The organism is Streptomyces sp. NPDC005761 (assembly GCF_040630635.1).
GTDB lineage: Bacteria > Actinomycetota > Actinomycetes > Streptomycetales > Streptomycetaceae > Streptomyces.
In genome coordinates, this window is sequence record NZ_JBEXXX010000056.1 from 1 (window position 1) to 46656 (window position 46656).

Annotated in this window: 42 protein-coding genes and 1 pseudogene; 12 read left to right on the forward strand and 31 right to left on the reverse strand. The window is 70.9% G+C overall.

Translation table 11 applies throughout. The features are described from left to right. Window positions 1–153: pseudogene (locus ABZ434_RS32795) on the forward strand (ABC transporter); the annotation flags it as partial. Next, window positions 150–941, forward strand: a complete 792-nt coding sequence (locus tag ABZ434_RS32800; RefSeq protein WP_359144590.1) for an ABC transporter permease — start codon at window positions 150–152, stop codon at window positions 939–941. The pseudogene ABZ434_RS32795 and the gene ABZ434_RS32800, both read left to right, overlap by 4 nt. Before the next feature lie 146 nt (window positions 942–1087). On the opposite strand, the gene mnhG is transcribed toward ABZ434_RS32800, so the two are convergent. Genes mnhG through ABZ434_RS32830 form a run of 6 tightly spaced genes read right to left on the reverse strand, consistent with a single transcriptional unit; the run spans window position 1088 to window position 7586 of the window. Further along, window positions 1088–1441, reverse strand: coding sequence for a monovalent cation/H(+) antiporter subunit G (gene mnhG / locus ABZ434_RS32805; protein WP_359144593.1), 354 nt, complete (start codon window positions 1439–1441; stop codon window positions 1088–1090). Then, window positions 1438–1755 (reverse strand): monovalent cation/H+ antiporter complex subunit F, encoded by a 318-nt coding sequence (locus ABZ434_RS32810; RefSeq protein ID WP_359144596.1) that lies wholly within the window; start codon window positions 1753–1755, stop codon window positions 1438–1440. Before ABZ434_RS32810 ends, mnhG begins: the two co-directional genes overlap by 4 nt. Beyond that, on the reverse strand, window positions 1752–2396 hold the full coding sequence (locus tag ABZ434_RS32815; protein WP_359144599.1) for a Na+/H+ antiporter subunit E: 645 nt from the start codon (window positions 2394–2396) through the stop codon (window positions 1752–1754). The genes ABZ434_RS32810 and ABZ434_RS32815 overlap by 4 nt, the downstream gene beginning before the upstream one ends. Further along, complete coding sequence (locus ABZ434_RS32820) at window positions 2393–4045, reverse strand: Na+/H+ antiporter subunit D (protein ID WP_359144602.1); 1653 nt, start codon at window positions 4043–4045, stop codon at window positions 2393–2395. Before ABZ434_RS32820 ends, ABZ434_RS32815 begins: the two co-directional genes overlap by 4 nt. Then, window positions 4042–4671 (reverse strand): Na(+)/H(+) antiporter subunit C, encoded by a 630-nt coding sequence (locus tag ABZ434_RS32825; protein WP_359144605.1) that lies wholly within the window; start codon window positions 4669–4671, stop codon window positions 4042–4044. The genes ABZ434_RS32820 and ABZ434_RS32825 overlap by 4 nt, the downstream gene beginning before the upstream one ends. Then, on the reverse strand, window positions 4668–7586 hold the full coding sequence (locus ABZ434_RS32830; protein ID WP_359144608.1) for a Na+/H+ antiporter subunit A: 2919 nt from the start codon (window positions 7584–7586) through the stop codon (window positions 4668–4670). The genes ABZ434_RS32825 and ABZ434_RS32830 overlap by 4 nt, the downstream gene beginning before the upstream one ends. A 381-nt stretch (window positions 7587–7967) precedes the next feature. On the opposite strand from ABZ434_RS32830, the gene ABZ434_RS32835 reads away from it, so the two are divergent. Genes ABZ434_RS32835 through ABZ434_RS32855 form a run of 5 tightly spaced genes read left to right on the forward strand, consistent with a single transcriptional unit; the run spans window position 7968 to window position 13430 of the window. Beyond that, window positions 7968–10832: a nitrate- and nitrite sensing domain-containing protein gene (locus ABZ434_RS32835; RefSeq protein WP_359144611.1), complete on the forward strand. Its 2865-nt coding sequence runs from the start codon at window positions 7968–7970 to the stop codon at window positions 10830–10832. After that, complete coding sequence (locus ABZ434_RS32840; RefSeq protein WP_359144614.1) at window positions 10829–11266, forward strand: roadblock/LC7 domain-containing protein; 438 nt, start codon at window positions 10829–10831, stop codon at window positions 11264–11266. Before ABZ434_RS32835 ends, ABZ434_RS32840 begins: the two co-directional genes overlap by 4 nt. Before the next feature lie 47 nt (window positions 11267–11313). Next, complete coding sequence (locus ABZ434_RS32845; RefSeq protein ID WP_359144709.1) at window positions 11314–11670, forward strand: DUF742 domain-containing protein; 357 nt, start codon at window positions 11314–11316, stop codon at window positions 11668–11670. Window positions 11671–11676: 6 nt separating this feature from the next. Then, window positions 11677–12246 (forward strand): ATP/GTP-binding protein, encoded by a 570-nt coding sequence (locus ABZ434_RS32850; protein WP_359144616.1) that lies wholly within the window; start codon window positions 11677–11679, stop codon window positions 12244–12246. Between the two features lie 50 nt (window positions 12247–12296). Then, window positions 12297–13430, forward strand: coding sequence for an FAD-dependent monooxygenase (locus ABZ434_RS32855; RefSeq protein WP_359144619.1), 1134 nt, complete (start codon window positions 12297–12299; stop codon window positions 13428–13430). An 81-nt stretch (window positions 13431–13511) separates the two neighbouring features. On the opposite strand, the gene ABZ434_RS32860 is transcribed toward ABZ434_RS32855, so the two are convergent. Together ABZ434_RS32860 and ABZ434_RS32865 are read right to left on the reverse strand one after the other, a co-directional pair. Next, complete coding sequence (locus ABZ434_RS32860; RefSeq protein ID WP_359144622.1) at window positions 13512–13913, reverse strand: RidA family protein; 402 nt, start codon at window positions 13911–13913, stop codon at window positions 13512–13514. Further along, a complete protein-coding gene (locus tag ABZ434_RS32865; RefSeq protein ID WP_359144625.1) occupies window positions 13910–15037 on the reverse strand; it encodes an acyl-CoA dehydrogenase family protein in 1128 nt (375 codons plus the stop codon). Before ABZ434_RS32865 ends, ABZ434_RS32860 begins: the two co-directional genes overlap by 4 nt. 120 nt (window positions 15038–15157) lie before the next feature. On the opposite strand from ABZ434_RS32865, the gene ABZ434_RS32870 reads away from it, so the two are divergent. The 4 genes from ABZ434_RS32870 to ABZ434_RS32885 are packed head-to-tail and all read left to right on the forward strand — an operon-like array spanning window position 15158 to window position 18918. Beyond that, window positions 15158–16795: an AMP-binding protein gene (locus tag ABZ434_RS32870; RefSeq protein WP_359144628.1), complete on the forward strand. Its 1638-nt coding sequence runs from the start codon at window positions 15158–15160 to the stop codon at window positions 16793–16795. A gap of 4 nt (window positions 16796–16799) precedes the next feature. Next, window positions 16800–17615 (forward strand): PaaX family transcriptional regulator C-terminal domain-containing protein, encoded by an 816-nt coding sequence (locus tag ABZ434_RS32875; RefSeq protein WP_359144630.1) that lies wholly within the window; start codon window positions 16800–16802, stop codon window positions 17613–17615. A gap of 42 nt (window positions 17616–17657) precedes the next feature. Then, window positions 17658–18494 carry a GNAT family N-acetyltransferase gene (locus ABZ434_RS32880; RefSeq protein WP_359144633.1) on the forward strand — a complete coding sequence of 279 codons (837 nt, stop codon included), beginning with the start codon at window positions 17658–17660 and terminating at the stop codon, window positions 18492–18494. Beyond that, a complete protein-coding gene (locus tag ABZ434_RS32885; RefSeq protein ID WP_359144636.1) occupies window positions 18487–18918 on the forward strand; it encodes a hypothetical protein in 432 nt (143 codons plus the stop codon). The genes ABZ434_RS32880 and ABZ434_RS32885 overlap by 8 nt, the downstream gene beginning before the upstream one ends. Here ABZ434_RS32885 and ABZ434_RS32890 read toward each other — a convergent pair. Both ABZ434_RS32890 and ABZ434_RS32895 read right to left on the reverse strand, forming a co-directional pair. Continuing rightward, window positions 18905–21220 (reverse strand): bifunctional salicylyl-CoA 5-hydroxylase/oxidoreductase, encoded by a 2316-nt coding sequence (locus ABZ434_RS32890; RefSeq protein ID WP_359144639.1) that lies wholly within the window; start codon window positions 21218–21220, stop codon window positions 18905–18907. The two genes, ABZ434_RS32885 and ABZ434_RS32890, sit on opposite strands and share 14 nt — an antisense overlap. Window positions 21221–21224: 4 nt before the next feature. Beyond that, a complete protein-coding gene (locus ABZ434_RS32895; RefSeq protein WP_359144642.1) occupies window positions 21225–22052 on the reverse strand; it encodes an enoyl-CoA hydratase family protein in 828 nt (275 codons plus the stop codon). Window positions 22053–22321: 269 nt separating this feature from the next. Here ABZ434_RS32895 and ABZ434_RS32900 point away from each other — a divergent pair, with 269 nt between their 5' ends. Continuing rightward, window positions 22322–22756 (forward strand): ATP-binding protein, encoded by a 435-nt coding sequence (locus ABZ434_RS32900; protein WP_359144645.1) that lies wholly within the window; start codon window positions 22322–22324, stop codon window positions 22754–22756. A gap of 12 nt (window positions 22757–22768) precedes the next feature. Here ABZ434_RS32900 and ABZ434_RS32905 read toward each other — a convergent pair whose 3' ends face one another. The 21 genes from ABZ434_RS32905 to ABZ434_RS33005 all read right to left on the reverse strand — a co-directional run bounded on the left by ABZ434_RS32905 (window position 22769) and on the right by ABZ434_RS33005 (window position 46250). Further along, entirely contained in the window at window positions 22769–24196 is a 1428-nt protein-coding gene (locus ABZ434_RS32905) for an amino acid permease (RefSeq protein WP_359144648.1), read from the reverse strand. 184 nt (window positions 24197–24380) lie between these two features. Further along, window positions 24381–25385: an ornithine carbamoyltransferase gene (gene argF, locus ABZ434_RS32910; RefSeq protein WP_359144651.1), complete on the reverse strand. Its 1005-nt coding sequence runs from the start codon at window positions 25383–25385 to the stop codon at window positions 24381–24383. A 115-nt stretch (window positions 25386–25500) separates the two neighbouring features. Next, window positions 25501–26733 (reverse strand): arginine deiminase, encoded by a 1233-nt coding sequence (locus ABZ434_RS32915; protein WP_359144654.1) that lies wholly within the window; start codon window positions 26731–26733, stop codon window positions 25501–25503. Window positions 26734–26835: 102 nt separating this feature from the next. Further along, window positions 26836–29448: a polynucleotide kinase-phosphatase gene (locus ABZ434_RS32920; protein WP_359144657.1), complete on the reverse strand. Its 2613-nt coding sequence runs from the start codon at window positions 29446–29448 to the stop codon at window positions 26836–26838. After that, on the reverse strand, window positions 29445–30947 hold the full coding sequence (locus ABZ434_RS32925; protein ID WP_359144660.1) for a 3' terminal RNA ribose 2'-O-methyltransferase Hen1: 1503 nt from the start codon (window positions 30945–30947) through the stop codon (window positions 29445–29447). Before ABZ434_RS32925 ends, ABZ434_RS32920 begins: the two co-directional genes overlap by 4 nt. A gap of 43 nt (window positions 30948–30990) precedes the next feature. Beyond that, window positions 30991–31956 carry a homocysteine S-methyltransferase gene (gene mmuM, locus ABZ434_RS32930; RefSeq protein WP_359144663.1) on the reverse strand — a complete coding sequence of 322 codons (966 nt, stop codon included), beginning with the start codon at window positions 31954–31956 and terminating at the stop codon, window positions 30991–30993. Between the two features lie 15 nt (window positions 31957–31971). Continuing rightward, a complete protein-coding gene (locus ABZ434_RS32935) occupies window positions 31972–32895 on the reverse strand; it encodes an LLM class F420-dependent oxidoreductase (RefSeq protein WP_359144667.1) in 924 nt (307 codons plus the stop codon). Window positions 32896–32977: 82 nt separating this feature from the next. After that, window positions 32978–33514 carry a DUF6099 family protein gene (locus ABZ434_RS32940; RefSeq protein WP_359144712.1) on the reverse strand — a complete coding sequence of 179 codons (537 nt, stop codon included), beginning with the start codon at window positions 33512–33514 and terminating at the stop codon, window positions 32978–32980. Between the two features lie 125 nt (window positions 33515–33639). After that, window positions 33640–33999, reverse strand: coding sequence for a nucleotide pyrophosphohydrolase (locus tag ABZ434_RS32945; protein ID WP_359144670.1), 360 nt, complete (start codon window positions 33997–33999; stop codon window positions 33640–33642). 101 nt (window positions 34000–34100) lie between these two features. Next, entirely contained in the window at window positions 34101–34499 is a 399-nt protein-coding gene (locus tag ABZ434_RS32950) for a cell division protein SepF (protein WP_359144673.1), read from the reverse strand. Window positions 34500–34603: 104 nt separating this feature from the next. Further along, window positions 34604–35866: a cytochrome P450 gene (locus ABZ434_RS32955; protein ID WP_359144676.1), complete on the reverse strand. Its 1263-nt coding sequence runs from the start codon at window positions 35864–35866 to the stop codon at window positions 34604–34606. After that, complete coding sequence (locus tag ABZ434_RS32960; protein ID WP_359144679.1) at window positions 35863–36492, reverse strand: ATP/GTP-binding protein; 630 nt, start codon at window positions 36490–36492, stop codon at window positions 35863–35865. The genes ABZ434_RS32955 and ABZ434_RS32960 overlap by 4 nt, the downstream gene beginning before the upstream one ends. Continuing rightward, the gene (locus ABZ434_RS32965) at window positions 36470–36823 is read right to left on the reverse strand and encodes a DUF742 domain-containing protein (protein ID WP_359144682.1); all 354 of its coding nucleotides are present in this window, start codon (window positions 36821–36823) and stop codon (window positions 36470–36472) included. Before ABZ434_RS32965 ends, ABZ434_RS32960 begins: the two co-directional genes overlap by 23 nt. Then, on the reverse strand, window positions 36820–37245 hold the full coding sequence (locus ABZ434_RS32970) for a roadblock/LC7 domain-containing protein (RefSeq protein ID WP_359144685.1): 426 nt from the start codon (window positions 37243–37245) through the stop codon (window positions 36820–36822). The genes ABZ434_RS32965 and ABZ434_RS32970 overlap by 4 nt, the downstream gene beginning before the upstream one ends. Beyond that, window positions 37242–38600 carry an ATP-binding protein gene (locus ABZ434_RS32975; RefSeq protein ID WP_359144688.1) on the reverse strand — a complete coding sequence of 453 codons (1359 nt, stop codon included), beginning with the start codon at window positions 38598–38600 and terminating at the stop codon, window positions 37242–37244. The genes ABZ434_RS32970 and ABZ434_RS32975 overlap by 4 nt, the downstream gene beginning before the upstream one ends. A 149-nt stretch (window positions 38601–38749) precedes the next feature. Beyond that, window positions 38750–39748, reverse strand: coding sequence for an MBL fold metallo-hydrolase (locus tag ABZ434_RS32980; RefSeq protein ID WP_359144691.1), 999 nt, complete (start codon window positions 39746–39748; stop codon window positions 38750–38752). A 324-nt stretch (window positions 39749–40072) separates the two neighbouring features. Beyond that, on the reverse strand, window positions 40073–41248 hold the full coding sequence (locus ABZ434_RS32985) for a ricin-type beta-trefoil lectin domain protein (protein WP_359144694.1): 1176 nt from the start codon (window positions 41246–41248) through the stop codon (window positions 40073–40075). Window positions 41249–41373: 125 nt separating this feature from the next. After that, window positions 41374–42549 (reverse strand): Gfo/Idh/MocA family oxidoreductase, encoded by a 1176-nt coding sequence (locus ABZ434_RS32990; protein ID WP_359144697.1) that lies wholly within the window; start codon window positions 42547–42549, stop codon window positions 41374–41376. Window positions 42550–42591: 42 nt separating this feature from the next. Then, complete coding sequence (locus ABZ434_RS32995) at window positions 42592–44232, reverse strand: hypothetical protein (protein ID WP_359144700.1); 1641 nt, start codon at window positions 44230–44232, stop codon at window positions 42592–42594. A gap of 51 nt (window positions 44233–44283) precedes the next feature. After that, a complete protein-coding gene (locus ABZ434_RS33000) occupies window positions 44284–45243 on the reverse strand; it encodes a carbohydrate ABC transporter permease (protein ID WP_359144703.1) in 960 nt (319 codons plus the stop codon). Beyond that, window positions 45240–46250 (reverse strand): ABC transporter permease subunit, encoded by a 1011-nt coding sequence (locus ABZ434_RS33005; protein WP_359144706.1) that lies wholly within the window; start codon window positions 46248–46250, stop codon window positions 45240–45242. Before ABZ434_RS33005 ends, ABZ434_RS33000 begins: the two co-directional genes overlap by 4 nt. Window positions 46251–46656 lie beyond the last annotated feature (406 nt).

Genomic DNA, 46656 nt, shown 5'->3' on the forward strand with positions numbered 1-46656 from the left:
GAACTGCGCTCCATCCTCGACTGGCTCGACTCCGCCGGCATCGAGGCGGACGAACTCACCGTCCACACCCCCGACCTCGACGACGTGTTCTTCGCACTGACAGGCACCAACCAGCCTGCCCAGCCCAGCCAGTCCAAGGAGACAGTCCGATGAGCGCCCTTGCCCTCGCCGTCCGCGACTCCCACACCATGCTGCGCCGGAACCTCCTGCACGCCCGGCGCTACCCCTCCCTCACGCTGAACCTCCTGCTCACCCCGATCATGCTGCTCCTGCTCTTCGTCTACATCTTCGGCGACGTCATGAGCGCCGGCATCGGCGGCGGCAACGCGGACCGCTCCGACTACATCGCCTACATCGTCCCCGGCCTGCTGCTCATGACCATCGGCTCCACCACCATCGGCACCGCCGTCTCCGTCTCCAACGACATGACCGAAGGCATCATCGCCCGTTTCCGCACCATGGCCATCCACCGCGGCTCCGTCCTCGTCGGACACGTCGTCGGCAGCGTCCTGCAGTGCATCGCCAGCGTCATCCTCGTCGGGGCGGTCGCCGTGGCCATCGGCTTCCGCTCCACCGACGCCACCCTCCTCGAATGGCTCGCCGCCTTCGGACTGCTCGTCCTCTTCGCGACCGCGTTCACCTGGATCGCGGTCGGCATGGGCCTCATCAGCCCCAACGCCGAAGCCGCCAGCAACAACGCGCTGCCCATGATTCTTCTCCCCCTCCTCTCCAGCGCGTTCATCCCCGTCGACACCATGCCCGGCTGGTTCCGGCCCATCGCCGAATACCAGCCCTTCACGCCCGCCATCGAAACGCTCCGCGGCCTGCTGCTCGGCACCGAGATCGGCTACAACGGCTGGCTCACCCTCGCCTGGTGCCTGGCCCTCACCGTCCTCGGCTACTTCTGGTCGACCTCGAAGTTCAACGACGATCCGAAGTAGGGGAGTCCGGTCGGCATCCGACGGCCTCGGGCCGCACCTCGTCCCACTCCGGGGCGGCGGTGCGGCCCACTCAGTTGCACCGACCGCTGCCGCTGTAGCAGGGCGAGTACCCGGCGCTCGAGCGGGACGGCTGAGCCGGTGCCGGCTCAGCTCTCCTCGGTGAGCTGCTCGTCCAGTTCGTCGAAGAGCAGTTCCCTGTGGTCGATCTGCCCCGTGCGGTAGGCGGAGCGCGCGACCAGGTGTGCGGCCACCGGCCCGGTCATCAGCTGGAAGAAGCCGATCAGCGCCAGCGTCGCGAGGTCCATGCCGCTGCGCAGCCGCAGCGCGACCCCGGCCAGCACCAGCAGCATGCCGAGGGACTGCGGCTTCGTCGCGGCGTGGCTGCGGGACAGGACGTCCCGCAGCCGCAGCATGCCGATCACACCGAGCAGGCAGATGGCCGCGCCGATCAGCAGCAGGACCGCGCCCGCCGTGTCCGCGATCTGGAGCCAGAGACTCATGGTGTCTCCTTGTCGGCCCGCGGGCGGCCCGGCGGCCGGTCGCGGACCGCGATGAAGCGGGCGATGCCGACCGATCCCGTGAATCCGAGGAAGGCCAGTACCAGCATGATCGGGAAGTAGAACGGATCCCGCGCGAAGGCGGACTTGGCGCCGAGCCCGGAGATGATGAGGGCCGCGCAGACGTCCAGCGAGAGCGCCCTGTCCAGCATGGAGGGGCCGCGCCAGATGCGGAACAGCAGGCCCGCTCCGGCGACGACGATCAGGACGACGGATGCGGTCAGCAGCACCCGGTCGACGGTCTCCGGCACACTCATGCGCCCTCCTCCTGGTCTCCCGGCCGCTCGCCGGTGTGCGGGGCGGGCGGGGGCGGGACGGCGACGCGGTCGATCTCGTCGCGGGTCCCGAAGGCCCGGACGGTCAGTTCCTCCATGCGCCAGACCGAACGCCGGGCCGCGTCCAGCTCGAAGGGCAGGTCCGCGTCGAGGACGTGCACGAAGACGGTGGCGGTGGCGCGGCGTACCTCGACGACCGACCCGCCCGGCACGTTCGACACCGCCACAGCCGTCGCCGTGAGCATCAGGTCCGAGCGACAGCGCAGTGGTACGGCGATGACGGCGGGCCGGTGCGGGTGGTCCGCGAAGATCTGCCGGGTCACCTTCACGCCGGAGGTGTACATGTCGTAGAACAGATAGGCGGCCAGCCGCAGGATGCCCCAGGGGTGCAGCCGCAGCCCCAGGTCGACCTGCGGCAGGGGGAACGCCAGACAGACGGTCACCGCGACCACGGCGCCGGTCAGCACGTTGGCCCAGTTGAGGCTGGACCAGAGCAGTACCCAGATGACGGTGAGCCAGGCGATCAGCGGGAGGTCGAGCACGCGCGGCCGGCGGCCGCCGAACTCACAGCTGAGGGGTGGCAGTGCGTTGTTCCGGCGAGGGAACGTGATCAGGCGCTTCACCGGCCGAGCACCGCCTCGATATACGGGGCACGCGCGATGAGTTCGGCGGCCGAGCGGTCGGTGTACGAAGTCAGGGGGCCGGCGAACACGGTGTAGGCGAGCCCGAGCGCGACCGTCGCGGCGGTGGCCCAGGTCATCAGGTGCGGCAGTCTGGTCGTGGTCGTGACGGCATGGCCGTGGAGGGTGGCCGCGACCGCGCGTCCGGCCGGCTCGTGGCGGGGGCGTACCCCTTCGTCGCCGGTGCCCGGCATCCGGTCGGGGCCTTCGTCGGTGTCGTCGTCGGTGTCGTCGTCCGACTCCAGGACCGTGCCGTCCGCGGCCTGGCCGGGGGGTGCGGCCCGCCAGAACGCGAGGTTCCAGACCTTGGCCATCACGTACAGCGTGAGCAGGCTGGTCACCGTGGAGCCGATGACGAGGATCCACGCCCAGACGCTGCCGTCGGCGACACCGGCGCGCATGAGTCCGAGCTTGCCGATGAAGCCGGAGAGCGGCGGGATGCCGGCCAGGTTCATCGCGGGTACGAAGAAGAGGACGGCGAGCAGCGGGGCGGCTCTGGCGATGCCGCCGAGCCGGGTGAGCTCGGTCGTACCGCCCCGACGCTCGATCAGTCCGGCCACCAGGAACAGCGTGGTCTGGACGGTGATGTGGTGGACGACGTAGACGATGGCGCCGCTGTACGCCTGGCGGGTGGCGAGGCCGATGCCGAAGACCATGTAGCCGATGTGACTGATGAGGGTGAAGGAGAGCAGCCGCTTCAGGTCGGTCTGGGCGACGGCGCCGAAGATGCCGACGACCATCGAGGCGAGCGCCGCGGCCATCAGGAGGTCGCCGAGCCGGTTGCCGGGGAAGAGCAGGGTCTCGGTGCGCAGCATGCAGTAGACGCCGACCTTGGTGAGCAGTCCGGCGAAGACCGCGGTGACGGGGGCCGGAGCGGTCGGGTAGGAGTCGGGAAGCCAGGCGGCGAGAGGGAAGACGGCGGCCTTGATGGCGAAGACGGTCAGCAGCATCGCCTGGATCAGGGTCTGGACGCCCAACGGGAGTTCGGCGAGGCGGCCGGCCAGCTGGGCGAAGTTGGCGGTGCCGGTCGCCGCGTAGGTCATGGCGATGGCGGTGAGGAAGAGCATCGAGGAGAACAGGGAGATGATCACGTACGTGGAGCCCGCCCGGATCCGGGAGCCGGTGCCACCGAGGGTGAGCAGGACGAAGCTGGCGACCAGCATGATCTCGAAACCGACGTACAGGTTGACGAGGTCGCCGGCCAGGAAGGTGCAGGAGACCCCGGCGACCAGGATCAGGTACGCGGGGTGGAAGACCGCGACCGGCGTCTCCTCGTCCCGGTCGGCCATGCCCTGGCCCAGGGAGTAGACGAGGACGCAGAGGGTGACGGCCGAGGAGACGGTCAGCATCAGCCCGGAGAGCCGGTCGGCGACCAGGGTGATGCCGAGCGGCGGCGCGAAGTCGCCGAGGTGCACGCTGAGCGGGCCGTTCCTGTCGGCGGCGATCATCAGGGCGACCGACAGGCCCAGCACGGCCGTGAGCACGGCGACGCTGATGAAGCGCTGGAACTGTTTGAGCCGGGTGCCGAAGGCGAGGCTCAGGCCGGTGGCGCAGAGCGGCAGCAGCACCGGCAGGGGGACGAGTGCGTTCACCCGGTGTCTCCTCGGTTCACGTCGTCGGGGGTGCTGGGGGTCTCGGGCCGGTCCGTGGGGCGCCGGGCCGCGTAGTCCTCCGGGTCCGCGCCCAGCACGTCGTGCCACAGGTCCCCGCTCGCGTCCCGGCCGCGGGCCTGGAGGGCGCGGTCGGCACGCAGCCTGGCCCGCAGACGGCGGCGCTCCTCGCGGTAGCGGCGGCGCTCCTGGACCGTGCGGTCCGAGGCGGCGCGGTACTGCTCGCGCAGTTCGTCGCGCTCCCCCAGCACCTCGGCACGCAGCACGATGCGGCGGTCCTCGTCGTCGTCGTGCACCTCGTCCGTGCCGGTCAGCTGATGGCTGCGGTAGGCCATGGCGAGGAGGAAGGCCGTGGTGGCCAGCGTGATGACGATGGCGGTGAGGGCGATGGCCTGGGGCAGCGGGTCGGTGACCCGGCCCAGTTCGACGCCGTAGAGCAGGGGTTCGCGCCCGGCCGACCCGGTCGTGGACAGGACGAGCAGGTTGATGCCGTTGCCCGCGATGACCGCGCCGAGCAGGATCCGGGTGAGGGGCCGGGTGAGCATGAGGATGCCACCGACCGCGCACAGGACCGCGGCGGTGGCCAGGAGCGAGACGCTGACGGTCATGGGGTGGCGCCTCCCGTTCCGGGGGCGGGGCCGGGTGCGGGCCCGGCCGCCGCCTGTTCGGCCGCCGCCCGCTCGATCTGCCGGTCGATCTTGGCCCCGAGGGCCCGCACGATGTCCAGCACCACGCCCAGGACCAGCAGATAGACCCCGCAGTCGAAGATCACCGGCGTACCGAAGTGGTAGTCGCCGATCAGCGGCAGGTGTCCGTGGTGGGTCCAGGCGTGCAGGACCGTACCGTCCGCGAGGCCGAGCAGCGCCACTCCGGTGGACAGGAACAGGCCGAGGCCGGTGAAGAGCCCGGGCTGCAGGGGCGCGGCCTCGGCGAGTTCGAAGCGTCCGCCCGCCAGGTAGCGGGTGATCAGCGCGACCCCGGCGACGAGTCCGGCGACGAATCCGCCGCCGGGCATGTTCTCCGCGCAGAACAGCAGATACACCGAGAGCACCAGGATCGGGTGGAACAGCAGCCGGGCCACCACCTCGAAGACGACGGAGCGGTGCTCGGGCGCGAGCGTGGAGCCGGCCGCCAGCCAGCTGCGCTCCGGCGCGCCCTCATCGCCCTGTGGCAGCCCTGTCAGCGGGGTCGTGGTGACCGACCAGGCGGTGCGCCCCCGCACCTCCGACGGTGCCGCGGTTCCCTCGGCGCGGCGGTGCAGGTAGATCAGACTCGTCACGCCGATCGCCGCGGTGGCCAGGACGGCGGACTCCCCCATCGTGTCCCAGGCCCGCAGGTCCACCAGGATCGTGGCCACCACGTCCTTGAGGCCGTGGTGCGCGGTCTCCTCGACCATGGCGTCGCCCGCAGGATCCGCGGTGCGTGCGGCCGCCGCGACCCACACCACCACACTGAGGGTGGCCGCCGCCGCGAGCGCCACCGGGATCCGGACGGCCCGCCGCCAGGTGCTGACCGACTCCTGGAAGTGCACCGGCATCCGCCGCAGCACCAGCACGAACACGATCATCGACACGGTCTCCACGCAGAACTGTGTGAGGGCCAGGTCCGGTCCGCCCTGGACGACGAACAGCAGCGCCGTCCCGTACCCGGTCAGTCCGGCCAGCACCACCGCCTTCATGCGGCGCCTGACGGTCAGGCAGAACAACGCCGCCGCGCAGGTCAGCGCCGCGACGGCACCCTGCAGCGGTACGTCCCACAGCCGCGGCGCCGCGGCCCCGTGCCACGGCCGGTCGACGCCGAGCACGGTGAGCTGGCCGGCGAGCATCACGAGCAGGGTGGTGGCGAGGTAGACCGACAGGGAGCCGCGCTGGACGAAGCCGGTGATCTGGAGCGAGAGCCGTTCGAGGCCCAGCAGCAGATGGCCGAAGACGTTGTCCGCCGTCGGCCACGCGATCCGCCGGGAGAGCCTGACGACCGGGCCGCGCGCGGCGAAGAGCACCGCACCGCCGGCAGTGGCGACGGCGGACAGCAGCAGGGCGGTGCCCCAGCCGTGCCAGAGCGCGAGGTGGTACGGGTGGGCGGGGGCGGGGAGGTCGTCCGCGTACGCGCTCAGGAGCCGGTCGGTCCACCCCACGCCGGGGCCGAGGACCAGCCCGCAGGCGGCGAGCAGGGCGGGCGGGGCGAGGAAGGCCCAGCCGACCCGGTGGACGGGGGTGTCGGCGATCCCGGGTTTGCGCCAGAAGGCGCCCCAGACGAACCGGACGGTGTACGCGACGGTCAGCATCGACCCCGCCACCGTGATGCCCAGCGCCCAGCGGTCCGCCGCGTCGCCGTGGAGCAGCGCGTCGAAGGCGGCCTCCTTCGCGGCGAACCCGAGCAGCGGGGGCAGTGCGGCCATGGAGGCCGCGGCGGTCACGGCGACGGCGCACACGTGCGGCAGCGACCGCCCGACGCCGGAGAGTCTGCGCAGGTCACGGGTGCCGGCCGCATGGTCGACGATTCCGGTGACGAGGAACAGCGGGGCCTTGAACAGGGCGTGGCCGAGGATCATGACGGCGGCGGCCAGTGCCGCGTCGCGGTTGCCGACACCTGCGAGCAGCGTGAGGAAGCCGAGCTGGCTGACGGTGCCGTAGGCGAGGACGATCTTCAGGTCGTTGAGCCGCAGGGCCCGCCAGCCACCGAGCAGCATCGTCGCGGCACCGAGGACCATCACGACGGGCCGCCAGACGGGTACGTCGGCGAAGCCCGGGGCTAGCCGTGCGACCAGGTAGACGCCCGCTTTGACCATGGCGGCGGCGTGCAGATACGCGCTGACGGGGGTGGGCGCCGCCATGGCGTTCGGGAGCCAGAGGCTGAACGGCCAGATCGCCGATTTCGACAGGGCCCCGCACAGGATCAGCACCACGGCCACGGAGACGGCGAGGCCGGCGGGGGGCGGGTCGGCGAGGATCGCGGAGATGCGGTAGGTGCCCGACGCCTGACCGATGATCAGGAAGCCGATCAGCATGGCGAGTCCGCCGAGGGTGGTGACGGTGAGCGCCTGGAGGGCGGAGCGGCGACTGTGCCGTTGCTCGCTGTCGTAGCCGATCAGCAGGTAGGAGAAGACCGTGGTCAGCTCCCAGAAGACGTAGAGCGTGATCAGGTCGTCGCTGAGGACGAGGGCGAGCATGGCGCCGGCGAAGGCGAGCAGGTTCCCGGCGAATCCGGCCAGTTGCGGGGTGTCGTCGGTGAAGTAGGAGGCGCAGTAGAGCAGGACGAGCGTGCCGACGCCCGCCGCGAGCAGCACCATGAGTTCGGCGAGGGCGTCCAGGCGCAGCGCGACGGAGACGTCGTACGCGGGGATCCAGGCCCACGACCAGGTGACCGAGGCGCCGGAGGCCGCCGTGTCCCACTGGGTGAACGCCCAGCAGGTGGTGGCGGCCGGGGGCAGCGCGAGGACCACGAAGGCGCGCGCGCCGAGCCGCCCCACCAGCGGCCGTGCGCACGCGGCGAGGACGAAGTGGCAGAGGACGAGCGCGGTCATACGGCAGGCGTGGCGGGAGAGGCCACAGAACAGACAATGAGCACTAAGTACAGATATATCCCCAGCCACACTTCACCCGTACGGCGCGCCGCACGGACAGTGATTGACCGTCGGCCCGCTGCGCGACGGCTCCTCGAAGCGCCGCATCCGCTTCTTGCGGCCGCCGCCGTAACGTCACTTTCCGGACAGCTCCGCGCGTTGATGGTGGTTCTGTGCATGATCGGTGATGCACATGTGAGCCCGCTTCCTTTCCTTTTTTGCAGTGTGACTAATATCTATGTGTCGAAGTTTCCAACGGATTTGACCAGTCGTGAGGCTGGCATCATCGTCAAGGAGCATGCCCTGCGCACGCGCGCGTCAAGGCGGAGCGGCTCGACCACAATGTCGCTGCGGACGGCCCTGCTCGTACTGGCCATCGTCCCCGGTGTAGCACTGGCCGCCCTCTGGGCCGTCACCAGTGGTCAGACTCTGCTCGACTTCCAGAGGCAGGCAGCCCAGGGGCTGTTGGCCCAGAAGGCCGGCCAGCCGTCCAACATCGTGTACTACAACCTGCAGGAGGAGCGGCGGCTGAGTGCCGAAGCTCTGGCCCGCCACGGAGGTGTCACCGACGAGCTGCGCAAGCAGCGCAAGCTGACCGACGAAGCGATCACCGGGTTCCAGTCCCTGTCGGACATCGCCACCGACGACGCCCCGGACGAGGTCCGGGACGCGGTCGTCCGGGCCCGTACGGCGATCACCCAACTCCCGGCCCAGCGCTCCCTCGTCGACGAGGGGGACAACGACCAGCAGAAGGCCGTGTACCGCTACTACACGGACCTGATAGCCGTCGACCTGAAGCTCTTCACCGCGCTCAGCCATGTGGACAACGGCGAGATCACCACGCTGTCGCAGCCGCTGGTCGACCTGTTCTGGGCCAAGGAGATGATCTCGCGCTCGGACGCCCTGCTGGCCCGCGGCTGGGTCCGGGGCAAGCTGAGCACGGCAGACCTCCAGGAGGTCCGTCAGGCCGTTTCCGGCCAGTCCTTCCAGTACGCCACCAAGGTGGTCCCCTACCTCCCGGCGGACGAGAAGGCCATGTGGGAGGAGATCGCCGCCAGTTCGGCCTGGAAGACCAAGACCCGGGTGGAGACGGAGGTTCTGCGCCCCGCGGACGCGGACAGTGCCGGTTTCGTCAGCCTCCGCGCGAAGGAGGCGACCTGGCGCGGCGCGATGGACCAGGTCACCCCCCAGCTGATGAAGCTGATGGAGCACCGCACCGACCTGGTCGTCGCGAACGGCAAGGACAGTGTCCTCTCCCTGCTGATCAGGGTCATCCTCACCACGGTCATCGGCCTCGTCGCCGTCATCGCCGTCATCTGGATCACCTGGCGCCTCACCCGCAACCTGCGCCGCCGGATCGGCCGGCTCCAGGAGCGGGCGGAGGAACTGGAGAAGGCGCTGCCCGATGTCGTCGAGCGACTCGGCAAGGGCGAACGCATCGATGTCGAGACCGAGGCCCGCGCCATCGGTCACGACCGCAAGGAGGGGGGCAAGGCCGACGAGCTGACCCAGCTCGGTCACGCCCTCGACCTGGCCCGCACCAGCGCCCTCCAGGCGGCGGTCAACCAGGCCGACCAGCACCGGGGCTTCGAGCGGCTGCTGCAGCGCATCGCGCGCCGCACCCAGCAGTTGATCGGCCAGCAGCTGAAGAAGCTGGACGAGCTGGAGCGCAAGCACGAGGACCCCGAGGTGCTGGACGGCCTCTTCGACCTCGATCACCTCACAGCCCGCCTGCGGCGCTACGAGGAGAACCTCGTGATCCTCGCGGGCGGCTCCCCGCACCGGCGCTGGCGCAAGCCCGTACCGCTGCTGGACGTCATGCGCTCCGCCCAGGGCGAGGTGCAGGACTACCAGCGTGTGGTGCTGGATCTGGACGGCGCCCCGTGGCTCTCGGAGCGGGCCGTCGGCCCGGTCTCCCACGTACTGGCGGAGCTGATCGAGAACGCACTCACCTTCTCCAAGCCGCCCAGTCCCGTCGAGGTCAGGGCGGCCCGGGTCAGCCGGGGTCTGGCCATCGAGGTCGAGGACCGCGGGCTCGGCATGGAGGAGGAGCAGCTCGCCGAGGCCAACGAGCTGATGAGCAAGCCGCCCCGGATGGACGTGCTGGCGCACGCCGACGACATCCGCCTCGGCCTGTACGTGATCGCGCGTCTCGCCGACCAGCACGGCCTGCGGGTGGAGTTCCGCCAGTCGGCCTTCGGCGGCACCCGCGTCGTCGTGCTCGTCCCGGACGCGCTCACCGTCCCCGGCCCGCACTCCGGCCCGGTAGCCGTCCCCTCCCCCGAGAGCGCGGACACCGCACCGGCCCCGGAACCCTCCCCGGCCAGCGGCGCCGACGCCCTGCCCAGCCGCGGCCGCGGCCAGGCCCTCGCCGGTGTCACGGCACTGCACGCCTCGGGCGCACCGTTCGACACCACCGGTGCGCCCTACACGGTGGCGGACGAGCCCTTCCCCGACCGGGAGGAGCAGCCGCAGCCGGCCCCCGCCGACAACCCGTTCGGTGACCCGGTGACCCCGTACACCCCGTACGCCGACAGCACGCCGGGAAGTACGTACGGCCAAGCCGTACCCGCCTCCCCTTACGGCGGCACGGACCAGGGCCCGTACGACAACCTGGGCGACACCGCGTACGGCACGTCCCACCAGGACACGTACGCGGACACCGAGCAGCCGTACATGAAGGCCGAGGGCCAGTACCCGGTACCGCACCAGCCCTACCAGACGCCCGAGGAGCCGTACGTGTCTCCGCCCCAGCCGTACCCGGGACCGTACGCGGCGGGCGTCCCCGAGCGGACCGGCTATCAGGTGCCCGGGCCCCGGCAGCCGGAACTGGCAGCCGGGCACCCGGGACAGCTCCCGGTGGCCGAACCCGACCATGCGGCTCCCCCGGCGGCCGGTACGACCGGCCGGGAGGGCGGGCCGGGGCGGCCCGCACTGCCGGCGGCACCCGCCACGGAACCCCCGTTGCCTCGCCGGGTGCGACAGGCCAGCCTCGCGGACGAACTGCGGATCACTCCGGCCGCCGCGCCTGCGGCGTCCCCGTCGCCGGGCCGGTCGGCGAACCCGCAGTCCCGTCCGGCCCCGCGCCGCGCCGGTGCCGCCATCGGAGCCTTCCAGCGCCGGTCCCGCGCGGCACGCGCGACCGACGAGCCGCCGACGCAGCCCGACCCTCCCGCACCCCTCCCCACGAGAGAAGAACGGTCATGACACGCACAACCGCCACTCACCAGGACCTCGACTGGCTGCTCGACGGTCTTGTGGACTCGGTGGCCGAGACCCTGAACGCCGTGCTGCTCTCCGACGACGGGCTGGTGGTGAGCCACTCGCGCACCGTCGAGCGGTCCGACGCCGAGCGGCTGGCCGCCATCTGCACCGGCCAGCAGAGCCTGGCCCGTGGTGTGGGCCAGCTCTTCAACGGCGGCGGCGTGCACCAGGTGATCGTCGAGCTGTCGGATCTGTGGCTCTTCATCATCTCCGCGGCCCAGGGCACACATCTGGCCGTCGTCGCCTCCCAGGAGGTGGACGCCGAGATCATGTCGCTCGCCATGCACAACCTCGTCCAGCAGGTCGGCCAGAAGCTCAGCACCCCGGTGCGGGGCGACTTCAACGCCTTCGGCGGCGGGGACGGGCCGCGCGCGTGACCCCGCACTGGGAGGACGAGGAGACGGAGGAGGACGGCGCGGGCACCATGGTGCGCCCGTACACGATCACCCGTGGCCGGACCGCTCCCGAGCGGGACGACTTCACCCTCATCACCGTGCTGACGACCGCGCACGACCCACGGGACGGGCACGGCGCACCGGTCCATCCGGGCAGGCTCCAGCCGGAGCACCGGATGATCCTGGAACGCTGTCTGCGTCCGGCCGCGGTCGCCGAGGTGTCCGCCGACCTCAACCTCCCGGTGTCGGTGACCAAGATCCTGCTGGCGGACCTGGTCGCCCAGGGCCTGCTGCTCGCCCGTGCGCCCCTTTCGGTGGCCCGGGCGGCCGGTGGCGCCGACATGGGAATGCTGGCCGCCCTTCGCGACGGACTCGGGAGACTCTGAGCCAAGATGACCATCAGTCAGGCGGCCCCCGCCGCCGTAAAGATCCTGATCGCCGGCGGTTTCGGCGTCGGCAAGACCACCCTCGTGGGCGCCGTCAGCGAGGTCGCGCCCCTGCGCACCGAGGAGTTCCTGACCAAGGCCAGCATCGGCGTCGACGACCTGGCCGGTGTGGGACAGAAGGACACGACCACCGTGGCCCTGGACTTCGGCCGGATCACGGTCAGTCCGGAGCTCGTCGTCTACCTGTTCGGCACACCGGGCCAGGAGCGCTTCTGGTTCATGTGGAACGACCTGGTCAACGGGGCCCTCGGCGGCGTCGTGATCGCCGACACCCGGCGGCTGGAAACCAGCTTCGCCTCGATCGACTTCTTCGAGAGCCGGGACATCCCGTTCGTCGTGGCGATCAACTGCTTCCACGGGCACAACACCCGCACTCTGGACGAGGTCCGAGCGGCCCTGGACCTCGATCCGCATGTCCCCCTGCTGGTCGGCGACGTACGCGAGCGGCCGTTCGGACGTGACGTGCTGCTGGCCCTGGTGGACCACCTGATGAGCCTGCCCGTCGCGGCCGGCTGATCGCCCTCCCCCCGCTCCTTCGCACCATTTCCGCACTGGAGAGAACCGATATGGCAACACCTCTGCGCGTCCTGATCCACGGCGGCGGCATCGGCGGACTGACCCTCGCCACCGCCCTCGCCCGGCGCGGCCACACCGTCGAGGTCGCCGAACTGCGCGACGAGCTGGAGGCCCTGGGCGTCGGCATCATCCAGCCGTCCAACGCCCTGCACGTCATGCGGGAGATCGGGGTCCTCGACGACTGCCTCAAGGCGGGCTTCGAATGGGAGGTCCTGACCATCGCCGACCCGGCCGGCAACACCCTGGCCGAGATCCCGCAGCCCCGCATGGGCGACGCCCCGTCCAACAACGGCATCCCGCGCCCCGAGCTCGCCCGGATCCTCGGCACCGCCGCCACGGCGGCCGGGGCCACGATCCGCTTCGGCGCGACCATCACGGAGCTCACCGACGACGGCGAGGGCGTGGACGTCACGCTGTCCGACGGTTCGGCCGCGCGCTGGGACCTGGTCGTGGGCTTCGACGGCATCGGCTCGCCGTTGCGCACCCGGCTGTACGGCGACCGCTACGTTCCCGAGTACACCGGCTTCGCCAACTGGCGTGTCACGATGGCCCGCCAGGAGCAGGTCAAGGGCGTCGTCATGGGCACCGCGGGCCAGGCCGCCAAGGCCCTGCTCACCCCGATCACGGACGAACTGATGTACCTGGGCACGGTGTTCGCCGAGGCCGAGGACTTCCGGCCCGACGCCGAGAAGGCGCACGAGCAGCTCAAGGAGCGGCTGCCGATGTTCTCCGGCCCGGTCGCCGAGGCCCTCGCCGCCGTCAGCGGTCCGGAGGCGGTCGTGTACTCGCGGATCTCCCAGGTGACCGTCGAGGAGCCCTGGCACGTCGGCCGGGTGGTCCTGGCCGGTGACGCCGCGCACGCGAGCACCCCGCACATCGCGCAGGGTGCGGCGATGGCCGTGGAGGACGCGCTCGTGCTCGCCGAGTCGCTGGACGCCGAGGCGGACGTGGCGGCCGCGCTCGATGCCTGGGAGGCCCGTCGTCGCCCGCGTGCCATGTGGGTACAGGCCATGTCGCGTGCCGTGCTCAAGCAGGAGACGGGCGGGGAGACGACGCCCGAGGAGGACGAGCTCCTGAAGATCGGCATCCCGGGGGCGGCGCACGTGCTGGTGCAGCCGTACTGATCGCGCGCGCCGATCGTCGCGATCATCCTGAACGCCCTGTGCGGGACCGGATTCCCGGGCCCGCACAGGGCGTTCACGCCTTCAGGGCAGGACCGCCACCCCGTCGATCTCGACCAGTGCCTGTTCGTCCCAGAGCCGTGCCGCCCCGATGACGGCCATCGCCGGGTAGTCGCGTCCCGCCAGCCGGCGCCAGATCCGGCCCAGTTCGGCGGCGTTGGCCCGGTAGTCGGCGACATCGGTGGCGTAGACCGTGACCCGTGCCAGGTCGGCGGGGGCGCCGCCGGCCGCGCGCAGGGCGCTGAGGAGGTTGGTGAGCGCGGTGGCGAACTGCTCGGGCAGGGTGCTCCCGGTGATGTCGCCCCGCTGGTCCAGGGCCGTCTGCCCGGCGAGGAAGACCAGTTGGCTCCCGGTGGCGGTGACCGCGTGCGAGAAGCCCGTGGGGGGTGAGAGTTCGGCGGGGTTGATCCGGTGGATCGGGCTCATGCGGACGGCTCCCGGTTCGCGTACAGCTCCTTGGCGATGATGGTGCGCTGGACCTCGCTCGCTCCCTCGTAGATGCGCGGGGCGCGGACCTCGCGGTAGAGGTGTTCGAGCATATGGCCGCGGCGCAGGGCGCGGGCGCCGTGCAGTTGGACGGCCGTGTCCACGACGTATTGCGCGGTCTCGGTGGCGTACAGCTTCGCCATCGCGGCCCGCCGCGGGACGCCCGGCTCCCCCGCGTCGTACGCGGCGGCGGCCGCGTACACCAGAAGCCGGGCGGCCTCCGTGCGGGTGGCCATCTCCGCGACCTGGTGGGAGACGGCCTGCAGGTCGCTCAGCGGTCCGCCGAACGCGGTGCGGGTGGCGGTGTGCTCCACGGTGGCGTCCAGGGCGGCGCGGGCCATGCCGATGGCGAACGCGCCGACGCTGGGCCGAAAGAGGTTGAGGGTGTTCATGGCGACGCGGAAGCCCCGGTCCGGTTCGCCGAGCACGTCGTCGGGGGTGACCGGGACGCCGTCGAAGCGGAGGGCGCCGATCGGGTGCGGGGACAGCATGTCCAGCGGGGTGCCGGTCAGCCCGGGACGGTCGGCGGGGACCAGGAAGGCGGTCACGCCACGCGCACCGGCGCCGGCCGTCGTCCGGGCGAAGACGGTGTAGAAGTCCGCCTCCGGGGCGTTGGAGATCCAGCACTTCTCACCGGTCAGCCGCCAGCCGTCGGGCGCGGCCACGGCTTCCAGATCGAGGGCGGCCGCGTCGGATCCGGCCCCCGGCTCGCTGAGCGCGAAGGCGGCGACGGCGCGGCCCGCACGGACCTCGGGAAGCCACCGCTCGCGGTGTGCGGGGGTGCCCGCCTGCACGACGGGGTACGTCCCGAGGCCCTGGAGCGCCAGGGCGGTCTCGGCCTCCGTGCAGCCGCGGGCGAGGGATTCGCGCAGCAGGCACAGGTCGAGCGCGCCGGAACCGAGCAGCCGGTCCAGCAGACCGAGCTCGCCGAGCGCCGCCACCAGCGGGCGGTTGACGTGGCCCGGCTCGCCCTTCTCCGCGAGCGGGCGCAGCCGTTCGGCGGCCAGGGTGCGCAGTTCCTCGCACCAGGCGGTCTGTGCCGGATCGAGCGAGAATGCCGTCATACCGGCGCCTCTCCTGTCGAAGTCCCGGTGCCGTCCCTCCGGAACCCGGATTTTATCGCGGACCGTTGACTACCGTCACCCAAACGATACGCTCCAAGGGCGACAAGGGGGCGATCCTTCATGGACCCGAACACCTCAGCGCACATCGACAGCTTCGCCAGGGAACATCTGCCACCCGCCGACCAGTGGCCGGAACTGGTCTTCGACCTGCCCGAGCTGCACTATCCGGCCCGGCTCAACTGCGCCGCAGAGCTGCTGGACCGTACGACCGAGCGCTTCGGTGCCGAGCGGCCCGCCTTCCGCACGCCCGACGGCGGGGTGCTGAGCTACGGGGAACTGCGGGATCTCGTCGACCGGATCGCCCATGTCCTCACGTCGGACCTGGGCGTCGTGCCCGGCAACCGCGTGCTGCTGCGCGGCCCCACCACACCCCACCTCGCCGCCTGCTGGCTGGCGGTACTGAAGGCCGGGGCGGTCGCCGTCACCGTACTGGCCCAGCAGCGGGCCGCCGAACTCGCCACGATCTGCTCGATCGCCCGGATCAGCCATGCCCTGTGCGATGTCCGGTCCGCCGACGACCTGGTGAAGGCCGGGGTACCGGGGTTGCGGATCACGGCGTACGGCGGCGACGCCCCCGACGACCTGCTGCGGCTGGCCGCTGCCCGGCCGGGCCCGTACCGGGCCGTGGACACCGCGGCGGACGACGTGGCGCTGATCGCGTTCACCTCGGGGACCACCGGGCGCCCCAAGGGCTGCATGCATCTGCACCGCGATGTGCTGGCCGTCGCGGACACGTTCTCCCGGCATGTCCTGAGGCCGCTGCCCGACGACGTCTTCGCCGGCAGTCCGCCACTCGGTTTCACCTTCGGGCTCGGCGGCCTGGTCGTCTTCCCGCTGCGGGCCGGCGCCTCGGCGCTGCTCCTGGAACAGGCGGGTCCCAAGCAGTTGCTGCCCGCCCTGGCGGCGCACCGGGTCTCGGTGCTGTTCACGGCCCCGACCGCTTACCGGGTGATGCTCGACCAGCTGGACGGGCACGACCTCTCCGCGCTGCGCCGCTGTGTTTCCGCGGGTGAGAACCTGCCGGTCGCGACCTGGCACTCCTGGTACGAGCGGACCGGTCTGCGGATCATCAACGGCATCGGTGCCACCGAGCTGCTGCACATCTTCGTCTCCGCCGCCGACGACGCCATCCGCCCCGGTACCACCGGGGTCCCGGTGCCCGGCTGGCAGGCGCGGGTGGTGGACCGGGACGGCGAACCGGTGCCTGACGGCGAACCGGGACTGCTCGCCGTGCGCGGGCCGGTCGGCTGCCGCTACCTCGCCGACGAACGGCAGCGGGAGTACGTACGGCACGGCTGGAACGTCACCGGCGACACCTACGTGCGTGACGCGGACGGCTACTTCCGGTACGTGGCCCGCGCCGACGACATGATCATCTCCTCCGGCTACAACATCGCGGGCCCCGAGGTCGAGGACGCCCTGCTGCGCCACCCCGAGGTGGCGGAAGCCGCGGTGGTGGGCCGGGCGGACGAGCTGCGCGGCCGGATCGTGGCGGCGTACGTGGTGCTCAGTGAGGGTTCGGCCCTGACGGCCGACGCGTTGCGCGCCTTCATGCGCTCGGAGCTGGCCCCGCACAAATGCCCCCGCCTCATCACGTTCCTGCCCGCGCTCCCGCGTACCGCGACCGGAAAGCTGCAGCGGTTCCGCCTCCGTGACGACGAACCCGGTGCGGACTCCGGCGCGCCGGACCGAGAATGATCACATGGTCGAACCGCACACCCCCCGCTCGCTGATCGTCACCCTCTACGGCGCGTACGGCCGCACCCCGGGCGACACCCCGATGCCGGTGGCGGAACTCGTCCGGCTGCTCGGCGCCGTCGGTGTCGACGCCCCCGCCGTGCGGTCCTCCGTCTCCCGGCTGAAGCGGCGGGGACTGCTCGTCGCGGCCCGGACACCGGGCGGGGCGGCCGGGTACGCGCTCTCGGCCGACGCCCGGCAACTGCTCGACGACGGGGACCGGCGGATCTACCGGCATCCGGACCCGCGCATCGAGGACGGCTGGGTCCTCGCCGTGTTCTCCGTACCGGAGGCCGAACGGCACAAGCGGCACCTGCTGCGCTCACGGCTGTCGGGGCTCGGCTTCGGCTCGGCCGCGCCCGGGGTGTGGATCGCGCCGGCCGCACTGTTCGACGAGACCCGGCACACCCTGGAACGCCTCGGACTCGCCCCGTACGTGGAGCTGTTCCGCGGTGACCATCTGGGGTTCGCCGGCACCGGGGAGTCGGTGGCACGCTGGTGGGACCTCGACGCCGTGGCCCGGCTGCACGACGGCTTCCTGGAGCGGCACGAACCGGTGCTGCGGTCGTGGGAGGCTCGGGCGGCCGGGCCACCGGATCCGGAGACGGCGTACCGGGACTACCTGATGGCGCTGGATTCCTGGCGGCAGGTGCCGTACGCGGATCCGGGACTGCCGAGGCAACTGCTTCCGCCGGCGTGGCCGGGCGGCAGGTCGGCGGAGGTGTTCGGGCTGCTGCACGAGCGGTTGCGGGATGCGGGGGCGCAGTTCGTCCGTGGGTGATACGGCTGCCCCGGCGGGGCCCGCCCGGCAGAATGCCTCTGCATGACCTGGACCTTCACGGATGACGTCGACGCCTTTCTCGACGCGGCCGGCGAATCGCTGGCCGCCCGGGCGGCCGAGTACACGGTCGTGCTGACCGTCACCGCCACGCTGCGCCGCCACGGCCCGCACGCCTACGGCGCCCACGATCCGGTACTCGGCTGGTGGCGCGGCGCCGACGGCGAGGTGGCGGGCACCCTGCTCCAGACACCGCCCTACCCCGCCACGTTGAACGCGCTCGTCCCCGAGGCGGTCGGCCCGCTGATGGCCGCCCGGCGGCTCACCCGCGTCAACGCCGACCGGGCCACCGCCCGGGCGGTGGCCGCCCACTGGCCGGGGCACCGCGTCGACGAGGAGCAGCGTCTCTACCGGCTGGGCGAGCTGACCCCTCCCTCGCCCGCTCCCGGCGGGCGGCCGAGGACCGCGACTCCCGCGGACCGGGACCTGCTGCTGCGCTGGTACGCCGCGTTCGCCGTGGATGTCGGCGGCCCGGGCGGATCCGGCGACCGCCACGGCCGGACGGTCGACGAGCGGACTGCGGAGGGCCGGCTGACGCTCTGGGAGAACGACGGCGTCCCCGTGTCGATGGCGGGCGTCTCGCCGCAGCTCGCGGGCACCGCACGCGTGGCTCCCGTCTACACCCCTCCGGAGCACCGCGGCCGCGGGTACGCGGCGGCGGTGACCGCGGAGGTCAGCCGCGCGGCACGGGAGGCGGGCGCCGACGAGGTACTGCTCTTCACCGACCTGGCGAACCCGACGAGCAACGGTGTGTACACCCGCATCGGCTACCGGGCGGTCTCGGACCGGCTGCTGATCAGCGCGGAGGACAGCGATGGATGACGTGCCCGAACCGACGTGGCTCGTCGCGGCGAACGTGGTGCGGTGGCGACGGTACGGGGACCTGGGGCAGGAGTTCCGCCCCGGTACGAAGGCCTTCCGCGGCGGGGCGAAGGTCTACGTCCTGGACACCTACCCCGGAACGGCCGACGAGCAGCTGACCGCGGTGGGTCACGGCCGGCACACCGGGGGCTGGATCACCATCGACACCGGCACCCGTCATCTGCACACGTTCCGGTCGCAGTTGGTGTACTCCCCCGCCGTACTCAGGCGTTGCGCCGCAGCGCCTTCGCGGACGCGCGAGGAGGCGGTGGAGCTGGCGGAACGGCTGGACGGGATCGCCCGTCACGGCCGCCACACGTATCACAGCGCCCCGCACCCCGACCCCTGTCTCTGCCACGAGTGCCTGCCGGTCAGTCCAGGGTGAGGCGCGGTTTCGGTGCGTCGGTCCGGCCCGTCGGCGGGGTGCGGCTGCCCGCCCGGTACGGGAGCGGCCAGGGGGCGCCCGGTCCGGTGTACCCCTGGTCGGCCGCCGCGTGGAGCGTCCAGTGCGGGTCGTACAGGTGGGGGCGGGCCAGGGCGCAGAGATCGGCGCGGCCCGCGAGCAGCAGCGAGTTGACGTCGTCCCAGGAGGAGATGGCGCCGACGGCGATGACGGGCACGCACAGGGTGTTGCGGATCCGGTCCGCGTAGGGCGTCTGGTACGAGCGCCCGTATTCGGGCCGTTCGAAGGGAACGACCTGACCGGTGGAGACATCGATGGCGTCGGCTCCGTGCGCGACGAAGGCGCGGGCGATCTCGACGGCGTCCTCGCCCGTCGTCCCGCCCTCGGCCCAGTCCGTCGCGGAGATCCGGACGGTCATCGGCCGGTCGTCGGGCCACCGTTCTCGGACCGCGTCGAAGACTTCCAGCGGGAAGCGGAGCCGGCCCGCCAGGGTGCCGCCGTAGGCGTCGGTGCGGTGGTTGGTGAGCGGGGAGAGGAAGCCGGAGAGCAGATAGCCGTGGGCGCAGTGCAGTTCGAGAAGGTCGAATCCGCAGGCATCGGCCCGCTCGGCGGCGGACGCGAACTGTTCGCGGACGGCGTCCAGGCCTGCGCGGTCCAGGGCATGGGGCACCTGGTTGACACCCGGCGCGTAAGGGAGTGGGGAGGCTGCGGTGACCGGCCAGTTGCCGTCGTCGAGCGGCTGGTCGATGCCCTCCCACATGAGCTTGGTGGAACCCTTGCGGCCGGAGTGGCCGAGCTGGATCCCGATCGCGGTTCCGGGCGATCCGGAGTGCACGAAGTCGGTGATCCTGGTCCAGGCGGCCGCCTGTTCCTCGGTGTAGAGGCCGGTGCAGCCTGGAGTGATGCGGCCCTCGGGGCTGACGCACACCATCTCCGTCATGACCAGGGCGGCGCCTCCTAGCGCCCTGGCGCCCAGGTGGACGAGGTGGAAATCGCCGGGGACGCCGTCGGTGGCCGAGTACATGTCCATGGGGGAGACGACGACACGGTTGCGCAGCTCCAGGCCGCGCAGCCGCAGGGGGGTGAACATCGGCGGTGTGCCGGCCACGCTCCCGAACTCGTCCTCGACCGCCGCGGTAAACGAGGCGTCGCGCAGCCGCAGGTTGTCGTGGGTGACGCGGCGGCTGCGCGTGAGGAGGTTGAAGGCGAACTGGCGGGGCGGCTGGTCGACGTACGTGCCCAGGTCCTCGAACCAGCGCAGGCTGGCGGCGGCGGCGCGCTGGGTCGATTCGACGACGGGCCGGCGCTCGCTCTCGTACGCGGAGAGGGCCGCGGGCAGACCGGGGTGTTCCTCGATGCAGGCGGCAAGGGCGAGGGCGTCCTCGACGGCGAGCTTGGTGCCGGATCCGATGGAGAAGTGCGCGGTGTGGGCGGCGTCGCCGATGAGCACCGTGTTCCCGTGCGACCAGCGCTCGTTGACGACGGTCCGGAACGTGAGCCAGGAGGAGTTGTTGGAGCGCAGCGGCCGGTGGCCGAGGGCGTCGGCGAAGATCTTCGCGCAGTGCCGGGTCGATTCGGCGGAGTCGCAGGTGTCGAATCCTGCCGCGCGCCAGACCTCTTCGCGCATCTCGACGATGACGGTCGAGGCGCCGGGCGAGAAGGGGTAGGCGTGCAGCTGCATCACGCCGTACGCGGTCTCGGCGGTCTCGAAGCGGAAGGCGTCCAGGGCGAAGTCCGCGGCGAGCCAGATGTACCGGCAGCGGTGGCGGGTGACGCGGGGCCCGAAACGGTCCGCGTGGGTGTCGCGGGTCCTGCTGTGCACGCCGTCGGCCGCGATCACCAGGTCGTGGGAAGCGGCCAGTTCGGCGGCGGGCGGCGCCTCGGTGCGGAAGCGGAGGCGCACCCCCAGACCGGCGCACCGCTCGTGCAGGATCTCCAGCAGCCGGCGGCGGCCGAGGGCCGCGAAGCCGTGACCGCCGGAGGTCTGGGTGTGGCCGCGGTGGACGATGTCGATGTCGTCCCAGCGGACGAACTCGCGCTGGAGTGCGGCGTGGACGACGGGGTCGGCGTGTTCGATGCCACCGAGGGTCTCGTCGGAGAGGACCACTCCGAAGCCGAAGGTGTCCTCCGGTGCGTTCCGTTCCCAGAGGGTGATCTCGCGCTCCGGGCCCAGCCGTTTGAGGAGCGCCGCGGCGTAGAGCCCGCCCGGGCCGCCGCCGATGACGGCGACGCGGCGGAGTGCGGACGCCCGGCCGTCGCGGCGCGAGGAATCGGTGGGCGTCATCGCGTCACCGGCCCTGCCATTTCGGCGGCCGTTTCTCGGTGAAGGCGGCGTGGAACTCCGCGTAGTCCTCGCCGTGCATGAGCAGGGCCTGGGTGGCGGCGTCCATCTCCACGGAGGCGGCCAGGGGCATGTCCAGTTCGGCGGTGAGCAGCGCCTTGGTCTGGGCGAGGGCGAGTGCGGGCCCGTCCGCGAGGCGCCGGGCGAGGGCCACGGCCCGTTCGTCGGCCCTGCCCTCCTCGGCCAGTTCACTGATCAGCCCGATCCGTTCGGCCTCGGGGGCCCGGACGGCGTCGCCGAGCATCAGCAGCCGGGTGGCGTGTCCGAGGCCGACGACCCTGGGCAGCAGGTAGGCAGCGCCCATGTCGCCGCCGGAGAGGCCGACGCGGGTGAAGAGGAAGGCGAACCTGGCCGAGGGATCGGCGACGCGGAAGTCGGCGGCGAGCGCGAGGACGGCGCCCGCTCCGGCAGCGACCCCGTGCACGGCCGCGACGACGGGGAAAGGGCACTCCCGCAGGGCCCGTACGACCTGGCCGGTCATCCGGTTGAAGTCCAGCAGCTGGGCGGTGTCCATCGCGAGGGTGGCGCCGATGATCTCGTCCACGTCGCCGCCCGAGCAGAAGCCGCGTCCTTCACCGGCCAGCACGAGTGCGCGCACGGACCGCTCGCGCGACAGCTCGGCCAGGAGATCGCGCAGATCGGCGTAGGCGCCGAAGGTCAGCGCATTGAGCTTCTCGGGCCGGGCGAGGGTGACGGTGGCGACGCCGTCCTGCGTCGTGACCCGCAGATGCTGCCAGGCGTCCGTATGTGACGCGGAGCTGGGAAACGGACTCATCGAGGGTGGTCCCCTTCAGCCGTCGTGCTGCTGCCTGGCCCCGAATTTATCACCCGTACGTGACTTCCGTCACGAGTACGCGATAAGCGGAGCGTGAGAGGGCAGTGACGAACGTCCCCTTCATACCGGTCGGCAGGCCCTTGCCCGTGTCGTGGGGATTCGTAAGGTTGAAGTCGTGAAGTTCTGAGCTCTCTGATCCTTGAGTCCAGAACTGTTCACCACCACCTCGAGCCCAGAACTGTTCACTGTCTCCCGAACGGAAGCCCACCGTGCCGTCCGACGCCCCCGCGCCCACCGTCTGGCGCATCACGCTGCCGCACTCCGCGGCAGCCGTGCCGATCGCCCGGGCGCTGATCCGTACGGTGCTGGCGGACCTCGACGCACCCGCCGACAGCGACACCGCCGAACTGCTGACCGCGGAACTGGTCGCCAACGCCGTGGAACACACGCCCGGTGACGAGCCCGTCGAACTGGTGGTGGAGCTCCTGCCGACCGGCTGCCAGGTGGAGGTGCACGACGGCGATCCGGCCCCGCCGGGCGATCTCTCCCGTCCGGAGCCGGACTCCGTGCCCGATCCGTGGCAGGAGCACGGACGGGGGCTGCTGCTGATCCGGACCCTCAGCTCGTCCTGCGGTCACCGCACGACGGAGCGAGGCAAGGCGGTGTGGTTCACCCTGCCGTCGCCCGCCCGTCCGACGCCCTAGCCGGACGGCGGCTCAGGCCTCGGCCCGTCCCGCCAGCCGCGAGCGCCCGCGCCCGTAACCGGCGTACACCGCCGCACCGACCACCAGGAACACCGCGAACTGCACCCAGGTCGACCAGCCGGTCCCGTACATCAGATACACGCAGAAGGCGACGCCGAGCAGCGGGCTGAGCGGGTAGAGCGGCACCCGGAAGGACCCCTTCACCTCCGGATTGCGGCGGCGCAGCACGATCACGGCGACGTTGACGGCGACCATCGTGGCCAGCGTCCCGATCGTGGTCAGGTTCACGACCACGTCGAGCGAGGAGAAGGCCGCCGGAACGGCGAAGACGGCGGCGACGATCCAGGTGTTGGCGACCGGCGTCGCGGTGCGCGGCGAGACCCGTTCGAAGACCCGCGGGACCAGGCCGTCGCGCGACATCGACATCAGGATGCGGGTCTGTCCGTACATCACCGCGAGGACGACCGAGGAGATGGCGACGACCGCACCGAACGCGATGATCCCGCCACCGACGGTCGAGTCGGTGACCTGGTCGACGATGAGGGAGAGCGCGGCCGGCTTGTCGGCGACCGCGTCAGGACCGAGGGCGCCGATCGCGGCGAGGGCGACCGCACAGTAGAGCAGCGTGACCAGACCGATGCAGATCATGATCGCGATCGGGATGTTCCGCCGGGGGTTCTTCACCTCCTCGCCCGTGGTGGTGATGGCGTCGAATCCGATGTACGAGAAGAACGCCAGCGAGGCGCCCGCGGTGACGCCGCCCGCGCCATGGGCCATGATCGGCGTCAGGTTGCCGTGTTCGAAGGCGGTGAAGGCGATGACGCAGAACATGATCAGGATGGTGATCTTGAGGACGGCCATCGCGGCGGTGGCCCCGGCGCTCTCCCGGATGCCGCGCACCAGCAGAGTCGCCGCCATCATCACCACGAGCACCGCAGGCAGGTTGATCACACCACCGTCGCCGGGACCGGCGGAGAGCGCGGCCGGCAACTGCCATCCGAAGAGGCTGTCGAGCAGTTCGTTGACGTACTGGCTCCAGCCCACCGCCACGGCGGAGACCGATACCCCGTACTCCAGGAGCAGGCACCAGCCGACAAGGAAGGCCGTGCGCTCGCCGAGGGTGGCGTAGGCGAAGGAGTACGAGCTGCCGGAGACCGGGATCGCGCTGCCCAGCTCGGCGAACGAGAACGCAGTGAAGATGCAGGTGACGGCCGCGAGGACGAAGGACAGCACGACGGCGGGTCCGGCTTCGGCGACGCTGTCGGACAGGCCGACGAAGATGCCGGTGCCGACGACGGCGCCGACCCCGAAGCACACCAGCTGGAAGAGCCCCATGGTGCGCTTGAGGCCGTGGCCCTCCAGGTCGGCGCCGGACTCGGCGATCAGCTGGTGGGGGTCCTTGACGCGGTGCGGCGGGCCGGGGAGGCGCAGGGGGCTCACGGCGGTGGTCTCATCTCTGGCGGTACAGGTGGGGGGAGCGTGTGGCGACGGCTGTGGGGGCCGGTCACCCGCACACGAAAATGGGGTTCGAGCGTGCGAGCTCGAACCCCACCAACGGGGACCATAGTAGGCACCCGCACGCATGTTCACCCAATTGGGTGCATGGCCATGCGGTACGACCGTGTCAGCGTGTGGCCATCGTCGCCACCAGCACGGCCTTGATCGTGTGCATCCGGTTCTCCGCCTCGTCGAAGACGACGGAGTGCGCGGACTCGAAGACCTCGTCGCTGACCTCCAGCTCGGTCAGACCGTGCCGGGCATGGATCTCCCGCCCCACCTTGGTGCCGAGGTCGTGGAAGGCCGGAAGGCAGTGCAGGAACTTCACGCCGTCGTTGCCGCTGGCCCGCAGGACGTCCATCGTGACGGCGTAGGGAGCGAGGGCGGCGATGCGCTCGTCCCAGACCTCCTTGGGCTCGCCCATAGAGACCCAGACATCGGTGGCGACGAAGTCGGCGCCGCCCACACCCTCGGCGATGTCCTCGGTGAGCGTGACCGTCGCGCCGCTCGCCGTGGCGAGCTCGCGGGCCCGGGCGACGACGGTCTCGGCGGGCCAGTAGGCCTTCGGCGCGACGATCCGCACGTCCATGCCCAGCAGGGCGCCGGTGACGAGGTAGGAGTTGCCCATGTTGAACCGGGCGTCACCGAGGTAGGCGAAGGCGATGCGCTCGAGGGGTTTGTCGCTGTGCTCGGTCATCGTGAGGACGTCGGCGAGCATCTGGGTGGGGTGCCAGTCGTCCGTGAGCCCGTTGAAGACGGGGACGCCGCCATGGGCCGCCAGCTCCTCGACGGCTTCCTGGCTGTCACCGCGGTACTCGATCCCGTCGAACATCCGGCCGAGGACTCGGGCGGTGTCCTTCACGGACTCCTTGTGCCCCATCTGCGAGCCGGAGGGGTCGAGGTAGGTGGTGGAGGCGCCCTGGTCGGCTGCTGCCACCTCGAACGCGCAGCGGGTGCGGGTCGAGGTCTTCTCGAAGATCAACGCGATGTTCTTGCCGCGCAGCCGCTGGACCTCGGACCCCGCCTTCTTCGCCGCCTTCAGTTCGGCGGCCAGGTCGATCAGGCCGCGGAACTCCTCGGCCGTGAAGTCCAGCTCCTTGAGGAAGTGGCGGCCTGCGAGGTCTATGGCCATGGTGACTGCTCCTGGGTCGGACGGGGACGCATACCGTAACCCTGGAAGTCTATACGACGCAATGCATCGCTATACAGAGCCCTCCTGACCCCTCGCCCGCCGCCGTACATCCCGCCTACACCGGGTCCCGGACCACCGGGCAGCTCATGCAGCGCGGACCGCCCCGGCCCCGGCCCAGCTCGCTGCCACGGATCTCGATGACCTCGATGCCCTCCTTGCGCAGATGGGTGTTGGTGGTGACGTTTCGCTCGTAGGCGACGACGACGCCAGGTTCGACCGCCAGGACGTTGCAGCCGTCGTCCCACTGCTCGCGCGCCGCCGCATGCACGTCCTGGGTGGCGGTCAGGACCCGGATCGAGTCCAGACCCAGTGCCTCGGCGATGGCGCGGTGCATGTGCTCGGGCGGATGGTCGGTGACCTTGAGATCGCGCGGCCCGTCCCCGGGTTCGATGGTGTAGGAGCGGAGCATGCCCAGGCCCGCGTACTTGGTGAAGGTGTCCCCGTCGACCATCGTCATCACGGTGTCGAGGTGCATGAACGCCCGGCTCTTGGGCATGTCCAGCGCCACGATCGTCCGTGCGGAACCGGCGTCGAAGAGGCCGCGGGCCAGCATCTCCACCGCCTGCGGGGTGGTGCGTTCGCTCATTCCGATGAGCACGGCCCCCCGGCCGATGACGAGGACGTCGCCGCCCTCGATCGTGGAGGGGTAGTCGTCCTGGCCCTCCGACCAGTGGTGGAACGCACCGGCGTCGGGTCCTGTGAAGAGCGGGTGGTGGCGGTAGATCGCTTCGAAATGGACGGTCTCGCGCTGCCTGGCGGGCCACCGCATGGCGTTGATGGAGACACCGTCGTAGATCCACGCCGAGGTGTCGCGGGTGAAGAGGTGGTTCGGCAGCGGTCCGAGGAGGAAGTCGTCCAGGTCCATGACGTGGAAGCGCACGGATGTCGGCTCGGGATACCGCTCCAGGAACTCCCGCTTCGTCATCCCGCCGACCAGCGCCTCGCGAAGGTCGGCCGTGGACAGTTCCTCGAAGGCGGCCCGCAGATGCTCGGTGGCCAGCGGTCCGTACTCCTTCTCCTCGAAGACCCTGTCCAGCACGAGCCGGCGGGCGACAGGAATCTCCAGCGCCTCCTGGAGCAGGTCGCCGAAGAGGTGCACCTCCACCCCGCGGTCGCGCAGCACGTCGGCGAAGCCGTCGTGCTCCTGGCGGGCCCGGCGCACCCAGAGCACGTCGTCGAAGAGCAGCGCGTCCTTGTTGCCCGGGGTGAGCCGTTTCAGTTCCAGATCGGGGCGGTGCAGGATGACGCGGCGCAGCCGCCCGGCCTCGGAGTCGACATGGAATCCCATGCCCTCATCCTCACCGCGCGGGACGCCGTTCACCCCGCGAATCGCCAGTCGGTTCCGCCGACCCGGCCGGGACCGGTCACGGTCCCGGCCGGGCAGCGCATCCTACAGCCTCGGGTCCACCGGCTCCGACTCCAGCGCCAGGACCGCGAACACCGCCTCGTGGACTTTCCACAGCGGCTCCCCATCGGCCAGCCGGTCCAGCGCTTCGAGGCCCAGCGCGTACTCGCGCAGGGCGAGCGACCGCTTGTGGCCGAGGAAACGGCCACGCAGCCGGTCCAGATTCTCCGGCCGGGTGTACTCGGGGCCGTAGATGATCCGCAGGTACTCGCGACCGCGCACCTTGATCCCGGGCTGCACGAGGCGGTCCTTGCCGTCCCTGACGAGCGCGCCGAGCGGTTTGACGACCATGCCCTCACCGCCGCGGCCTGTCATCTCCAGCCACCAGTCGATGCCCGAGCGGAGCGACGCCTCGTCGGCGGTGTCGACGACGAGCCGCCGGGTGACCTGGAGCAGACCGGTGGGGTCGTTCTCCACCAGCCGGTCCAGCCATGCCAGTTGCTCGTCGTGGGGTACGGAGGCGAGCGAGCGGCCCTGCACCGCGAGGATCTGGAAGGGCGCCAGGCGCACGCCCTCCAGCCCTTCCGTGCTCCAGCAGTAACGGCGGTACGCCTCGGTGAAGGCGGCCGCGTCCTCGGCCCGCCCCCGCTGCCGGTCCGCGAGCGCGCCGACGTCGATGCCGCGCGCCGCCGCTGCCGCGAGCGCGCCGGTTGCCGCGGGGAAGACGGCCCCCGACGCCGCACCAACCGCCGCGTACTGCGAGCGGAGCAGTCCCGCGGCCTTCAGGGACCAGGGCATCAACTCGGCGTCGAGCAGCACCCAGTCGGTGTCCCACTCCTCCCACAGCCCGGCGGCGGTGAAGGCCTCGCGCAGCCGGCCCAGCACCGCCTCGGTGAGCGCGGGATCGTCCAGGAACGGCCGCCCGGTGCGGGTGTGCAACGCACCCGTCGGGCCGCCCTTGCCGAAGTCGCCGCCGGTACCGAAGCGGTCGCGCGCCACGTCCGCGTCACGGCAGACCAGGGCCACGGCCCGGGAGCCCATGTGCTTCTCCTCGCACACGACCTTGGCCACGCCGTCCGCCCGGTACTGCGCGAACGCCTCGGCCGGGTGTTCCAGATAGCCCTCCTCGTGCGAGGTGGCGGTCGGTGCCATGGTCGGCGGGAGGTAGGCGAGCAGGCGGGGGTCGACGGCGAACCGGCTCATGACCTCCAGCGCGGCCGCCGCGTTCTCCTCACGCACCGCGATCCGGCCCATGTGCCGGGTCTCCACGACCCGGCGGCCCTGCACATCCGCGAGGTCCAGCGGCCGGCCCTCCCGGCCGCCCGGCGCCTCGGTGGTCAGCGGCTTCACCGGCTCGTACCAGACCTGCTCGGCCGGTACGTCGACGAGTTCGCGCTCCGGCCAGCGCAGCGCGGTCATCCTCCCGCCGAACACGGCTCCGGTGTCCAGGCAGATGGTGTTGTTGATCCAGGAGGTGGTGGGGACGGGGGTGTGGCCGTAGACCACGGTGGCTCGGCCGCGGTAGTCCTCCGCCCACGGGTAGCGGACCGGCAGCCCGAACTCGTCGGTCTCACCGGTCGTGTCGCCGTACAGGGCGTGCGACCGGACCCGCCCGGAGGTGCGTCCGTGGTACTTCTCGGGCAGACCGGCGTGGCAGACGACCAGTTTGCCCTCGTCCAGCACGTAGTGGCTGACGAGACCGTCGATGAACTGCCTGACGCGCTCCCGGAACTCCGGATCCTCGGCGTCCTCCCGCTCCAGCTGTTCGATGGTCTCGGCGAGCCCGTGGGTCTGCTGGACCTTGCGGCCCTTGAGGTAACGGCCGAGCTTGTTCTCGTGGTTGCCGGGAACGCAGAGTGCGTTGCCGTCCGAGACCATGGACATGACGCGGCGCAGCACACCGGGGCTGTCGGGCCCGCGGTCGACGAGGTCACCGACGAACACCGCCGTACGCCCTTCGGGGTGCGATCCGTCCACGTACCCGAGCTTGCCGAGCAGGGTCTCCAGCTCGGAGCTGCAGCCGTGGATGTCCCCGATGATGTCGAAGGGGCCGGTGAGGTGGCGGAGGTCGTTGTAGCGCCGCTCCAGGACCACCTCTGCGTGCTCGGCCTCCTCCTCGGTGCGCAGGATGTGGACCTTGCGGAAGCCCTCGCGCTCCAGGCCGCGCAGCGAACGGCGCAGTTCCCGGCGGTGCCGCTGGACGACGTGACGGGCCATGCCGGCACGGTCCGGGCGGCCCGCGTTGCGCGCGAGACAGACCTCTTCGGGCAGGTCGAGAACGATCGCGATCGGCAGCACATCGTGCTCCCGGGCCAGCTGCACCAGCTGACGGCGGCTCTCGGGCTGGACGCTGGTGGCGTCGACGACGGTCAGCCGTCCCGCAGCCAGGCGCTTGCCCGCGATGTAGTGCAGGACGTCGAAGGCGTCCCGGCTCGCGCTCTGGTCGTTCTCGTCGTCGGCGACCAGACCCCGGCAGAAGTCCGAGGAGATGATCTCTGTCGGCTTGAAGTGCCTTCGGGCGAAGGTGGACTTGCCCGAGCCGCTCGCTCCGACGAGGACGACGAGGGAGAGGTCGGTCACCGGAAGGACACGCCCGGTGCGGTCGGTGCTGTGGTCGCTGTCGGTGTCGCTGCTGCGGTCGCTGGTGCTGCTGTTCATGCGGCTTTCGCCTCCTTCTCGGCCTTGGCGCTCTCGCCGGTCCTGTCGCTCTCGCCGGGCGCGGTGATCGTGAAAACGGCCAGCTGGGTGGGCGGGCCGACCTCGGGGTCGTCGGGACCCACCGGGACGAACTCCACCCCGTATCCGTGCCTGCCGGCCACTTCGCCCGCCCAGTCCCGGAATTCGGCCCGGGTCCACTCGAAGCGGTGGTCGCCGTGCCGGACGTGACCGGCCGGAAGGGATTCCCAGCGGACGTTGTACTCGACGTTCGGCGTGGTCACGAGCACGGTACGGGGGCGCGCCACCCCGAACACCGCGTACTCCAGGGCCGGCAGCCTCGGCAGGTCGAGGTGCTCGACGACCTCGCTCAGCACCGCCGCGTCGTACCCCTTGAGCTGCTTGTCCGTGTACGTGAGCGAGCCTTGCCGGAGCGTCACACGCGCGGCCTGACGCTCCCCCATCCGGTCGAGCTTCAGCCGCCGCGAGGCGATCGTCAGGGCCCGCATCGAGACGTCGACGCCGACGATCTCGGTGAAGCGCACGTCCTTCAGCAGAGCCTGCACCAACTGGCCCTGACCGCAGCCCAGGTCGAGCACCCGGCTCGCTCCCGCGGCGGTCAGCGCCGCCAGGATCGCGGCCCTGCGCTGCTCGGCGAGCGGCACCGGCCGCTCCTCCGTGTCGGCCGTCTCGTCGACGGCGTTGTCGATGCTGTCGACATCGAGGTCGTCGGACTCTGCCAGCCGCACCAGCTCCAGCCGCTGCATCGCCTGCCGGGTCAGCCCCCAGCGCCGCGACAGATACCGGCTGGTGATCAGCTTCTGCTCGGGGTGGTCGGCCAGCCAGCCCTCACCGGCCCGCAGCAGCTTGTCCACCTCGTCCGGTGCCACCCAGTAGTGCTTGGCGTCGTCGAGCACGGGCAGCAGGACGTACAGCTGACGCAGCGCGTCAGCGAGTCGCAACTCGCCCTCCAGCACGAGCCGTACGTACCGCGAGTCCCCCCACTCGGGGAACTCCTCGTCCAGCGGTACGGCCACCGCGTCCACCCGCGACCAGCCGAGCGGCCCGAAGAGTCCCCGCACCAGCTCGACCCCACCGCGGGCCGGCAGGGCGGGCACCTCGATCCGCAGCGGCATGGGCTCCTGCGCCCGCTCGGGCATCACCTTGCAGGTACCGCTCAGCGCGGACTTGAAGACGGTGCTCATCGCGACGGCGAGCAACGAGGAAGCCGCGTAGGGGCGGTCGTTGACGTACTGCGCGAGTGCCGCGTCGGGGGCGCCGCCACGGCCCTTGCCCTTGCCCCGCCGCACCAGCGCCACGGGGTCCACCTCCAGCAGCAACGCCGCCGTGCACCGTTCCGCGGACGCCTCGGGGTAGAAGACGTGCGCGGTGCCGTGCGAAGTGGAGAACGTCTGCGCCTTCTCGGGATGCTTGTGCAGCAGGAAACCGAGATCGGTGGCGGGACGCTCCGAGGTGCCGGTAGTACTGATCGTCAGGAACACGCGTCCGAGTATGGTCCGGTTCACTCGCCCTCACCAGGCATTTTCACCTCTCCCCGGGCTCGGGTGTCGACCTTCCCTCGCCGAGCAGCGCGGCCAGCTCCGCGATGGTGGCGGGACCGACGCGGCAGCATCCGCCGACCAGTCGCGCACCGGCACTCTGCCAGGCCCGGACCCGGCCGGGGTCGAACGTCGCTCCCCCGGCCCATCTCCTCCCCTCCGCGTCCCAGCGTTCACCGCTGTTCGGGTAGACGACGACCGGTTTCCCCGTCGCCTCGGCCGCCGCACGGACGGCCGCGTCCGCGTCGGCCGGATCGCAACAGTTCACCCCTGCCGCCACCACCAGGTCCTCTCCGTCGACGAGGGAGAACGCCTCTTCCAGCCGTTGCCCGGCCCTGGTCCGGTCCCCGGCGACGGTGTACGAGAGCCAGACCGGCAGCCCGCACTCCCCCGCCACCCGCACCAGCGCCTGCGCCTCGTCCACGTCCGGCACCGTCTCCAGCGCCAGCACATCGGGACGGGCGGCGGCCAGGGCCTCGATCCGGGGGCGGTGGAAGCGCTCCAACTCCCGGACCGTGAGCCCGTAGCGGCCCCGGTACTCCGCGCCGTCTGCCGTCACCGCCCCGTACGGGCCGACCGAGGCCGCGACCCAGACGTCCCGGTCCACCGCCCCGGCCGCCCGCCGTGCCAGCTCCACGCTGCGGGCGAAGAGCGCGGCCGCCTCCGCCCGCCCGGTCCCGTGCTTCCGGAACCCTTCGAAACTCGCCTGATAGCTGGCTGTGATGAGCACCTGCGCGCCCGCCCGCAGATACGCCGTGTGCGCGGCCTCGATCTGCCCCGGTCCGTCGGCGAGGAGCCGGGCGGACCACAGCGCGTCGGACAGATCGCAGCCCTGCGCCTCCAACTGGTTGGAGAGTCCGCCGTCGAGCAGGACCGTTCCCGCCGCCAGCGCGGCGGCAAGGGGACGGGAGGGGGCCCCGGCCGTACGGCCGGGATCGCGGGCGGGTGGCATCAGGGGCTCCTTGTCTCAGGTGAGCTGGGACTGGACCTGCGACGAGATCAGCTCCAGGTGCTCCAGGTCGTCGAGATCCAGCACCTGGAGGTAGATGCGCGACGCCCCGATCGCGCCGAACCGGCCGATCTTGTCGACGACCTCCGCGGGAGAGCCGGCCAGTCCGTTCGCCTTCAGCTCCGCCACGTCCCGCCCGATGACGGCGGCACGGCTCGCCACCTCGGCGTCGTTCTTGCCGACGCAGACGACCAGGGCGTTGGAGTACACCAGGTCGTCCGGTCCCCGGCCCGCCTCCGCGGCAGCCGCCCTGACCCGGCCGAACTGCCTCTCACTGTCCTCCAGCGAGGCGAAGGGGATGTTGAACTCGTCGGCGTACTGCGCGGCCAGCCGCGGCGTGCGCTTGGCACCGTGCCCGCCGATCAGCACCGGCACCTTGGCCTGCGCGGGTTTGGGCAGCGCGGGCGAGTCCGTGAGCTGGTAGTACGTGCCCTCGTAACTGAACGTCTTGCCGACCTCGGTGGCCCACAGGCCGGTGACGATCGCCAGCTGCTCCTCCAGCCGGCCGAACTTCTCCTTGGGGAAGGGAATGCCGTAGGCCTTGTGCTCCTGCTCGAACCAGCCGGCGCCCAGACCCAGCTCGACGCGGCCGCCGGACATCTGGTCGACCTGGGCCACCTGGATGGCGAGGACACCAGGCAGCCGGAACGTCCCGGCCGTCATCAGTGTGCCGAGGCGGATCCGCTTGGTCTCGCGCGCCAGCCCGGCCAGCGTGATCCATGCATCCGTCGGGCCGGGAAGGCCGTCGCCCTGCCCCATGCGCAGATAGTGGTCGGACCGGTAGAAGGCATCAAAGCCGAGGTCCTCCGCCGCCTTCGCGACAGTGAGCAGTGTGTCGTAGCTCGCCCCTTGCTGGGGCTCGGTGAAGATTCGAAGATCCATACATCCATCCTGCACCTCCGGACGCCCCACACTCCCCTCCGGCCGTCCTCCCCGCGCCGCCGCGCTCCCGGTGCCCCGGCACTCAGCCGATGCCGGGGGCCGGACCCACCGGTCCGTGCAGCACGCCGTGCGGGCCGTCCCGCTCCCGGCCACGCTCCAGATCCTCCCGGCGCTCCCGGTCACGCTCATCGAGCAGCCGGAGCATGCCGTGCACGCGGTCCGTCGACTCGTCGGCGGCGTCGATCGCCTCCATGCACTGCCAGTACAGGCCCTGCTCATCGGTCTCGCACGCCACCCCGACCAGGGCTATCCCCACCTCGCCCAGCAGCGCGCCGAGGCCGGTCAGGGCCGCTCGCGGATCGGCGACCTCGGAGAGCTGCGCCGCCCGGGCCACTCCTGCCCGGGCAGCCGGGTGATCCAGAGCCCCGTTGCTCCGTCCGCCGATCTCGCTGAGCCCGCTCGCCTCGCCCCGTAACTCCTTGGGCCCACCCGCTGCCAGCCGGCTCCCGATCGCCTGCGCCAGCGCCTGGGCCTGCCAGGCCTCGGCGATGATGTCCGGCGTGCCCCGGCTCTGCGCCAGTGCCCTCCGGATGACTGCTACAAGCCGCTCCGCTTCCATCCCGTGCCCCCGTTCGACGCGAAAACCCACTCACCTCTTCCATTACCCACAGTGAGGGCGGTGGTACCGAAAGGCCAGGGGATTTCGGAAATCTGTGGACACGAAATCGAATGTGGACAAGTCGATCACTCCGAAGAGTGACGAGTGGGGCGATCCGCCGGCTCCGGCACCGGGAAGCGCCCCTCATTCCGGTCGATCTTGGCCGCCAGGGCAGCCAGCACGTCGATCCCCAGCACCTCGCAGAACTGCAGCAGATAGGCGAGAACGTCCGCGACCTCGTCCGCGACCCGGTGCGCCGTTCCCGGGTCCTCCATCACCCGCGCCGACTGTTCCGGCGTCAGCCACTGGAAGATCTCCAGGAGTTCGGCGGCCTCGACGCTCAGCGCCGCCGCGAGGTTCTTCGGGGTGTGGTACTGCTCCCAGTCGCGTGCGGCCGCGAAGGCGACGAGCCGTTGCCGGAGCGTGCGTACGTCGAGTTCTGTCACAGCCCAGGTCTACCACCGCCGCTCCGGCGGGCAGGCGGCGCACCGGGGCCGCATCCGGTCACGGCGTACCGGATGCGTGGCGGCCCCGGCCGCTGCGCCGGCTACGCCCCCGGTACGCCCGCCGCCGTCACGCCTTCGACCTCCATGCCGAGGGGCGACAGCAGGAAGACGTTCCGGTCGACCCGGTGCATTCCGCTGCCGAGCCCGAAGACGACACCGCTGGTGAAGTCGAGGATCCTTTTGGCCACATCGCTCTCGGCACTGGTCAGATCGAGGAGTACCGGAATCTGTGCGACCAGGTACTCGGCGACCTCGCGCGCGTCGGCGAAGATCTGCACCCGCAGCACCACCATGCGCCGCTGCTCGGCGCTCTCCCGCTCGTCCGGGACCGTGTGGTGGTCCACCCGGGAGGGCCACTCGTTGCGACTGCGCAGCGGGACGACCTGGGCGAGCCCCTCCCACTGCTCGTCCGTGACGTCATACCTGTCGTACCTGCTCACCGGACCACCCCGTCTGTGCATCGGTCGGCGTTGCGCCGGCAGCGCTCACTGTTCATCGGGCAATTCTCTCGCCCCTCACCCGTTCGGCCTACCAGCGACACGGCTCAGGAACCGATCGGAACCTCCTGCCGCCCGGCGGGATCCCGGTCCGGGCCCGCGGACACGGTGGTGTCGAGGGGGGTGAACCGTACCGGAAGATGCACCAGCGCACGGTGGAACGGTCCCGGCCGCCAGAGCAGTTCACTCACCGGGACGGCCAGCTCCGCATCGCACAGCTGACTGGTGAGCTGCTCGATCGCGGTCATCGCGATGAGCAGGGCCGGCTGCTTCGCCGGGCATCGGTGGGGGCCGGCCGACCAGGCCAGATGGGCGCTGCCTCCGGACCGCACTCCGGTCTCCGAAGTGGCGGGACCCGACTGGGTGTTGGCTGCACCGAAGGAGACCAGGACGAGCTGTCCCGCGCGCAGCCGGACCCCGTGGAACTCGGTGTCGTGGCGCGGGTAGTGCGCCGCCAGATTGGCGATCGGCGGGTCCTGCCACAGGACCTCGTTGATCGCCTCGTGGGCGGTCATGGCGCCGCCGTGCAGGGAGCCCGCATACCGCTCGTCGGTGAGCATGTGCAGCGTGGCGTTGCCGATCAGGTTGGTCGCCGGATCGTGGCCCGCGCTCATGAGCAACGTGATCTGACGCACAGTCTCGTCGTTGTCCAGCTGAGCCGGATGCGCGAGGAAGTACGAGGTGAGGTCGCGGCGCGGCCGGGCGCGCCGGTCGGCCACGAGACGGGTGACGACGTCGACGAGGTCGGCGTACGCGGCGGCGGCACCCTGAGCCGAGTTCATCATGCCGCCGATGCCGTCGACGATGCGTTCGCCGTCCGCCGGATCGACGCCGAACCAGGTGACGAACACGTGCAGCGGGAGCCGGCGGGCGTACTGCGCGATGAGGTCGCCGCTGCCGGTCGCGGCGAACGCCCCGATGAGCTGCTGGGCCACCCTGGCCACCTCGGCGCGCAGGAGGTGCGGTTCGATCAGGGCGAGGGTGTCGTTGATGGCGTCGCGGTAACGGGCGTGCTCCGCGCCGTCGCTGAACAGTGCGGTGGGTCGGTGTCCCAGTACGGGCAGGACCGGGGAGTCCGCCGGGACCGTCGCCTGCCAGGTACGGGGGTCCTTGCTGAAGGTGTGGGTGTCGCGCAGCGTGTCGACGGCCGCCTGGTAGTCGGTGACGAGCATCGCGTCGACGCCCGGAGCGATCCGGACCGGCGCGAGGGGGCCGTGTTCCCGCAGTCTGCGGTAGTGACCGTGCGGGTCTGCCGCGAAGTCGGGGCCGTACAGCGCCAGGGGCTGCGGCGGCTGCGGATGCGATGTCATGACGGGTCCTCGGGCTGCGGGTCCTCGGGCTGCGGCAGTCGGGTCAGCACGTGTTCGGCCAGCGCGATCAGGGCGTCGATGCTGCCGCGTCGCTCCCTCGCGTCGCACTGGACCAGCGGGGTCCCGGCGTCGAGGTCGAGGTGTGCCCGCAGGACCTCGTCGCTGTGGGCGGGGGCGTCGGGGAAACGGTTGACGGCGACGGCGTACGACAGCCCCTGCTCCTCGACCATGTCCATGACGGCGAAGGAGTCGGCGAGCCTGCGGGTGTCCACGAGGACGAGCGCGCCCAGCGCACCGCGCGCGATGTCCTCCCAAAGGGGCAGGAACCGGTCCTGGCCGGGTGTGCCGAACATGTACAGCACGAGGTCGTCCAGGACCGTGAGGCGTCCGAAGTCGATGGCGACCGTGGTCGTGGTCTTGTCGGGGAGCCCGGCGGTGTCGTCGAGCAGGGTGCTGGACTGGGTCATCGCCTCCTCGGTGTGGAGCGTGGGGATCTCCGAGAGGGTGCGGATCAGGGTCGTCTTGCCCACGCCGAAGGGACCCGTGACGACGAGTTTCATCAGGGTCCGGGCGGCAGCCGGCAGATAGCCGACGTCCGTCCGGTCAGTGGAGGGAGCGGAGTCCAACGAGCAGCCTCTCGACGAGCGACCGGTCGATGTCCCCGGCACTGGGTATCGGCGGTCGCGTGAGCAGAAGTCCGGCGGCCGCGAGATCCGTGGCCAGGAATACGGTGGCGCTGACCGGCAGGTCCAGATGGGCCGAGCACTCGACGACGGTGAGCGCGCCCGGCTCCAGCAGGTCGCACAGCCTGCGCTGCTCGGAGCCGGTGTCCTGCGGCAGGGCCTCCTCGGTGCGCACGAGCACGGCGAGCCGGTCGAGCGCGGGGCCGGTGGGCCGGGACCGGCCCCCGGTGACGAGATAGGCGGGAATCAGGCGGCGTCCTGGGCCGGCAGTCATGGCCGGGTGGCGGTGTCCGGTTGGCGGGTGGGGGCGTGCATCGCCCGCGTCAGCGCGGTGACCTGCACCTGCATCTGGTAGGCGATGTCCCCCAGTTTTGCGCCGGGCTCGGCGAACAGGGCCAGCGTGGTGTTCCTGCCCGCCGGTACGACGATGGCGAAGCCCAGGTCGGACTCGACGACCGTCTGGGCCAGTTGCGGGGCCTCCGCGTTGGTGAACGCGGTGGTGAAGGCACGGGCGGCGGCGTGCAGCGTGGCCGTCATGGCGGCGACCCGTTCACCGGACGCCCGGTCGAGGCCGGGCGAGGCGCCCTCGACGAGACCGTCGCCGGTGGCGACCACGGCGTGCTGGACTCCGGGCAGTTCCAGCAGCGGGGTCAGCACCCACGCGAGGTCACCGGTGCTGGGGCTGGGGGCGCTCACTTCTCGTCGTCTCCTTGGTCAGCCTGGTCGCCCAGGTGGTCGTGGCCGTCGGCATCCGGTACGGGGGCCCGCCCGGCGACGCTCCTGCCGATCAGGGTGCCCTGCTGGAGGGCCGCCCAGGAAGACTCGGCCTGTTCGGGTGTACGGGACACCTGTCCGGCGGCCGGGGCGGCCGGGGTCGCGGCAGCCGCCGGGCGCGGCGCGCGTCGGCGCCTGCTGGGCAGCCCCGAAGGTACCGCGGCGGGCGGCGGCTCCGGCGGTCCGGACTCCGCGGGGGCGTCCGACCGGTCCTGGGCGGGGGTGGCCGACACAGGCACCGGGGCCAGGACGGAAAGGGTGTGGTCGTCCTCCAGCACGGTCAGCAGGTGGGCGGGGACACGGAGGATGGTGCGCATGCCGCCGAAGGGCGACGCCTCGATGTGGCAGTGGAAGCCGTACTGCACCACCAGCCGGCCGACGACCGCGAACCCGGTCTGCGGTGGGTCGCCCAGCTCGGTCAGCAGGACCTCGGACGGCCCGGCCAGCAGGGCGCGGGCCCGGTCGAGCGCGTCGTCGTCCATGCCGATGCCCGCGTCGTCGACCACCACGAACGCGCCCCGGCCGCCGCTCTGCTGGACGGTCACCTGCACATCGGTGTCGGGGTGCGAGTAGGCCGTGGCGTTGGCGAGCAGTTCGGCGAGCGCGATCGCGAGGGGTTCGGCGGCGCGGGCGGCGAGGCCCAGGCGTTCGTCGCGGAGGTGGTTCGCCACCTTGATCCGCTCGTAGCCCGCGACCCGGGACTGCGCCCCGAGCACGACCTCGACCAGGGGCGAGTTCTGCCGGGCCAGGCCCGGCCACGCGTCGCAGAGCACGGCGGTGGACTGGGTGCGGCGCAGCGCGAGTTCGTTGCGGAAGTCCAGTTGCAGGATGCGCGGGTCGTCGTACTCGTGCTGGAGCTCGTGCAGCAGCTGCTGGGACTGGTTGAGCAGGGACTGGATCTTGGCGGAGGTGCCGCGCATCGCCGCACGGGCGGCCGCGTCGACGCGCTGCCGCTCCTCCATGACCGCGGTCCGGGCCGCCTGCACGGCCTCGGTGAGGAGCCTCGCCGCCTCGCCGTCGACCTCGGCCGCCTCCCGCAGCCCGGGAACCTGGGCGCTGGGGTGGGAGAGGGCGAGCGCGCCGGCCGGGATCCGCTTGCGCGCCAGCTGCCGGATCTCGTCGACGAGGGCCGCGGTGCGGGCCTCGGCCGCCTTCGCCTGGCGTTCGGCCAGCTCGGCGTGGGCCACGGCCAGTTGCTCCGAGCGGGCGGCCCGGTAGAAGCGTGCCGTTGCTGCCACGGCGGCTATGACGGCGACCACCGCCACGATCCATGCCATGCCGTTACCGCGTTTCTGTCGTCGGGTCGGTCCTGTGTCCGGGGCGGCGGCCTCCGGTCCCGTGGCCGGGGCGAAGGAGGCCGGTCCCGTGGCTGCCGTGGCCGCGAGCGCCGGCCCCGTTGCTGCCGCGGCGGCCGGGGGCCGTGCGGTCAGTCCGCCCGGCCTGCCTTCTCACGGGCCTGCTCCACTTCTTGCGCGACTGCTGCGACGTCAGTCATGACCTGGAGTACGCCGGGGAGTTCGGATCCGTCGAGCTGCCGGTACTCGCTGCCGATCGTGACCACCAGCCGCTCCGGAAGCCCCAGTTCGGGGTGGCGCCCCTCCCCGATCACCCGGCGGGCCGCCTCCACGGCGGGCACGCCCGCGGAATGGAAGGCGTGGGCGCGCTCCCGCACGTACTCCAGGTAGACGATGTGGTCGCGTACGCCTGCCCGGTCCAGGACCGGCCCGTGGCCCGGCACGACGGTCTCGGCGCCGGTGGCCAGTACCTGTTCGCAGGCCGCGATCACGTTGCTCAGCGGGCCCGCCCAGTGGATCGGGTGGTCGCCCGGCTGCTGCGGGGTCGAGGAGAAGATGATGTCGCCGCTGAACACGACGCCCTGCGCGGGCAGGTGGACCATGAGGTCCCCCGTGGTGTGCGCGGACGGCAGGGACGTGATGCGGACGGGGTACTCCCCCAGGGTGAGCTCCAGCTCCCCGGTGAAGTAGGTCGTCGGCCGGACCGGATCGGTCTGCGACCAGTCGAAGGGGCCGAAGTGACGCCCGAGGTAGGCGCCGAGCGCGGTGGCCGGATCGCTCCCGTTGACCAGGGCGTGCTGCTGTTGCGGCGTGGGCTCGTAGTGGATGTGCTCCCGGGCCTCGCGGGTCGCGATGATCTCGGCGTCCGGGAGGACCCCCGCACCCCAGAAGTGGTCCCCGTTGGCGTGCGTGACGATGACGCGGTCGATGGAGACACCGTCGGGCAGCAGCTTCGTGCTCTCGGCCAGGAACTGCCCCGCGAGCACCGTGTCGTACGGCGTGTCGATCCAGAGCGCGCCACGAGGGGAGACGAGCAGGCCGCAGTTGGCCAGCCCCCAGCCCCGCTTCGGCGGGAGCCACGCGTACAGGCCCCGGCCCAGGTCAACGACGTCTCCACCCGTGATCGACATGGACGCGATTATGCCGACCGGTTTCCGGTCTTGCGTTCGAACCCGGCCACTCGACCCTCCCTTTGGCGTGAAATCGACTATTCGCCACTCGGGAGGCGGCCGGCCGGTGACCGTACGAGAGCGATCGAGCCAGGCACGGCCGGACAGCACCGGAACAGTTCGGAGCAAATCCCCCGGCCGCCTCCCCCCTCGTCACCGATGCGCAGTGGCCCGCCGTCAAACCGGCGGAGGTCGATTACCCACCGAGCATGGCTGAAAACAGGCGCCGAAAAGCCCCCGGGTAGGACCGCGGGAGGCGGCCCGCCGGGGGCTTGGTCTCACGTACTAGTAGGTCGCGGGCACGTTCCACTGCTGGTTGGCGCCGCCGTGGCAGTCCCACACGTTCAGCGCGGTCCCGTCCGCGGTGGCGCTCCCCGGCGCGTCGAGGCATCGGCCCGACGCCTTGTTGACGAGTGCGTGCGTGGAACCGTTGTACGTCCACTGCTTGGCCGGGTCGGAGACGGCTCCGCCCGTACCCGTTCCCGCACAGTCACGTACCCGTACGGCCGCGCCGTTGCCCGTGCCCTCCGCGGTGAGGCAGTAGTCGGAGGGCAGCCGCAGCGTGCCGTCGGCCGCTCTCACCCAGGCCTGGTTGGCGCCGCCCGAGCAGGTGTAGACGTCGGCGACGGTGCCGTTCGAGACGCCTCCCGCGGCGTCCACGCACTTTCCGCCCTGCCCCGTCACCGGGCCGCGCACCGAGTTGCCGACCGCGAGGTTCTGCACCGTGGAGCCGGCGACGACATCGGTCCGGGTCGTGGACGCGCACGCGTTGCCGTTGTTGGACGTGCCCGAGACCGCGCCGGTGACTGCCCCGCCGTTGCCGGTGGGCGTCCCGAAGCGAACGTCACTGAACGGCTGGTCGTAGCAGTTGGCGCGGGAGTCGTTCCATTCGAAGTACTCGGTCCAGTCGACCATCCCGGTGGGCGAGATGGCGGTCGCCGGAGTCTTGATGGTGCCGAGCTTGTACGAGGCGCCCGTGGCGGTGTCCGCGACGGTGGCGCCGAACCAGCCGTCGCCCTCGGCCGCGACCTTGAAGGTGTAGCGGTGGCCGGCGGTCCAGTCGAGGTTCATCCGGCAGCTCATGCCTTCGCCCTCGCCGCCGAAGCCCTGGCACCAGCTGCCGGTGGAGCCGGCCTTGGCCTCGGAGACGTCCCAGACGGAGAAGAGGAGCATGCGGCTCTTGCCTCCGTTGGACTGCATCCCGATGTACGCGCCGTTGCCCTGGTCGAAGCCGAACTGGTGGCTCCAGAAGACGTTGGCCTGGTATCCGGGATCGTGCTGGACAGTGGTGGACCAGGTGACGTCGGTCAGCTTCGGCGCACCGGAGAAGGTGTAGTTGGTGTAGGTGCCGGGCGTCGTCCCGATACCTGCTGCCTGTGTGGGGGCTGCCGTGCCGAGCAGTGCCAGAGCGGCTGCCGCGGCGGTGGCGGTGATGGTTCCGAACAAGTGGCGCAGAGTCATGCGTTGCACCTGCTTCTGCTGGGGGGATGGGGATCGGTTCCTTGCATGCACCGGCTCGGTGCATCTCTTGCGGTGAAACCCGCCGGACAGGGCCGTGGCCCTGTCCGGCCTTCCCGGTCAGATCCTCAGGAACGGACCTGCCCGCGTTCGAAGTACGCGACCAGCCTGGGGTCGAGGGCCGGCACGTCGTACGGCGCACCGCCCTCGCGCAGGGAGCGGGTCGCGAGGACACCGGCGGCGACGCTCATCCGCGCGGCGACCGGTGAGGTGTCGGTGACTCCCCCGTCACGCACGAACCGGCAGAACTCCTCCATGATCCGGGTGTCACCGCCGCCGTGCGAACCGCCGGCCTCCGGCACCCGGTAGGTGATGTCGGCGTCGGCGCGGTATCCGCTGGGGCCGGTGTTCCAGACCTTGACCTCGTCACCGGGGCTGTCGCCGAAGTTCTCCAGCCGCCCCTCGGTGCCGATCACGGTGTAGTTGCGCCAGTAGTCCGGGGTGAAGTGGCACTGCTGGTAGGCGGCAACGACGCCGTTGTCGAGCTGCATGTTCATCACCGAGACGTCCTCGACGTCGACGATGTGGTGCAGGTCCTTCCGGGCGGTCGGCGGCCAGTCGAACTCGCGCAGCCAGTTGTCCGGGCGAGGGGTTCCGGCCTCGCGGCGCGGCAGCCCGCCGTAGACGAGCAGGTCGCCCAGCGCGTTGACCCGCCGTGTGTAGCCACCGGCCAGCCAGTGCAGCACGTCGATGTCGTGCGCGGCCTTCTGGAGGAGCAGTCCGGTGGTCCGGGTCCTGTCGGCGTGCCAGTCCTTGAAGTAGTAGTCGCCGCCGTAGCCCACGAAATGGCGCACCCAGACGGCCTTGGGCTCCCCGATGTCGCCGCGGGCGATGATGTCGCGCATCAGCCGTACGACGCCCATGTGCCGCATGTTGTGGCCGACGTAGAGCCGGGTGCCGGTCTCGTACGCGGCGCGCAGGATGTTGTCGCAGCTCTCGACGGTGATCCCCAGCGGCTTCTCCACGAAGACCGCCTTGCCGGCGCGGAGCGCGTCGATCGCGATGGCCTCGTGGGTGTCGTCCGGGGTCGCGATGACGATCGCGTCGAGGTCGTCCCGGTCGAGGAGCAGCTTGTAGTCCTCGACCGCGACGTCGGTGCCGAAACGCTCGGCCTCGCGCCGGCGCACCTCCGGGTCGAGATCGCAGACGGCGGTGACGGCCGATCCCTGTCCCGGGTGGTGGGCGGACATCGCGATGGAACGGCGCAGGCCGAGTCCGATGACGCCGAGTCGCAGGTCTGACACGGGAGTCCCCTTCTCTGTGTGTACGGGTCGTGCGGGCGGAGGCTACTTACCGGCGATCGAGGCCTCGAACTCGGCCCGCATCTTGTCGCCGCCGCCGGAACGCCACTTGCGCAACTGCTCCTTGTAGGCGGAGATCGGCTTGCGGCCCGCGATGATGTCCAGCTGGACGTCGGCCATGGCGGTGGTGAGCGAGGGACTCTTGCTGGTCGACGTGTCGGAGAAGTGCCCGCTCGTCGGGTTGGACTGGCTGATCTTGAGGAGGTCCTCCTGCCAGCCGTGGATCTTCCCGGCCAGCTCGGCCTTGCCCGGCAGGTAGACGTACTCGGGGCCTGCGGCGAGGAAGGCCAGCGGCATGGCCGTGGTGACCGCCTCGGAGTTCCCCTTGGGCGTGAGCTGGATGTCGCCCTTCGCCGTGCGGGTGAAGTGCTTGCCCTCGATGCCGTTGTCGAGGAAGAGCCGCTCCTCCGTACCGAAGGGCGCGGCCAGGTAGTCCATGACGCCCAGCAGCATCTTCACGCGTTCGGCGTCGGCCTTCTTGTTGATCGCGGTGTAGCCGACCGAGCCGTAGCCCATGTTGTACCTCGGCTCGGCACCGGTCCTGGCCGCGAACGGCACGATGACACCGAACGGGAAGTCGTACGTCTTGGAGTCGACCAGGAAGCTGGGGAAGGACTGCACATAGGCGCCGAGGCTGCCCTGCGCCATCTTCTCCATCGTCGTGCTGAGGTTGGGGTCGGGCCAGAACAGTCCGGCCTTCGCCACCTTGACGCCGAACGCCAGGGCTTCCTGGTACTCCTCCGTCTCGTACATGTGCGTCAGCTTGCCGTCCTCCAGCCGCCAGCCGCTGGGCGCGCCGAACCACTGGCCGAACTGGCCGACGTGGTTCACGTACGCCGGCTCCAGGACGTACTTGTTGCGCTTCGGGTCCGCGAGTTCCTTGCCCTTGGCGAGGAAGTCCTCGGCGCTGGTGAACTCGGCACCGCCGACGGGCTTCCAGAAGTCCTGGTTGACGACGTAGACCTGGCCCATGGAGCCGTAGGCCACCGTCACGCCGCGGATCTTGCCGTTGATCACGGCGGTCTTCCAGGCGGTGGTCGGCAGGTTCGCCAGATTCGGGTAGGCCTTCACCGCGTCGCCCGAGAGGTACGGCGTGAGGTCGTGGAACTTGGCGTCCAGGAGCTCGGGCACGCGCTGGATGCCCTGGTTCGGCGGGAACCAGACCAGGTCGGGTATGTCTCCGCCGGCCATCATGGCGTTGAACTTGGTGAGGTACGCGTCCACGCCCTGGTCGACGACGATCGTCATGTCGAACTGCGCCCCGAGGCGCTTGTTCAGCTCCTGCCAGTAGGCGTTCTTGGCCTGCGGCGGGGCGGGGGTCGTGAAGGTCTCGGTGAGGGCGGTGATACGGCTGCCGTCACCGGGCACCTTGGACACCGACTTGGTGAGCTGCTTGGGGTAGCGCAGATATGTGGCGTCCAGGCCGGCCGCGTTGCCCGCCAGGTCCGCGGGGGCGGTCTGCGCTGCCACGTACGTCGGCAGTTTCAGCTTGGCCGATGCCTTGGCGCCGCCCTTGCTGACCGTCGCTCCGCTGCCGCAGGCGCTCAGAGTGGACAGGCCGGCCACGGTCAGACCGGCGATTCCCGCGGCGCCCATGAAGCCGCGCCGGGACAGGTTGGTGGACATGGTGCTCCTAGAAGTGTGTGGCCTGCGGGACTTCGGGGCGGGGTGGGCGGATCAGCCCTTGATCGCCCCGGTGAGGACGCCCTTGACGAAGAACTTCTGCAGGAAGGGGTAGACACAGAAGATGGGCACGATGGCGATGATCAGCACGGCCATCTGCAGCGAGGTCGCGGGTGGCACGGCATGGACGCCCATGGCCGACGCGTTGATGCTCTGCCCGTTCAGTACGTAACTGCGCAGGATCACCTGGATGGGGAACTTGCTGGAGTCGTTGAGGTAGAGCACCGCGTTGAAGAAGCTGTTCCAGTAACCCACCGCGTAGAACAGGCCGACCACCGCGAGCACTGCCTTGGACAGCGGGAGCACGATCCGGAAGAGGACGGTGACCTCACCGGCCCCGTCGATCCGGGCCGCGTCGTACAACTCCTCGGGGATGCTCTGGAAGAAGGAGCGGACGACAACGATGTTGAACGCGTTGAGCAGGACCGGAAGGATCAGCGCGGCGTAGGTGTCCAGCATCTTGAACTGCTGGACCGCCAGGTACGTCGGGATGATGCCTGGCGCGAAGAGGAAGGTACCCAGTACCAGCAACAGGATCGGCTTGCCGAGGACCGTGCCGGGGCGCGAGGTGCCGTACGCGATCATCACCGTGCACGCCAGGCTGAGCGCCGTGCCGATCAGCGTGATGCAGATGGAGACCAGAGCGGCCTGCGTGACGACGCCTCCGGAGAGGATGACGCGGTACGCCTCCAGGGTCGGGTGGTGCGGCAGGAGTACGTAACCGCCATTGGCGTTCAGCTCCTCACGGCCGGCCAGGCTGGTGCCGATCGCCAGGACGAACGGGTAGAGCACGATCACGGTGAGGACGGCCAGAGCTGCCGCCTTCGCGCCCTGTCCGTACCAGTGGGGGCGCTCCATCCACGGCGGCCTGCCGTGGGTGATGCGGGGGCGCGAGGCGCCCCGGGGGCCGAACCGTGCCGTGCGCAGTCGGCCGGCGAGGGACTGCTGACTCATCGGTACACTCCCTGCTCGCCGAAGCGGTGGGCCAGCTTGTTGGCGGCGAGGATGAGCGCGAATCCGATGACGCCCTTCATCAGTCCGGCGGCGGTGCTCATGCCCCAGTCGCCGTCGACGACGCCGTGGAAGTAGACATAGGTGTCCATGACTTCGGAAGCGTCCGGGCCGACGGCATCACGCTGCAGGATGATCTGCTCGAAGCCCACCGAGAGGATGTCGCCGAGGCGCAGGATCAGGAGCATGAGGATCACCGGCCGGATGCCCGGCAGGGTGACGTGCCAGATCCTGCGGAGCCAGCCGGCACCGTCCATCGCCGCGGACTCGTACTGCCCCATGTCGATGGAGGCGATGGCCGCCAGGAAGATGATGGTGCCCCAGCCGCAGTCCTTCCAGATGGCCTGGGCGGTGATCAGCAGCTTGAACGTGCCGGGGTCCGTCATCACGTTGCCGATGCTGACCCCGTGCTCCATCAGCAGCGTGGTGACCGAACCCGCGCCGCCGAGCACCTGCTTGAACATGGCGACGACGACCACCCAGGACAGGAAGTGCGGGAGGTACACGACGGTCTGGATGAACCGCTTGATCTTCTCGCTGATGAGCGAGTTGAGCAGCAGGGCCAGGGCGATCGGCGCGGGGAAGTACAGGAGCAGCTGGATCGCGGTGATCTGCAGCGTGTTGGAGACCGCGCTCCAGAACTCCGGTTCGGCGAGCAGCGCGGTGAAGTTCGCGAGGCCGACGAACGGGCTCTCCTTGAAGCCCAGGAACGGCTGGTAGTCCTGGAAGGCGATGACGTTGCCCGCGAGCGGCAGGTAGAAGAAGAGCGCGAAGTACAGAACACCCGGCAGGCAGAGGAGCAGCAGCGACCTGTCCCGTTTGAGCCGATACCGCAGCGGCTGCCGTATTCGGCCCTTCCCGCCCTTCTTCCCGGCGGGGCGGCCCGCCTCGTCGGGGTCGCGGGGCTGCGGCTCGCGTGGCCGCACGGCTGTGACCGGCGCATCTGCCATCGTCACAGGCACCTCCAGGGCTGATGAAGCGAGATGACGTCCCGCATACGTGGAGGCGGTGCGCGCCGCTGAAGGCGCGTCCGCTGCTCCTGCGCGGCGACAGCCACATAGTTCACGACCGCACACCACGATGGCAAGAGTTGCTCATTTCACTGACGTAACGAACATCTATTGGCATGGAAAAGTCGCAGCAAGCACAGCCGAAGGCAGAGCGGACGCACGAAATGGGCACACAAGCGACACGGAACCGCCGCACCCCCGGGTGAAGGCAACTGCAATACCGTCAGAAGCGGTGCAGTAGTGCTCGATTGTGATCACTCGTCGACAGGGCCAAGCAGTTTCACGCACATCAAAACCTTGCCGGGCGCATGCATGACGGCGGGCCGCCACACCTCGTGTGGCGGCC

Coding starts and splice junctions, on each gene's coding strand:
- ABZ434_RS32885 (WP_359144636.1), top strand. CDS start 18,487: ATGGATGACGTGCCCGAACCGACGTGGCTCGTCGCGGCGAACGTGGTG.
- ABZ434_RS32895 (WP_359144642.1), bottom strand. CDS start 22,052: ATGAGTCCGTTTCCCAGCTCCGCGTCACATACGGACGCCTGGCAGCAT.
- ABZ434_RS32880 (WP_359144633.1), top strand. CDS start 17,658: ATGACCTGGACCTTCACGGATGACGTCGACGCCTTTCTCGACGCGGCC.
- ABZ434_RS32865 (WP_359144625.1), bottom strand. CDS start 15,037: ATGACGGCATTCTCGCTCGATCCGGCACAGACCGCCTGGTGCGAGGAA.
- ABZ434_RS32935 (WP_359144667.1), bottom strand. CDS start 32,895: ATGGATCTTCGAATCTTCACCGAGCCCCAGCAAGGGGCGAGCTACGAC.
- ABZ434_RS32890 (WP_359144639.1), bottom strand. CDS start 21,220: ATGACGCCCACCGATTCCTCGCGCCGCGACGGCCGGGCGTCCGCACTC.
- ABZ434_RS32965 (WP_359144682.1), bottom strand. CDS start 36,823: ATGACTGCCGGCCCAGGACGCCGCCTGATTCCCGCCTATCTCGTCACC.
- ABZ434_RS32980 (WP_359144691.1), bottom strand. CDS start 39,748: ATGTCGATCACGGGTGGAGACGTCGTTGACCTGGGCCGGGGCCTGTAC.
- mmuM (WP_359144663.1), bottom strand. CDS start 31,956: ATGCCACCCGCCCGCGATCCCGGCCGTACGGCCGGGGCCCCCTCCCGT.
- argF (WP_359144651.1), bottom strand. CDS start 25,385: ATGGCCATAGACCTCGCAGGCCGCCACTTCCTCAAGGAGCTGGACTTC.
- ABZ434_RS32860 (WP_359144622.1), bottom strand. CDS start 13,913: ATGAGCCCGATCCACCGGATCAACCCCGCCGAACTCTCACCCCCCACG.
- ABZ434_RS32985 (WP_359144694.1), bottom strand. CDS start 41,248: ATGACTCTGCGCCACTTGTTCGGAACCATCACCGCCACCGCCGCGGCA.
- ABZ434_RS32835 (WP_359144611.1), top strand. CDS start 7,968: ATGTCGCTGCGGACGGCCCTGCTCGTACTGGCCATCGTCCCCGGTGTA.
- ABZ434_RS32870 (WP_359144628.1), top strand. CDS start 15,158: ATGGACCCGAACACCTCAGCGCACATCGACAGCTTCGCCAGGGAACAT.
- ABZ434_RS32830 (WP_359144608.1), bottom strand. CDS start 7,586: ATGACCGCGCTCGTCCTCTGCCACTTCGTCCTCGCCGCGTGCGCACGG.
- ABZ434_RS32995 (WP_359144700.1), bottom strand. CDS start 44,232: ATGTCCACCAACCTGTCCCGGCGCGGCTTCATGGGCGCCGCGGGAATC.
- ABZ434_RS32810 (WP_359144596.1), bottom strand. CDS start 1,755: ATGAGTGTGCCGGAGACCGTCGACCGGGTGCTGCTGACCGCATCCGTC.
- ABZ434_RS32840 (WP_359144614.1), top strand. CDS start 10,829: ATGACACGCACAACCGCCACTCACCAGGACCTCGACTGGCTGCTCGAC.
- ABZ434_RS32940 (WP_359144712.1), bottom strand. CDS start 33,514: ATGGAAGCGGAGCGGCTTGTAGCAGTCATCCGGAGGGCACTGGCGCAG.
- ABZ434_RS32855 (WP_359144619.1), top strand. CDS start 12,297: ATGGCAACACCTCTGCGCGTCCTGATCCACGGCGGCGGCATCGGCGGA.
- ABZ434_RS32825 (WP_359144605.1), bottom strand. CDS start 4,671: ATGACCGTCAGCGTCTCGCTCCTGGCCACCGCCGCGGTCCTGTGCGCG.
- ABZ434_RS32955 (WP_359144676.1), bottom strand. CDS start 35,866: ATGACATCGCATCCGCAGCCGCCGCAGCCCCTGGCGCTGTACGGCCCC.
- ABZ434_RS32920 (WP_359144657.1), bottom strand. CDS start 29,448: ATGAACAGCAGCACCAGCGACCGCAGCAGCGACACCGACAGCGACCAC.
- ABZ434_RS33000 (WP_359144703.1), bottom strand. CDS start 45,243: ATGAGTCAGCAGTCCCTCGCCGGCCGACTGCGCACGGCACGGTTCGGC.
- ABZ434_RS33005 (WP_359144706.1), bottom strand. CDS start 46,250: ATGGCAGATGCGCCGGTCACAGCCGTGCGGCCACGCGAGCCGCAGCCC.
- ABZ434_RS32850 (WP_359144616.1), top strand. CDS start 11,677: ATGACCATCAGTCAGGCGGCCCCCGCCGCCGTAAAGATCCTGATCGCC.
- ABZ434_RS32975 (WP_359144688.1), bottom strand. CDS start 38,600: ATGGCATGGATCGTGGCGGTGGTCGCCGTCATAGCCGCCGTGGCAGCA.
- ABZ434_RS32800 (WP_359144590.1), top strand. CDS start 150: ATGAGCGCCCTTGCCCTCGCCGTCCGCGACTCCCACACCATGCTGCGC.
- mnhG (WP_359144593.1), bottom strand. CDS start 1,441: ATGAGTCTCTGGCTCCAGATCGCGGACACGGCGGGCGCGGTCCTGCTG.
- ABZ434_RS32845 (WP_359144709.1), top strand. CDS start 11,314: ATGGTGCGCCCGTACACGATCACCCGTGGCCGGACCGCTCCCGAGCGG.
- ABZ434_RS32915 (WP_359144654.1), bottom strand. CDS start 26,733: ATGGGATTCCATGTCGACTCCGAGGCCGGGCGGCTGCGCCGCGTCATC.
- ABZ434_RS32875 (WP_359144630.1), top strand. CDS start 16,800: ATGGTCGAACCGCACACCCCCCGCTCGCTGATCGTCACCCTCTACGGC.